Source organism: Wolbachia endosymbiont (group A) of Oxytorus armatus (assembly GCF_964027005.1).
Taxonomy (GTDB): Bacteria; Pseudomonadota; Alphaproteobacteria; order Rickettsiales; family Anaplasmataceae; genus Wolbachia; species Wolbachia pipientis.
Genome location: NZ_OZ034719.1, coordinates 461374 through 518783, shown reverse-complemented (window position 1 = coordinate 518783; position 57410 = coordinate 461374). Strand labels below are relative to the sequence as shown.

Below are 57410 nucleotides of genomic sequence, written 5' to 3'. Positions count from 1 at the left end.
TATAATTATTCGTCTCCTAATTGTATTTAATTATGGCCTTTTCGAAATTTCTCGATCCAAAAAACAATTTCGCGTTCAAGAGAATATTTGGCACTGAGAAAAATAAAGATATTCTCATTCACTTTCTCAATGATATATTGGGCTTCGCTGGCAAAGATGAAATAGAAGAAATAGAATTTCTCAGCACTATCATGGATGCTGAGATTGCCTCTAAAAAACAAAGTATTGTTGATGTTTTCTGTACTGATTCTGCTGGAACCCAGCTAATTATTGAAATGGTGCGACCTGAAAGTCTTCGGTCATATTGTTTAAAAGGAGAGGAATTCCTTCAGAAAGAAACTAAAAGAGTTCTAAAACTTATTAAACCAGATGTTTTGCCATCTGAGTCTACGCATCAGTGCGAATCGGGTAACCGGTTGGTGCCAAGCGATGCGGACAATGAACCTCCTCTTGAAAAAGAAGATGCTCAATCGTGAAAGGAGCATAAACTACAAGCATCATGTGGTTGGAGAGCTAGGCTTAGTGGTATGGTGAACGTAAGTGAAGCTTCATAAGTATCGTAACGATTAAAGAGCTAAAGATGCTGATAAGCTCCGACCAAAAGGTAATGTGACATTTTTCATTTCTGGATGTACGCAAATCACCGGTATAGAGAAGTCACCTAACCCACTGTTGTATGAAAGAAGGAACAGGGTAAGCCTGTATTTCCGCCTATATGGCAAGCAAACCGCAAGGAACGCTGATGAAAATGCAGGTAAAGGATAATGGAGAAAGCGAATGCCATTTTGTAACGAAATGTATAGAATTTGTAACATTAATTCGCGTGAAAACGAGCAGATTTCCATTTGGTCCCTCGTGACAAGAAACTTTGTTAACCACTTGAGGTAGAGAAGCAGATGACCTTACCCACAGAAATGATGAAGAAATTAGGAATATTTTTTACAAAAAGGACAATACTAACAAAAGAACTTTATTCTATTTAAAATATAAAGTTACAATAAATTTTCCTGTCATCTCCAAATAAATTACATTAACTTAGTATTGTATATTGTTAATAACTTAAATAATACAACCATTTTCAGCAACAAAAACCAAAGGTCTTGAGATACAAGACATTTGTATGGTTACTATGATAGTTCCTTTTTTAAGAAAGTTTTAAATTTCATACCTAACAATAAACAACTTTAGGTTTAAATTTATGAAATCAGTTGTTATATACATCAGCAAATACGAATTTAACTGGTGTTATGGACTTAAATAAATTTACCGAAAAAGCAAAAAGTCTAATTCAAAGTGCTCAAATGAAAGCGTTGGGAGCTGGGCATCAGATTTTTATGCCTGAGCATTTACTAAAAGTGATGCTTGAAGATGAATCAGGTTTAGTTCAGGATTTGATAAACGCTTGTGGTGGAAATGTGCAGAGTATTTCCGATGCTGTGGATAGTGCAATAAAAAAGTTGCCAGTAATTGAAGGTCCAGGAAGTGGTGGCCTTCAACTTTCAAGAGAAATAGCAAAAGTTTTTGAAGATTCAATTGGTATTGCAAAGAGAAATAAAGATTCATTTGTTGCTGTCGAGCGTTTACTGCAGGGCCTCACTGCACAAAAAGATGATACTGTAGGCAAAATTCTGGCAGAGAATGGTGTGACTCCACAAAAACTGAACTCAGTTGTTGCAGAAATGAGAAAGGGCAGCAGTGCGGACTCGCCAAACAGTGAGGAAAAATTAAACGCAGCAAAGAAATATACAAAAGATGTTACAGAGCTTGCTATGCAAGGAAAGCTTGATCCTGTCATTGGTCGTGATGAAGAGATCAGAAGAACTATGCAGGTATCACTGAGGCGGACAAAAAATAATCCAGTGCTGATCGGTGAACCTGGTGTTGGAAAAACTGCAATAGTTGAGGGGCTTGCAAATAGAATTGTTGCAAACGATGTACCACTTGGTTTGCATGATGCAAAGGTCTTAGCTTTGGATCTTGGAGCACTAATTGCTGGCACTAAGTTTAGAGGAGAGTTTGAGGAAAGGTTAAAAGCAGTGATTAATGAGATTTCGAGAGCGGAGGGAAAAATTATATTATTCATCGATGAATTGCACACTTTAGTTGGAGCAGGAGCAACAAGTGGTGCAATGGATGCCTCGAATCTGCTGAAGCCTGCTCTTGCGCGTGGAGAAATTCGCTGTATAGGAGCCACAACTTTAGATGAATATCGTCAGCATATAGAAAAAGATCCTGCACTTGCAAGGCGTTTTCAGCCTGTGTTTATCTCTCAACCAACTGAAACTGATACCATTTCAATACTCAGGGGTTTGAAGGAAAGATATGAGGTGCATCATGGTATAAGAATTACAGATGGTGCAATAATTGCTGCTGCAACGTTGTCCAATAGATATATAACAGATAGGTTTTTACCTGATAAAGCAATTGATTTGATTGATGAAGCAGCAAGCAGGGTGAGAATTGAAATGGATAGCAAGCCTGAAGTTATTGATGAACTTGAGAGAAAGGTTATACAGCTAAAGATTGAAGCAGAGGCTTTAAAAAAAGAAAGTGATGAAAATTCTAAACAGCGTTTAAAAAAGATAAATGAAGAGATCGAAAATCTAAACAGTAAATTTGCTGACTTGAACAGCAAATGGCAGATGGAAAAGAATAAAATAGCTAGAATACAAGAAACAGCCGAAAAATTAGATAACGCTAGAAAAGAGTTGGAATTAGTTCAGCGTAGTTGGAATTTGGGAAGAGCAGGAGAGCTGATGTATGGTGTGATTCCTCAGCTTGAGAATGAATTAAAAAATCAGGAAAAGGTTACTGATAGTTTCTTAAAGAAAGAAGTGACTGGAGATGATATTGCAAACATTGTTTCAAAGTGGACAGGAATTCCAGTTGATAACATGATGCACAGCGAAAAGGAAAAACTTCTTAACATGGAGAATGAAATAGGAAAAAGAGTAATAGGGCAAAAAGGCGCGATAGAAGCAATAAGTAATGCAGTTAGGCGCTCTCGCTCTGGTGTGCAAGATACTAATCGACCTTTCGGTTCATTTTTATTCTTAGGCCCAACCGGGGTTGGTAAAACGGAACTGGCAAAAGCCCTTGCTGAATTTCTGTTTGACGATCAATCAGCGCTTTTGCGTTTTGATATGTCAGAATATATGGAAAAACATTCTGTTTCAAAGCTAATTGGCGCGCCTCCAGGGTATGTTGGCTATGAACAAGGTGGCAGATTAACTGAAGCGGTAAGAAGAAGGCCATATCAGGTTATTCTGTTTGATGAAATCGAGAAAGCAAATCCAGATATATTTAATCTATTGCTGCAAATCTTGGATGAGGGTAGACTCACTGATAGTCATGGCAAATTAATTGATTTTCGCAATACCATACTGATTTTAACTTCTAACCTTGGCGCTGAGATAATGCTTAAAGGAGCAAAAGAAAATAGCTCTCTTGAAAAGCCCTCTGTCATCCCAGTGCTTGACACTGGGATCCAGGAAAAAAAGTGGATTCCAGCGTCACGCACTGGAATGACACCAGAGAGATCAAATGAAGTGATGCAAATAGTTAAATCAACATTTCGTCCAGAATTTTTAAACAGGCTGGATGAAATTATTATATTTCACAGTTTAACCAGAGATGACATTTATAAAATTATAGATGTTCAATTTTCTTATTTACAAAAAACACTTGCTAAGCGTAAACTGAGTATAAGTTTGTTACAGGAAGCTAAAGAACTAATAGCACAAACTGGCTATGACCCTGAATATGGAGCAAGGCCCCTAAAAAGGGTTATACAAGAGTATATTCAAAATAATTTAGCTAAATTAGTTTTATCAGGGGAAGTAGTAGAAAATGATGAGCTAATAGTGTACGCTCTTAATAATGAAATCTTAGTTAAAAAGGTTTAAGTTCACTGTGTATTTTTGTTAAAAAAAATGTGTATAGATCATAATGTTGACACTGAGTCTTTATTTAAGTTAGCTGATCAAGAAAATCAGCAAGATAAAGAAAAAATTAAAAAATTTATTAAGTATTTTTATAGTTTTGTTTATAAAAGCGACCTAAAAGCCAACGATAAGTTTTTGCTATATATTGTAAACGATGCTTACAATTTTGTTTCTCAAAAAGAGAAAGATGAAAATAAGTTAGTAGTAAGTAATATAGATGATATACCAGGAATAGAAGGCGATTTTACCACGATTAAGATAACAAACGATGATATGCCATTTTTGGTTGACTCCGTTATTGCAACTATTAAGTCGCACGATTTAACCATATGCTATTACAGCAACAGCATAATTAACATTAAAAGAAAAGATGGCCTAATAGACGAGATTTACCCTTTGGAAGAAAGCAATGGAATCAAAGAGTCAGTTATATATCTAATTATCAAAGGTATAAGTGACAGTTTTGTTGATACATTAAAAGAATCTCTACAAAAAACGCTGAAAGCAGTTAATTGCGTTGTGAAAGATTGGCACTTAATGCTTAAGAAACTTGATGAGGCAAGTCTTTCTGTAATCCCAGTACTTGATACTGGGATCCAGGAAAAGGACACGTGGATTCCAGTGTCACGCACTGGAATGACACCAGACCGAAATCAAGAGCAAAAAGATTTTCTAGTTTGGTTAAAGAATAATAATTTTGTATTTCTAGGTTATCAAGAATATATTGCTGGTAAAGATGAAAAACTCGTCTGTGATGGCAAAAAGGACCTTGGCCTGATGAGAGTAGGTCAAAGTACGTTGATTCCTTCTGCAAACCTTGATTCCCTATACATATTGAGATCAGATCTAATCTCAATAGTCCATCGGCGTACATACATGAATTGTATAGGAGTAAAAGAATTTGATGACCAGGGTAATGTAGTAAAGGAACGGCGTTTTTTCGGGCTATTTACTTCTGTAGCGGAGGTCCAAGATATTCGAACTATTCCAATAATAAAAGATAAAGTTAAAGTTATAGAAAAAAATGCAGGATTTGTAACCGGGGGCCACAACAATAAAGCTTTGATTTCTATTTTGCAAGTGTTCTCTTGTGATGAATTATTCCAATCAAATGAAGACGAATTATTTAAAATTTGCATTTCGATCATGTCTCTTGCGATTAGGCCAAGGGTCAGATTATTTTTAAGAAGAGTCGGGGATTTTATTAGTTGCATAGTGCTGATACCGATGCGTTATGCTAGCGCTAGGCTAATGTTCAAGATACGTGACATATTGAAGGATGAGACAAGTGCAGGAAGTTCAGATATTTATAACAATCACATTATCAATGAATATGATTTGATGAAATTGCATGTAGTGCTAAAGACCAAAAATGCTAGCGTTCTTGATGATGAAGTTTTGCATATCGAAAACAAATTAAGAAACATTACAGAAAAGTGGGAAGATCGTTTTATAGACAATTTATACAATACTTTTAGCACTGTTGAGGATATATTCATCCGTTATTGCAAGGCATTTCCAATAAGCTATCAAGAGAGTTTCGAACCTCATGACGCATATTACGATATGAAAAAATTGGAGATAGTGAGGAAGAAAGGAGTTAGCGAGGTCGATTTAAGACTTACTCGTGATAATCTTAATTATCAATTAAAGGTTTATACTCCAAACAATGGAGGCCTTGAATTATCGAAGATATTAAGGATCACTAAGAATTTGGGAGCTAAAATTCTATCTCATAATGGCTATTACATAGAAATTAACGGTGGAATATGGATACACCATTTTGTGTTGTCAAGAGTCGATGAATTAATAGACAACATTACTCTAAAAGAGCAATTTGAAATAACACTTGCGAAAGTGTTTAGCAAGGAAATTAAAAATGACTATTTCAATAGTTTGATCATTATTGCTGGGCTCAAGTGGAAGGAAGTGCTTCTGATTAGAGCGCTAAGTGCCTATCTAAAGCAGACGTCATTTAACTACAACCCAGAATATATCCAAAAGGTAGTCTCAGAGTATCCAAAAGTAGTAAAGTATTTGATACAACTATTTCATGCAAGATTTGATCCTAACATAGACATTGATAGAGCAGAAACTACAGACATTGTCAGAGAAAAAATTGAGGAACTTCTAAAAGAGATCAGCAATGTTTCACATGATTACGTTTTGCGCTCGATATTTAACTTGATAATGGCTATTTTAAGGACCAGTTATTATCAAGATAATAAACCCTACTTATCCATAAAATTTGACTCAAGTAAAGTGAATGGTTTGCCTGATCCTCGTCCGTATCGTGAATTATATATTTATTCAAACCTTTTTGAGGGAATACATCTAAGAGGAGGGAAATTAGCCCGTGGTGGCTTAAGGTGGTCGGATAGGACGGAAGATTTTCGCACTGAAGTTTTGGGGCTCATGAAAGCTCAGATGACAAAAAATGCGGTTATTGTCCCTGTTGGCGCAAAGGGTGGGTTTGTAATTAAGCAAGTTTATAAAGACAAAGATACTTTAAGAGAGAAAAGTGTTGAGTGCTATAAGAGTTTTATTAGAGGAATGCTTGATATTACTGATAACGTGGTTGATGGTGAAATAATTCCACCAGAGAATGTGATTAGGTATGATGAAGACGATCCATACTTGGTAGTTGCAGCAGATAAAGGCACTGCTTCATTTTCTGATTATGCCAACCAGATAGCCTCTGAATACAATTTTTGGCTTGGCGATGCATTTGCATCTGGTGGATCAGCAGGTTATGATCACAAAAAAATGGGTATTACAGCCAGAGGTGCATGGATTGCAGCACAGAGGCATTTTTGGAAAATGAATAAGGATATTTACCAGGATACAACTGTTATTGGAATTGGAGATATGGCTGGCGATCTATTTGGAAACGGTATGCTGCTTTCAAAAAATATACATTTAATCGGCGCATTTAACCATATGCATATTTTTGTTGACCCAAACCCTGATGCAGAAAAGAGTTTCACAGAGCGTAAACGTCTCTTTGAGTTACCATTTTCAACTTGGATGGATTATAATAAAGATTTGATTTCTAAGGGTGGAGGAGTATTTGAGCGTAGCAGTAAGCAAGTAAACATTTCTCAAGAAATAAAAAAGTGCTTTGATATAACAGAAGATATGCTACCTCCAAGTGATTTGATTAGATATCTGTTGAAAGCAAAAGTGGACTTCATATGGAATGGAGGAATCGGCACGTTTGTTAAGGCAAAGAGTGAAAATCATAGCATGGTCGGTGACAAAGCAAACGATGAGTTAAGAGTGAATGGTAAAGATATTAGAGCTTCTATGTTTATAGAGGGTGGAAATCTTGGTTGTACACAGTTTGGAAGAATAGAATATGCTGAAAAAGGTGGATATATCAATGCAGACTTTGTTGATAATTCAGCCGGAGTGATATGTTCGGACCTTGAAGTTAACATTAAGATTGCATTTGTTTCAGCTATGAAAGCAGGGGGTATTTCTTTAGAAAAAAGGAATGAAATACTGGCAAGTATGGTGGATGAAGTTGCATCCAAAGTGCTTGAGAACCACAACAAAATTGAAACAAAAGCATTACTTCTTGAGTGTTTGCAAGCTAAAGAGAGATTGGAGCAGCACCACAGGTTACTACTCAGTTTAGAAAAATCTGGGCTGTTAAACCGAAGCGTAGAATTTCTTCCAACTGAAGAAGAGATAGCAAGGATGTTAACTGGTGCAAAAGGTTTCAGTTCTCCTCAGCTCTCTGTTCTAATGTCTTATGCTAGAACAGCAATAAAAAATGAAATTATACATTCCGATCTGTCTGAAAAAGATCTTATATCTCATGACTACTTGCTAGGTTATTTTCCTAAAAAGATGGTAACAAAGTTTAAGGATTTCATATTAAAACACCAACTTCGTAGAGAAATTATCTCTACTTGCATTGCAAATGATGTAGTGAATAGAATGGGCTGTATATTCATCAATAATTTGGCTGAGAACACTGGAATTAAGATACAAGAAGCGGTTAACATATATATTGTTGTTAACCACCTGTATGATTTAAACAGCCTGTGGCAGAAAATTGATGAATTGGATGGAAAAATTGATGTTAACTCATACTTACAAATAGTGAGGAACGTGCAGAAATTTATTGGCAGAGTATCATTTTGGCTAGTGAAAAATCTTGGCAAGCTTAGCTTTGTAGAATTGGATGATGTTACAAAATTTAAAGATGCAATTGAAACTTTAGGCCAGAACTTAACTGATGTTTTAGATGAACACCTATTAAAGATCTATAGCCATGGATCAACTTCTTTAGTAGAACTTAATATAAATAAAGATCTAGCAAAAAAAGTTGCTGATCTATGCGTTCTTGCTTATGCACTGGACATTATATCTGTTGCTGAACAGACATCTTTGTCCATTCTTGATGCTGGTAAAATATACTTTGAGTTAAAGTCGCTGTTAAGATTCGATCTGATTAGAACAATTGCCATCAAGATGAAAAGCCGCTCTTCTTATTGGGATCGCAGCTTAGTTAATGATTTATTGGACGATTTAAGCAATTACCATCACAAGCTAGCTGTTAAAGTCATAAAAGCTACTGATAACCCCGAAGATAAGGTTCAAACCTGGGCTTGTGATGATAAGGACTACATAGAACGTTATAATAGTTTTTTAGATGAGATGGTTGCTTCTAAACTTGATTTAAGCAAATTAATATTTATAATCAGAAGGATTAAAGTACTTGCTTCATAGGAAAATGTTCAATATAGGTCTTTCAGAAATTTTAGTTGTAGCTTTAGTGAGCATAATTGTTCTTGATAAAAATAAGGTACCTGTATTTATTGATTTTATTAAGACTATATATAGGTATTTTACAATTGTAAGGTTAAAAGCCAGAAGGTTATTGAAGGATGCCGGAATTGAAGACTTATATAAAGAGTGTAATACTGAGAAAGTAAATTACATAGTTGGTAAAAATGGTAAGCTTTATCCTACTTACGATATAGATAATACATCTAAAGATAATGACAGCGAAGATTCTGGTAGTAGATGATGTACTATCTAATGTCAAGCTTTTAGAAGCTCGACTAAAAGCAGAGTACTATACGGTTATCGTAGCTCATGATGGTGAAGAAGCTATAGATTTAGTAGCAAAGCAGCAGCCTGATATTATATTACTTGATATCATGATGCCAAAGATGAATGGCTTTGAAGTTTGTAAGGAGCTAAAGAGTGATCCCTTGACAACCCATATTCCAATAATTATGGTAACTGCGCTGCATGATACTCATGATAGAGTGCAAGGTATTAATGCTGGCGCGGATGATTTTCTGACTAAACCAATAAACGAAACTGCTTTATCTGCACGAATTAAGTCTCTCACACGCTTAAAGATGATTATCGATGAATTGCGTTTGAGAGGAGAAACTAACGCTGAGATTGGTGGAGTCGCAGGAAACAGTATTATGGATTATTCCAATCAGATTTTTGATGCTAACATACTTGTTATAGATGAGGATGTTCATCAAGCAGAGCAGATATATAATATATTAAAGCAACGCTTTAGGTCAATTAAAATACTGAGTGATCCAATGGAAGCATTGAAGGTTGGTATTGAGAATGGTTACGACCTGATCATTTCTGATATGCAATTTTCAAAAACTGACGGCTTGCGTTTGTGTTCTGAGTTTCGTAGTAAGGTGGAAACACGTTATACACCAATTCTGATTCTTTCTGAGGATTATGATAAAAACAATTTAGTAAAAGCACTTGATGTAGGTGCTAATGATTATTTAACAGTACCTTTGGATGAGGGTGAGCTAATAGCAAGGGTTAATTCGCAAGTAAAACGCAAAAGATATCAAGATGCCTTGAGAATGAATTTATTTAATAATGCGGAAATGTCTATAAAGGACCCATTAACTAACTGTTATAATAGAAGATATTTTGATGCACACTTAAGAAACATTGTTAAGGACTCTGTGGAAAAGGATAGAAGGTTGTCTCTTATGATACTTGATATAGACTATTTTAAGATAGTGAATGACAGTTTTGGGCATAGTGCTGGAGATGAACTTTTAAAGCAAATACAGAAAAGAATTTCTGAAAATATCAGAGTGACAGATTTACTAGCTAGGTTTGGTGGTGAGGAGTTTGTTGTTGTAATGCCAGATACCAATGTATCAGATGCGTATACTATTGCGGAGAGAATACGAAAAATTATTGCTAAAGAACCTTTTGTACTTGCGGATAAAAATACAACCCATAATGTAACTGTGAGCATTGGAATTGCAGAAATGCAAGGATCTGACTTTGATGATATTAAAAAATTTATAGTACGTGCCGACAAATATTTATATAAAGCAAAAAACAGTGGTAGAAATAGAGTGGTTACTGGCTATAGCTAAAGTGGCTTAAGTTTACCGACAACCGTCATTCCGCTACTCGTTAGCGGAATCTATGCTGAGATACCGCGCACAACTGTACGAACGTTGTAGTTTGGGAGCAATTCCCACCAGTGGGATGTCATCCCAGTGCCCAGACACTGGGATCCAGCTTCTATGCAACTTAATTAAAAACGTTTGTTTTAGCGTAAGACAACTACCTTTAGCTCATCAGCTCAGTTATAAGCAAAATTTCTGGATTCCAGTGTCAAGCACTGGAATGACACCATTTGCTGTGCAATTTACCTTCAAAAATGAATGTTTGTACAGCTATGGAATGAATCGCGGTATGACGTGTTGCTTGGGTTAGCTATAGATTTCTGAAATGATTTCAAAAAAATGATAACTAAGATTAAAGCGACAACATGAGGTTTCTCAGCTCTGGAAATTTCACGTTTAACTGCAAAAATAGATACTTATTTAAAAAATATCCTGTGACTTTCAGTCCTAACTGAAATTCTTGGAATGAGTAGCTGTTTTGTAGGGTATTATTGTATACATCATGCAACATTTGTGGAAAAGGTAGGAGTTTATCTGCATAATAATCTCCTACTTTTTTTGACACTGCTCTACCAGTTTTTGGAGAAATAAATTGCAGATTTTCCTTAACACCTGTTACAGCGCATTTGGATAAGTCTAACTTGAATCCCAATTGCGTAAGAAGCAGAAGCTCTAAGTTAAGATAATGGCTTTGCCAAGACTGATTGTTGTGTTTAATTACATCGATGAAATATCGAAAATTGTCATACAGCATGGCACAGGGTTCACTTTCTGGAAGCACTTTTTCTAAAATAGAGGAGAAAGAAACAATAGTAATGCTTTTTAACCTATCTTGAAAGAAATGATGGAATGGAGATTCGATTAATTCGCACTTAAAAAAACCTAGATTTTCAGGTAACTTAGCACTCCATTCTGCATGTAATAGATTACTTATCTGAAACTTATAATTGCTATTGTTTGTTAGCTTAGTTAATCCCCTGCGCTTTCCATGATTTTTTGTAAACAGAGAAAGAATTAAGTTTTTATCGCCGTATTTTTTAGCAGCTATAATGATGCCTTCATCTTTCCATCTCATTTAGAGTGTATTGACCGTATGATATATAGGATAGTGCACCTAGAGCGTGTAATCCATAAAAATCACTTACTCCGTTACTGTTTGCTTCCAAAGTTTCAAGGCTATGAGAGAGTAAGTTATTGGCTGCCACTCTTCTTCCTGAGCCTGATGCATTTCATACTGAGCTTTTGGTTTGCTAAATAATTGTTTGAATGATTTTAGTAACATTACTTTTCCTCGTCTGAAATTTTGGATAATTCAGCTTCTAATTCTTCTATCGTCGGTAAAGCTGTTTTTATGTTCTCTGGTAGATTTTCAGTTATTCGATATTCTGCTAGCCCTATTGGCTTGTTCATGTCTCGGAGTGTATATTTAGCAAGTACATCGTCTTTAGATTTACATAAGATTAACCCTATAGAAGGTTGATCTGTCGAGTGCTTCAGTAAATCATCAACTGCAGAAAGATAAAAATTCATTTTACCAGCATATTCCGGCTTAAAATCCTTATCTTTTAGTTCAATCACTACGAAGCAACGTAACTTTAAATGATAGAATAATAAATCAATATAAAAGTCTTTATTACCAACATCTAAATGAAATTGTCTACCAACAAATGCAAATCCTTCACCGAGTTCTAACAGAAATTTTTCCATATGCCCTACGAGTCCTTTTTCTACTTCTCTCTCATGAGCATCCTTACCTATACTTAAAAAATCAAAAATATACGGATCTTTTAATGTGTAATGTGCTAGATCGGATTGTGGAGATGGTAATTTTTCTTTAAAATTAGTTATTGCTTTTCCTTGACGTTTATGTAGTCCAAGTTCTATCTGCATTACCATAATGTTACGTATGTTCAATAGCTTTTTTTACATAAAATAATCTTATTTCATGACTTTCTATTTTTTCCAAAAGAGTGATATTGTGATACCAAGTTAATTGTGCAAGAGGCTCCTGCACAAATTCAACATCAGGATATTCTTCGGCAAACTTACGCATATACTTCAGATTTCTCGTGCTAAAGCCTTTCATTTCTGGAAATGTACTTCTCAAATCCTTACTTAATTGATCAATTACCTTAGCTCCCCAGATTTTGGCGTTTTAGGATCTCTGTACCAATATGGTGGTAAAGCAAAATAAGCTTACTATTTACTGCAAGTGCTGCTTTATAACGGTTTGTTGCAATATGATCCTTCAATTGCTCTAAAAATTCTGTATATTCTTTTGCTATAATTTTTGTCATACGGTTCCTTTTAATCCATTATACAATTCCTTTGTCTGTCGAGAAGACAATCTTTCGCTTGCCTTCAGCTTTGAAGGGATTCCTTATTGACTTCAAACTCGTCCATCAACTAAAATATATTGACTTTACGTGCAATATTAGCTTTAAACCAGTAAAACAAGCTGCTTAACATATGCGTTTTTTCTATTCGAATTATATTCTTTTTTTGTCTTTATGTTGTTTTTTGCTTTTTTCGTTATCTTCAACAAAAGCCCAAACGAATGATACGTTAGCTGTTCCTATACCACAAAGGAAAAAAGAAATAGTTGAGCACACTGTTGTAGCACAACCGAGGCAAATTATCGAAATGCAAGAAGAAGTCATTATTAACGAGGGTAAAGAATTCATTCCAATTCCAAAAAGAAAAAAAAGTGTAGAGAAAAAACTAAGAAGGGATGTTAGAGGGGCAAAAAATGAAATAGGAAACGAAAAAAGCGTTGAGAGCAAAAAGGATGAATTAGTTGTAACAGAAATTATTAACTCTATAAGAGACAAGCTCACAAAATGCTGGAGCATTCCTGAAAGCATAGCTTACAAAGAAAATTTTAATATAAAAATTAACTTATTGTTATCCAGTCAAGGCGAGATAATTATGGCGGATGTAGCAGACAGTGATTCCTATCGAAATAATCCACTTTTCAGGTCGATAGCAGATAATGCAATGCGTGCAGTATATAAATGTAGCCCATTGACCGGCTTGCCTACTCAGCACCACCACATTTGGCGTGAAGTAACACTAGATTTTATTCTATAGCTAAAGTAATTCTATAATTTAATAAGCCCACTGTATCCGTTCAGGATAGCAGCAAGGTAGTATAACCATAGAGTAAAAGTGAGTTTACAACAAATGGTGTCATCCCAGTGCTTGACACTGGGATGGCTTTGTTGCATAGCAACTGAAAAAATCTGGTGGCTACTGACAAAATTCATTATAAAATAGTCATTTAACCTTGAAAGAAAAAATATGCCACAAAAAATGAGGGTCAGTAACCATAGCGAATATAACAAATTTCTAGAAAAAAGAGGAAATATTTTTCATTATATCAACGAAGCCATAGAAAAGTGGTACGAGAATGGTCCAAAAATACCAGGTGGCAACAATATTTATAGCGATAAAGTTGTAATTTTGGTGCACATAATAACTTGTTTATTTAGAATAGGCCTGAGGCAAACAGTTGGGTTTATAGCAGGATACCTTGAGCAAATTGGGAAAAATTTGCAAGTTATCAGCTATTCACAATCATCAAGAAGGTTTAAGAAACTCAATATTAAGATCAATGATTGCAGAAAATAATATGGAAGATATCGAAATTGCTATAGACAGTACAGGAATTAGTATATACAACAACACTCCTGGTCATAGCAAAGAAAATAGCGAAGATAGAAAGTATCGCAGCTATGAACAGACAAGAAAATTGCATGTAATGTTGAATACAAACAGCAAAAAAGCCATAGCTGTAAAATACAGTAACGGCTGATCACTATGGAGCTTGTGATTTGCTAAAAGAAGTCGATTTTCAGTATGTCATAAAAGTACTATATGCAGATAGGGCATATGACAGAGAAAAGCTCTATAAGCTGTGTAATCAATATGGTATAAAAACGAAAATTCCTCCGAAAAACAACGCAGCAGAGCATCCAAAGTTAGACTATATGGCTGAGAGAAATTCTGCAGTCAAGCTCATAAAGTCATATGATGAAGATGGTATAAAGAAGTGGAAAAAAGAGATGAGTTATGGAAAAAGATCTTATATAGAAAGTTTTTTCTCGCGACTGAAACAAACATTCGGGTTTAGTTTTAGGAATAAATCTGAGACAAATAGAGAGAAGGAACTACTTGTTAAATGCTATTTGCTCAATAAGTTCACTGATATTGGTATGGCTAAATTTGAGATAGCTTCATAAATTTATTGTGCGTTACCTACTATCCGAAGAGCGATGCAACAAAGCCCACTGGGATCCAGTTTTCTTTACAAATTCACCAAAAGTGCTTCATTCTATAACGCAAAACCCATACTTACCAAACCCAATGCATTACTTGCAATTAAGTTTCCTGGATCCAAGTAGTCTGGGCACTGCCGTCATAAAGGAACTAGTGTCAGCTACTTTCATGACACCCTTCTGGTAGGCCCAAATCGCAATGTTCGTACAGTTATGGAATGAACCGCGGTATGACGTAGGAAGATCTGAGCAAACTTTCAATCAGAAACAGCCAAAGATCTCTCTAAGATGTCAGTTTCTTTTGTATCTTCAACTTTACCGTCCTGGTCGAATGAAATTTGCAGAGACTTACTACTATACTTCCTTTTTCCTAAAAAATTGGCTTGTTTAATTTTATATGAGACATAGTACCAAACATTGTCATCGAACTTTGATACTAATGTTGGTGATCCTAAAGTGTGAACCACTTTTTCTTTATCGTCACCTACTTTTATCTTGCTCCACAATTCAACACTAATGCCAGGAGCTCCGTGATTGTGAATAGTGTGAGTGCAGCTCACTGTAAATAATAAAATAAAAGATATTAATACTCGCATTTCTGTTGATAAATTACTTGAAGCTATAATACACAATAAATTATCTGCCGTCAAATTTCAAAAAAGTTAAATTGACTGATTCTCAATATCACTTAATATAATATTTACTTTAGAAAATAATAGGTGTCTTATGTCATTGTTAGAAGCAGATCCAATATACAAACCTTTTAATTACCCTTGGGCGTATGATGCGTGGCTGCAGCAACAAAGAATCCATTGGATACCTGAAGAAGTTCCGCTCGCTGATGACGTGAAGGATTGGAAAACTAAACTTTCAAGTGTAGAAAAAAATCTACTAACCCAGATCTTTAGATTTTTTACTCAGGCAGACATTGAAGTAAATAACTGCTACATGAGGCATTATTCAAATATATTTAAGCCAACAGAAATATGCATGATGCTTGCAAGCTTTTCCAATATGGAAACCATACACATTGCAGCTTATTCTTATCTTTTAGACACAATTGGCATGCCAGAAAGTGAGTATCAAGCATTTTTAAAGTATGATGCTATGAGAAAGAAATATGAATATATGTTGGAATTCGAGGAAAGCAAAAAACACGATAAAAAACATGTAGCTAAAACTCTAGCAGTGTTTGGTGCATTCACTGAAGGGTTGCAGTTATTTGCATCATTTGCAATTTTGCTCAATTTCCAACGTTTTGGAAAAATGAAAGGAATGGGGCAGATAATCGCCTGGTCAGCCCGTGATGAAACTTTGCACACCAATTCAATTATCATGTTATTTAATACATTTATTAAAGAGAATAATGAAATTTGGGACAACGAGTTTAAAGAGGAATTATATTCTGCATGTCGCACCATCGTTGAACTTGAGGACGAATTCATAAAGCTTGCCTTTGATTTAGGAGATGTTGAAGGACTATCCGCAGAAGAAGTGCGCAATTACATACGCTACGTAGCAAACAGACGGTTAATGCAATTAGGTCTTGAGTCCATATATGATGTCAATGATAATCCTATTCCGTGGCTTGATGAAATACTAAATGGCGTTGAACATACGAATTTCTTTGAAAATAGAGTAACAGAGTATAGCCGCGCAGCAACTCAAGGCACGTGGGAAGAAGCTTTTACTGAAAATGACACGAATAATAAGTGAATGCTAATTTCACTCTTTTTTGTCATTCCACTTTCATTACACCATTTGCTGTGCAGTTTAGACAGTTTTGCTTTACTTAACAACTAACTTACCATATATATGTCCATAGGACATTGGTATATAAGAACGTGCTACAACTATTAATCTTACTCACGGTCATCACTTCAGCTGCATTCTTTGGTCATTTAGTTCCAATGGAAATAAAAACCTTCTTGTACTCAGTGAGCCTGAGTATAAAAGAGGTTTTGCTATTTATAATGCCTTTTGTTATTTTTGCGTTAATCTTTAGCAGTGTTAACAATCTTAAGCAGTCAGCTATAAAGTTCATATTGTTACTTATTATAATGATCTTCTTGTCAAATCTGGCTTCAAGTTTAATAGCTTATTCTGTTGGGCATTTTATCATACAAAACACTCATTCAATACAAGATATAACGTATGAAGAAACAATTGTTCCCTTATGGTCGTTTAGGCTGCCTGCATTGCTTTCTAATTTTTATGCCCTTGCCTGTGGATTTGTGTCCAGCATAGTAGTGTCCACACTGCTACCCAAGAAAAGCAAAGAGCTTTCGAACAAAATGTTAGATTTAACTCTCTTTATTTTGAAGACGTTTTTGACGCCGATTATTCCAATATTTGTACTTGGGCTTGCTTTAAAAATGCAGCATGATCAAGTTTTATCTATAATATTTAAGGATTACTCAATAATTTTCATTATTATAGCATCTGCAACCTACCTTTATGTTTTCCTCTTATATGGAGCAGGAAATTCATTCAAGATCACAAGCTGGATAGCTAGTATAGGCAATATGATACCGGCATTTATTACTGCAATGAGCACAATGTCTAGTAATGCAACTATGCCACTTACTCTTGAAGGAAGCAAAAAAAATGTAAAGCAACCTGACATAGCATCGTCTGTTGTACCAATAACTGCTAGCTTTCATTTAGTAGGTGATTGCTTTTTTATTATAATATTATCAATGATAATTGCCTCCGGTTATTCATTGTGCACAACAGACTATGTAACTTTCCTTCTCTATTTTTTGTTATTTAAGTTTGCTATCGTGGCAGTTCCGGCAGGAGGAATTATGGTAATGCTACCTATTCTTGAGAAATACCTCAAATTTTCTCCAGAAATGCTTTCGTTAATCACAGCACTGTATATAGTGTTTGATCCAATAATCACTTCAGCAAACGTTATGGGTAATGGTGCCTTTGCTATAATGTTTACAAAACTCTATGATAAGCTTAAGTAATGTCTATTTTAGCGATTGATACTGTAGGTATTGGTAGTTCAATAGCAATAGTTGATTATGATGGTAACTGTTTTGTAGAGCACAATTCCGCCAGCAACAATCATGCAGAATCATTTTTTCAAATTCTGAATACTTTGTTTGATAAGCACAACTATAATTATGATAAAATAGATCATTTAGTGGTAGTAGTTGGACCAGGAAGTTTCACTGGAATTAGAGTTGGTATATCAGCTGCACAAGGTATAAATCTTGCTACAAATAAGCCATTATACGGAGTTAGTGCGCTGGAAGTTCAAGCCTACGCAATATCTTTGCTTTGTACGAATAACAAAAAAAATATCAGAGCTATAGTCAAAAATGCTCAAGGGTTTTATACGCAGTTATTTGATTTCAATTTATTGCCACTATCTGCACCTGGATCCCAGTGTCACGCTACAAGCAGTACACATATGGATTGCAATTTAAATGCTAGCCATGCAGGGCTATTAGTCCGTTATAGATTAGAGAACAAGCAAAAATTAAATGAAGTTGAAGCTCTATATTTAAATGAGCCTCAGTATATGAAATCATTATAGACTATTCTTTCGCGTATATGCAATGTTACTAAGCTTGTGCATCTGGTTTACTATCTCTTGAGCTACTTCTTTTATACTCATATCTGAATTTTCTATCTCTATGGCACTTGGTGGTATAAATAAATCGTCAGTCCTAAATTTCTCTACAATGCTATTTAGATTAATCACCTTCCTATTTTTTCTTTGCCTTTTTAATGCAATACGCTTTTGTAATGTCGGTAGATCACACCTAAGTACCACAGGAAGGATTTCTGTGTTCATTTTTTTACTAAGCCTTACTATTGAATCATACATCCTCATGTTCTGGTCATTATTTTCCATCAACTCATCAATAAATATGTAATTTTTTGAGTGAATCGGATAATTTTCTATTACCTGAAGCATAATTTGCATAATGCCATATATTCTATCTTGAACTTCTTTAGGTATTTGATCACGTTCAAAGACACCATCGTATATAGAGCAAGCTTGAACATTGTTATAGAACTTACTATTTACAATTAATGCGTTTATCATATTAGATAATTCTATTGCTGTGGAAAGTTTACCACTTCCCGAAAGACCAGAGAGATATATGAAAAATCCTGCTGGCTGTTTTTTTGTGTTAATATTTACCATATTATTTTCAATCTTGAAACTTACATTTATAATAACATAAAAATGAAGCTTTAAAACATATGAAACATTATATAGAAAATTATTTTTGTAGTTAAGATATTATGTAATTTAAAAACATAAATTCTGTATATAAACTCTATAATAACGATAACTATTTTTAAGCAAGCTACAACACAAAAGTGTTTGGTATTCAGAAAGCAAGACAGAGTGGCATAGACTTATTAGTTTACTACAAGTCTCTTTTCGCGTATAAACCTTCAGAAGATTCTAACAGAGGATTGTGTTGTTAACAAAGAGCAGAGTAAAAAGGGATCTAGTCTATGCCTATCAGATTTTGTCCTACCTTAAGTTCGATGATCATACATATACTCACCTTTCAGTGCGTTCTGAAGATCAAAAGTCGTTTTATATTTATCCGTTTGGTATGCGTTTTGATGAAGTAGATGAACGTTCGTTAATGAAAGTATCATTTGATGGAGATGTAATTGAAGGCAAAGAATATCAATATAATAGAACTGGCTATATAATTCATGGTTTTGTTTATCAAGCAAGGAAAGATATTCAAGCAATTTTTCACTTGCATACACCTTCTATTGTAGCGGTTTCTTCTCTCAAAGATGGGCTGCTTCCTATAAGTCAATGGGCACTGCACTTTTACAATAAAATCTCTTACCATAATTATAATTCCCTAGCACTTAGCGATACAGAAGGAAAGAGGTTAATAGCTGATCTGAAAGAAAATTTTGTCATGTTAATGCGTAATCATGGATCTATAACGTGTGGTCGGACTATACAAGAAGCAATGTTTTACTCGTATCATTTAGAACAAGCGTGCAAAACTCAATGTTTAACGTTAGCAATGAATAAGGAGTTATCAATTCCAAGTGAAGAAATTTGCTCAAAAGCTGTAAAGGATCTCCTATCTTTTGAAAGCAATCTTGGTGAGAGGGATTGGCACGCATGGGTTAGACTAATTAAAAGTAAGTTGTAAGAGACTTTCGCACTACTATCTGTCATCCAAGTAGTGACCTTACCCAGAAAAAGTAGAGAGAAAGTTAAGACGTTTTTGGAGTAAAATAAAACGTTTTTTCAAAATATGACAAATAGAAGAGAATATACAGCAGAATTCAAATTAGAAGCTGTTAAGCTGGTTAAAGAAACAGGTCAAGCAAGTACAAAAATAGCAAAAGATCTAGGTATAGATGGCAGTATGTTAAGTAAGAAAATATGATGGAAAAATGTCTGGAGCATACGCATTTCCAGGCAAAGGCTCCTTATGACAAAGAAAGATTTAATCTAAAAAAAGAACTAACAAGAGAAAGAGACATCTTAAAAAAAGCCCTGGGCAAAGAAAAAGAGTAAAGTATTCTTTTATATAGAAATTGCTATAAAACACAGGAACTATGTAGGGTTTTGTACTGGTGGTATTGGTTGCTAAGGAAAAAAGCAGTAAAGAATTAGCAAAAGAAGGGCTTCTAGCAGATATTCAAAAAATACATCAAGCTTCTAAATGCAGATATGGAGCCCCTAAAATTCACGCTGAATTAAAAGCTTTAGGCAAAAATTAAAACAGTACAAAGTGTTATGCAAGAAAATGGCATTAAAGCCAAGCTTAGACGAAGGTTCAAAAATAAAAAACAGCAAATAAGCAACCGAGTTGTGGCTCCGAACACATTGGATCAAAATTTTACTACTGATCAGCCAAATAAAGTTTGGGATTACCTACATAAAAACTAAAGAAGGTTGTTGGCGGCAATAATTGACCTATATTCACGCATGGTGGTTAATGAGTAACATGATAATTAGTTATAGATTCTTTATTGATGGCCGTTGATAAACGCAAGCCCGATAAAAATCTGCTGTTACATAGCGATCAAGGGTCACAGTATACCTCTCAAAATTACCAATTTCTATTGAATACAAAAAACATCATTTCCAGCATGAGCCATAAGGGCTGTTGTTACGATAACTCTGTTGCAGAAAAGTTCACTTAAAAGGGAGCTGCTTATTGATACTTCTCGCTCAACAAACCAGAACTGCCATATTTGAATACATAGAAATCTTTTGTAACAAATAACGTAGACATTCTACTATTAACTATTGCATTCCTGCACAATTTATTCTCATGATAAAAACGTCTTAACTTTCTCTCTACTTTTTCTGGGTAAGGTCAATTTGGGTCTGCACCATTTTTGAGTAATAGTTTTACTTCTTGTGCATTACCATCTTCTACAGCTAGGAATAATTGTTCTTCCTGTGTTTTTACGCGTGTTTCCACATTAGATATAAAAAATAACAATACTAAACATGCAATACCAATAATGCTAATATATTTTATAACTTTTCTCATAAGATATTTTACAATGCTTCTAATAATATTAGATATCATCTATAAAATTAAAAAATCCATGAAAGGGGATGAAAATATGTAAAAAAGTATTATTGATTAATTAAAAACAGATTTTGATTTGATAATACTAATAAAATCGATTTATCTTAAATTTACGTTGATTTTTACCTGTTATTTTTTGTAGTTTATCCAACGTAAATTCCAGGTAAAACAAAGTCGTTATCTCCAACCGTTACAACCAACTCTCCTTCTTTAATTTTTATTTGATTAGGTGTATGGTCCCATACCATCACACTCTGGGATCATACACCTAAAGTACTCCGACACTGGGATGACACCCCGGGGTTTCTGGGATGACAAAAAAGAGCCCCCTGAGCAAAAATCTTATAGCCACTTGAATGATAATTGACTTTTTGCCTAAAATAACTAAGAAAGAAACTTCTCATCAAGATAACTTAAATATATACTAATTCTCTTATTTTTAAACGATTTCTCATCATGAATTGCACGATCAAAAACCTGAATTTGACTTGTTATAATGCTACAATTATTATTTGCAACTTCTAATACGCCACTATCAATTACAACCTTCTTTTCTGTTTGGTTACTCATTTTAACAGTAATCATACCAGGCAATAAATAAATTAAGTAAGGAGCATGGTGAGCTAAAATCATAAGCTCCCCTTCGAGCCCAGTTACTGAAAGAGAAACCACTCCACTGAATGAAATTTGATCATCAGGAGAGAAAAATTGCACTTTAAAAGTATTCATAATCTTTAACTTTTATTTAGCTTCAGCTTGTATTAATTCAGCCTTTTTTATTGCTTCATCTATATTCCCCACCATATAAAAAGCAGCCTCTGGTAAGTGATCATATTTGCCTTCAACAATCCCTTTAAAACTGGAAACAGTATCAGAAAGTGAAACAAATTTACCAGGCATGCCAGTAAATATTTCTGCAACGTGAAAAGGTTGAGAAAGAAATTTCTGAATCTTACGAGCCCTATCAACAATAATTTTATCTTCATCAGATAGCTCATCCATACCAAGTATTGCGATAATATCTTGCAGTGATTTATAAGTTTGCAATATACGTTTCACCTCAGAAGCTACATTATAATGTTCTTCACCAATGATTTCAGCAGATAAAGACTGAGAAGTTGAATCAAGTGGATCAACAGCAGGGTATATTCCCATTTCAGCTATTTGCCTTGACAACACTGTGGTTGCATCAAGGTGAGAGAATGTAGTTGCTGGGGCTGGATCAGTCAAATCGTCCGCAGGAACATATATAGCTTGCACAGAAGTAATAGAGCCAGAAGTTGTTGAAGCTATTCTTTCTTGCATTGCACCCATATCAGTTGCAAGGGTTGGCTGATAACCAACAGCTGACGGTATTCTTCCAAGTAAAGCAGAAATTTCAGAACCAGCTTGTGTAAATCTAAAGATATTATCCACAAAAAATAGAACATCTTGGTTTTCACGGTCACGAAAATACTCTGCCATAGTAAGTGCTGTTAAAGCAACTCTAGCCCTTGCTCCAGGAGGCTCATTCATCTGACCATAAACCAAAACAGCTTGAGATTTTTCATGCTCATTTATATTTATTACATTTGAAGTGATCATCTCGTGATAAAGATCGTTACCTTCACGCGTTCTCTCCCCTACCCCGGCAAACACAGAAAATCCTTTATGAGCTTTTGCTATATTATTAATTAATTCCATTATTAGGACTGTTTTACCAACACCGGCTCCACCAAATAAGCCAATTTTTCCTCCTTTAAGATAAGGTGCAAGAAGATCTATAACTTTTATTCCCGTAACTAAAACTTCTTCCTGTATTCTCTGTTCAGTAAAACTTGGAGGTGCTCTGTGTATAGGCTCTAAGTTATACTTTCCCTTCAGTGGACCACACTCATCTATAAGCTCTCCAACAACATTAAAAATCCTTCCTAAAGTTGAACGCCCAATTGGCACCGATATTGGTGCACCTGTATCAACAAATTCATCCCCCCTTGACATGCCATCTGTGCTATCCATAGCAATACAACGAACTATATTGTCACCTATATGCTGCGAAACTTCTAAAACCAGCTCCTTATCCTTATATTTTAGTTTGCTTTTTAAAGCATTAAATATTTTAGGCAATTCACCTTCAAATTTTATATCAACAACTGCTTGAGTTACCTTAATCGCTCTACCTATATTCATCTCTTTATTTTTATCACCTAACACTATAATTCCATAAAAGAACTTCTAAAGAAAATAAATTTTATATTATTAATAGAAATTTTGCAACATTAAAACGCTTACTAGTTACGCTTCATTACAAACAATGCAAATGCATTTAATAGCCAAGTAATAATAAACAATACTAAACTAAGCGCATAAGCAGCAAGAGTTTGTACACTATTGAAATCCTGATCTCCGGTAAGTAATGTAGCGATCTGCACGGTAATGGTAGTAACTGAATTAAGAGGGTTAAAAGTCAAATTTGCGTTGATTCCCACAGCCATTAGCACAATCATTGTTTCACCTATCACTCTTGAAATTGACAATAAAATTGCACTTAAAATTGTAGGCATTGCATAAGGTATTGTTATATGCCATATAGTTTCCGCTGGAGTTGCACCAAGTGCCATGAAGCCATAACGCAAGCTTTTTGGAACAGATCTTATGGCATCTTCGAGTAAAGAAATAATAAAAGGAAGAATCATTATCCCAATCGATAAACCGGCAACTAAGGCACTTTCTGAGTGTATACTTAAACCAAAAAAATTTGCTACCTGCTTTATAAAGAAAGACAAAAACACAACCGCGAAATATCCATATACAACCGTAGGAATAGCAGACAAAACTTGCAAAGTTGTATTAACAATATAACGCACTTTCTCACTCGCATATTCACTAATATATATTGCAGAAAATAAACCAAGCGGAACGACAACTAACATTGCTATAATAGTTATAAGTAATGTACCAACTAAAAGCGGCGCTATACCAAAACATCCTATCTTCTCTTCATTGATAGTAACTACATTGTGGCCCCATTTCAAGCAAAACAAGAATTCTGAAATAGCTACTTTATTAAAAAAACTAATGGATTGAATAAAAATAGACAGCATTATAAATAAAGTGATAAAAAATGATATGGCCAAAGCCACAAATAACGAAAGTTTTATTATCTTATTTCTTTTATTTTTAAAGATAAAAGCAAGCATGAAAAAAAGTAACGCTATAGAAATAAAAGTTACAAAACAATTATTATAGAATACTAACAACCAAGTTAGCATCCATACACAACTAAGATATAGATAAGATTTAACCTTATTTACTTCTTGAAACCTACTAAAACAAAATAAAAGGATTAGTAAGACAGGTATGACTATCACCGAATTCATTCTTCCATGCATCAAATTTTATTCTACGAAAATGTCATACAAGTTCACCATTATTTGACAATAAAGTAAAACAATTTAAAATAAATAATTATATTAATATAAAAACAATGAAGAGAACATTTCAACCAAAAAATTTGATAAGAAAGCGCAGACACGGATTTCGTTCACGTATGGCAACAAGAGCTGGAAGAAAAATCCTTAATAGGCGCCGTTCATTAGGGTGTAACAAATTATGCGCATAGTAAGTATAAAAAAAAAGATTTTTCTTCTGCTTTCAAAAATAAGTTAGCACTCAACAGTCTTTTTTATCGTGGGCTTTATATATCACTGTACGCTATAAAAGAAAGAGAACCTGAAAAGTACATTCATACTATTAGAGTAGGTCTGGCTATCAGTAAAAAAACCGGAAAAGCAGCAAAAAGAAATAAAATAAAAAGGCAACTACGAATGCTTGCTAAAATTAGCATTTTAAATATAAGTAATATAGGGCACTACTACATAATACTAACTCATAGAAACATTATGCAAGCAAGTTATAAAAACTTACAAAAAGATCTAACTATTTGCTTAAAAAAGATAAAATAAAAAAAATCTCAATTAAGGTATTTACAATTATATTTTTTATGATAATATAGGTAAAATTTTTAAAAATAGTTAATGGGTGTGGTGAATGGTAGAGCATATAAAAGAGGTAAATAACACAGGCTTTGGTCAGATGTATCAATTCTTATTTCTTCCTAAAGGAACAGGAACAGATTGGAGGTCAGCATTTCGCCAACAAGAAGAATTATTTAAAAAAGTGGGAGGTAATGTAATATTACCAGAAATCATTAATTCTCCTTCAAAAGGGAATCAATTAGGGGAAGTAGGAACAATGCTAAATAATGTAGAAAATGACCAAGAACATATAAGAAAAAAAAGATATCGTAGTTAAAGTAAAAACTTAAAGAATAGTAACAAAACAAGAAAGTTAAAATATAAGTATACCTACTGTCTAATTAACAAAGAAATTTTTATAAACTTGGCGGCGACCTACTCTCCCTTTTCAAGTACCATCAGCGCTAAAAAGTTTCACTTCCGAGTTCGAGATGAGATCGGGTGGTTCATTTTTGCTATAGCCACCAAGTCAATAAAAATTTCTAACTTAACAATTTTAACTTAATATTTAACACTGCATACACACATATAGAAAGCAAATAAATCAATCAGGCTATTAGTACTAGTTAGCTTCACATGTTACCATGCTTCCACACCTAGCCTATCAACGTGGTAGTCTTTCACGGCCTTAATTGGGAAATCTTTTTGAAGAGGGTTTCTTGCTTATATGCTTTCAGCAATTATCCCATCTATACATAGCCACCCAGCGATGCTATTGGCATAACAGCTGGTACACCAGAGGTATATCCATCTCGGTCCTCTCGTACTAGAGTCAGACCTTCTCAAATTTCCTTCACCCACGGCAGATAGAAACCGAACTGTCTCACGACGTTCTAAACCCAACTCACGTATCACTTTAATCGGCGAACAGCCGAACCCTTGGGACCTTCTTCAGCCCCAGGATGTGATGAGTCGACATCGAGGTGCCAAACGGTGTCGTCGCTATGAACGCTCGAACACCATCAGCCTGTTATCCCCGGCGTACCTTTTATCCGTTGAGCGATGACCCTTCCATACAGAATCACCGGATCACTATGACCGACTTTCGTCTCTGCTTGGCTTGTCAGCCTCGCAGTCAGGCAAGCTTATGCCATTATACTATCAAGCTGATTTCCGACCAGCTCTAGCTTACCTTCGCACGCCTCCGTTACTTTTTAGGAGGCGACCGCCCCAGTCAAACTACCCACCATACAATGTCCTAGTTCCAGATAATGAAACATAGTTAGATATCAAAAGTGTAAAGGGTGGTATCTCAAGGTTGACTCCATTATAGCTAGCGCCATAACTTCAAAGTCTCCCACCTATCCTGCACATCACACTTTTAATAGCAATGTAAAGCTATAGTAAAGGTGCACGGGGTCTCTTCGTCTAACCGCGGGTACCCCGCATCTGCACGGGGAATTCAATTTCGCTGAAGTGATGTTGGAGACAGTGGAGAAATCGTTACGCCATTCGTGCGGGTCGGAACTTACCCGACAAGGAATTTCGCTACCTTAGGACCGTCAGTGTTACGGCCGCCGTTTACTGGGGCTTCAATTCGGAGCTTGCACCCTTCCTATTAACCTTCCAGCACCGGGCAGGCGTCAGACCCTATACTTCCACTTACGTGTTTGCAGAGTCCTGTGTTTTTAGTAAACAGTCGCTACTCCCTATTTTGTGCCACCTACTCATAGTTGCCTAAAAGCAGGTTACCCTTCTTCCGAAGTTACAGGTATAATTTGCCGAGTTCCTTCAACATCATTCTTTCAACACCTTAGTATACTCTACTCATCCACCAGTGTCGGTTTGCGGTACGGCCTCATAAATATAAGTGCTATTTCCTGGAGCTTCTTTTAAGCATAGATCAATCCAATAAGATCTATACAAATACGAAACCCGTCACACTTAAGAGGTTTAGGAATATTAACCTAATTGCCATCGACTACTCCTTTACGGACTCGCCTTAGGAACCGACTAACCCTACGCAGATTAACTTAACGTAGGAACCCTTAGATTTTTGGTGAGAGTGTTTTTCACACTCTTTTACGCTACTTATGTCAGCATTCTCACTTCCGATATCTCCAGCAGTTTTCACAAACCACCTTCACAGACTTACGGAACGCTCCGCTACCGCGCCTATTGATCGAAATCAATAAGCACTCACATCTTCGGTATACAGCTTTAGCCCCGGTACATTTTCGGCGCAGAAAAACTTATTTAGACAAGTGAGCTGTTACGCTTTCTTTAAAGGATAGCTGCTTCCAAGCCAACCTCCTAGCTGTAATGGTTTTTCTACTTCCTTCCCCACTTAGCTGTAATTTTGGGACCTTAGATAGTGATCTGGGTTGTTTCCCTCTTCACCACGGACTTAGCACCCGTAGTGTGCCTGCTGTATAATTAATTGTTGGTATTCGGAGTTTAGTTAGATTTGGTAAGACGGTGAATCCCCCTAGTCTATCCAGTGCTCTACCCCCAACAACATACATACAACGCTCTACCTAAATAGATTTCGCGGAGAACCAGCTATTTCCAAGTTTGATTGGCCTTTCACCCCTAATCACAACTCATCCAATAATGTTGCAACATTAACTGGTTCGATCCTCCAGTGTGTTTTACCACACCTTCAATCTGGTCATGACTAGATCACTTGGTTTCGGGTCTAATCCATAAAACTAAAACGCCCTATTCAGACTTGCTTTCGCTACGCCTACACCTAACGGCTTAAGCTTGCTTCATAGATTAACTCGCTGACCCATTATGCAAAAGGTACGCTGTCACTCTAAATATCAATAAATTGATATAGAGCTCCAACTGTTTGTAAGCACTTGATTTCAGATTCTATTTCACTCCCCTCCCGGGGTTCTTTTCACCTTTCCCTCACGGTACTTGTTCACTATCGGTCGTTAAGGAGTATTTAGGCTTGGAGGATGGTCCCCCCATATTCAAACAGGATTTCACGTGCCCCGCTCTACTCAAGGATTTAAAACTTTCTACTTATACAGGACTATCACCTTCTATGGTTACTATTTCCAGAGTATTCTAATTCTTATTCTTAAACCACTAGCCTTTTCCGCTTTCGCTCGTCACTACTAACAGAATCTCGGTTGATTTCTTTTCCTTTGGCTACTTAGATATTTCAGTTCACCAAGTTTGCTTTACATACTTAGTACGTAATAACTAGCTAAACTAGTTGGGTTTCCCCATTCGGAAATCTGCGGATCAAAATTTGTTGACAATTCCCCACAGCTTATCGCAGCCTGCCACGTCCTTCATCGCCTCTTAACGCCAAGGCATCCATCAAGTGCTCTTAATAATTTATTTATCCGACTATATGCAGAATATGCAGAGTTAAATATTATTAAAATTGAATTGAGATTAAATTAATCTCTACCATAAAACTTGTCAAACATCTAAAAACTAAATTAATCTTTTATATATTATAACCTAATAAATAATATGTCAACGCCTTTTTGCACAAAACATTTACTTATATTATCAACAACAATATACTAGCAATCCTAAACAGTATAATCTGAGAAATATGTGGTAAACTTATATATACAGTAAAAATTAATAAAAAAGATATTTTGTAAGATAAAATGTGTTAAAATCAATTGCCTAAAAATGATAATAAACATTCGGAGTATTTCTAACGTATGAAAAGTAATCTCTCTTTTATAAAAAACGTTGCTTTAAATTGTATGTCTAAGCTCATTGGCGTATTAAATATTAAGAAAGTAAAACACTTCATTGTGAATAAATATAATACTCTTCATAAAGAAATGACAGTGCTTCTTAAAAAATCTAAGAACCTGTTAAACACCAACATTGAAATCGGTTTATATCACTTTTATAAAGGTAGCATATCAGATGCAAAGTTACGATTTTGGTTAATTAGCATATTTTACCCCCATTTACCTATAGTCTGGTATAACATCGGAAGGTGTCATTTTGCGGTAGGGAATACTAACAAAGCTTATAATTATTTAACAAGGGCACTAAAATTAGATAATGACCACGAGGAGGCGTCTTACTATATAAAAAAAATGACAAACTCAGCGCCTATTACAGAATTGCCAAAAAACCTCATAAGACAATATTTTGATTACACAGGTGAATATTTTGTTGAGCATTGGTTGATTGCCAAACAATATAGAGGGCATGAACTTGTACACATGATAATTACAAAAATCTTCAACAACTCCACTTCTGAGCTCAATATACTCGACCTTGGTTGTGGAACTGGAATATGTGGTCATTTCTTGAAAATAAATAGTATTGGAAACCATATAACAGGAATTGACATTTCAAGTAGAATGCTAAATATCGCAAGAGGATGCTTTATAAAAGGTAAGCCTGTTTACAATGAATTAATACATATGGAAATGAAAGAGTTTCTTAAACAAGAGAAAAACCAGCAGTATGATGTAATTATCTTTGCTGAAGTGCTACATTATCTACATGACTTTCAAGAAGAGTTGGAATTAGCAAAAAGATCTACGAGCAAAAAAGGAGTTATTGTATGTTTAATAAGAAGAAAGGAAGGTGAAGGTATTGACTTTGTAAACAAAGGAGACTATTTTCGTCACTCAGAAAGTTATGTTCAACATGTTGCAAAAGAAATAAATATGCAAATAAGTTATATGAGTTACTGTAAAATATATGGCAGTCAGGTTGACGGTATCTTGTTTGCATTACAGCATCAACAAAAAAATCCGAAAAACCTAACTTAAAAATCGCTCAAAATGACTTTTAAGTACCTATATATAATAAAAGAATAAAAGGAACTTTATGAATAACATTACCATTAATTACGCAAAGGACAGCAAATTAACCGACTTTGGAAAAGCAGTTCTATCAGACAGGTATTTAATAGAAAATGAAAGTTATCAAGACCTCTTTGCACGTATTGCTAATTACTATTCTGATAATAAAGAACATGCGCAGCGTCTTTATGACTACATGAGCAACTTGTGGTTCATGCCTTCAACACCAATACTCAGCAATGGTGGCACTAAGAGAGGGTTACCTATCTCTTGCTTTCTTAATGAAACCGAAGACAGCTTGCAGGGAATAGTTGATCTATGGAACGAAAATGTTTGGCTTGCTGCACGTGGAGGAGGCATAGGTAGTTATTGGGGAAATTTACGCTCAATAGGCGAAAGCGTAAAGGGTAGCGGCAAAACATCAGGAATTGTTCCATTTATTGTAGTGCAAAATGCTCTAACGCTTGCAATTAGTCAGGGATCCCTAAGGCGAGGAAGTTCAGCAGTCTACCTTCCTGTATCTCATCCGGAGATAGAAGAGTTTCTAGATTTACGCAAGCCAACAGGCGGTGACCCAAATCGCAAAGCGTTAAATATACATCATGCTGTAATAGTAACAGATAAATTTATGCAGGCTGTTGAGAATGATCAAGAATGGAATTTAATAAGCCCTCACAACAATAAGGTTATTTCAACTGTAAAAGCGCGGGATATATGGATCAAAATATTAACAGCAAGAGTTGAAACTGGAGAACCTTACATTATTTTCCTTGATGCAACAAATAACAATAAGCCAGAATCTTACAAAAAGCTCAACTTAGACATCAAGATGTCAAATCTATGCAGTGAAATAACTTTAACCACAGGTTATGATCACCTGAATAAGTCACGCACTGCTGTGTGTTGTCTATCATCCGTAAACCTTGAGTACTACGAAGAATGGAAAGACAATAAACTCTTCATAGAAGATATAATGCGCTTTCTTGATAATGTATTGGAAGATTTCATAAATAAAGCACCGAATGAAATGCAGCGAGCAAAATATTCTGCAGCCAGAGAACGCAGTATTGGTCTTGGTGTGATGGGCTTTCACTCATTTTTACAAAGCAAAATGGTTCCTTTTGAATCAGTAACAGCACAACAATGGAATAAAAAAATATTTAAGTATTTACGCGAGCAAGCAGATATAGTTTCTAAAAAATTAGCAGAAGAAAAGGGAGCATGTTCTGATGCCAAAGAAGTTGATCTAATGGAAAGGTTTACACACAAACTCGCTATTGCTCCTACTGCCTCGATCTCCATTATTGCAGGTAATACCTCCCCTGGAATAGAACCATACGCAGCAAACGTATTCATACAAAAGACACTTACAGGTTCATTTGTAGTGCGAAATAAATTCTTGCAAAAACTATTAGCAGAAAAAAATCAAGACAATGATAAAATATGGTCTTCAATTTCAACAAACGAGGGTTCCGTTCAGCATTTAGATTTTCTTAGTGAGCATGAAAAATTGACATTTAAAACAGCGTACGAGCTTGACCAAAGATGGATTATAGAACATGCAAGTGATAGAACTTCGTATATTTGTCAATCTCAATCAGTAAATCTGTTCTTACCTGCCAACGTACATAAACGTTACTTGCACAAAATACACATGCTTGCTTGGAAAAAAGGATTGAAGAGCTTATATTACTGCAGATCACAATCAATGCAGAGAGCCGATAAGGTCTCGCATGACATATTCAAAAAAAGTGAAATATTGCAACAAAAAACAGATATTGACTACGATGAATGTCTGTCATGCCAATAGGGGCCTTACTCAAAAAAAGTAGAGAGAAAGTTAAGCAAATGGGTAAATAGACTTCTTGCATAACCATATAACGCACTTTTATTGGGAATAGAAACGAAAAAACTTTCTTGACAAACTCCGCCAGCCCCCTTATCATGACGTCCAGTACAATGTTGCAAATTAAAAATCTCTCCATCCTGTGCTGGTTCTTCGATTCTAAACGCCACTTCTACCTGGTCATAACCAATCTGAATTCGTTCTACTAATGCTTTAATGATGCCACGCTTAGTTTGCCAATCTAGCTGTTCCAAACCCCAGTTATGGATTAACCAACACAGTAAGGCTTAGAAATAGAAGGCTTTTTTGACTGCATGGAATATGAAATTAATGTAGAAAAAATATGTACCAGAAAATTTATTGGCGATCTGTGCCGTGTATGTTCAAGCTCAAATTTATTTTTTAAACAACCAAAGACTGTCTCAATAATCGACCTTTTTCTCAATAAAGCCTTCTCTTTTAGTGAGATTAGTGCGTTTTTCATGCCTTTTTTCACTTTAGTGACAAGCTTTAAACCTCTATCGAAGAGTTCCTCAAAGAGCTCCTTCTTGATATAGCCTTTATCTCCGAACAAAAGTCCTGTCAGTCTTTTAGTTATAGTTGGCACAGGTATCAACGTTACCTTTGGTTAGAGTAAGTGATTGAATTTCTCCAATTTCGTTAATCACCAAGTGCAATTTAAAGCCAAAAAACCAACCATACGTGCTCTTACCAATTTCTGCTAAACCATCAAAAACTTTGTTCCTAGAGATCCTTTTCTTGTGGCAAATGGCAATCGTAGAAGTGTCAATGTAGGAAGTACCTGTCATTTTCGCTTGTTCGCAGAACCATTGAAGAAGTAATGCTAAATACCGTAAAACTCTCGGCTTTAAGGCAATAAATCTGTGATATGAAGGCATCTTTGAAAATTCTGATCTATAGAGTAACTTAAGGTAACAAAGATAAAAAGCCTTGAAGTTTTTACATGGCGATTGGTGGTATAACAGGATTATGGTTAGCATTTCTGAGTGCGCTATTTCTGGTACTCTGGTTGGTTTTTTGCCATTTGATAAGAACTTATTTGCAAAATTTTCATCTACTACACGACAAAAATCCTCGACGCAGCAGTAAAGTTCTGTAATATCTTTCTTCATGGGTAACCTCTTAAATTATTGTTAAAATACTTGAGTTTACCCTATTTCCCTCTTTATTAATTCTACTTTTATCTGTTTTCTAATCCATAACTGGGGTGTATAGTACTACTACAGCGATAATAGCTAAACTTTTTTCCTTCAACTCCACATTGTGCACCACTATACGCATATCCACAGTTTTGACACACAACTAGACCTTGTAATAGATATTTCTTTTTTCCTCCCTCTCTCTGCATCCTTGCTCTTTTTCTATTTTCATCCAGTTGCTTTTGTACTTTATTAAATAACCCTTCATCAACTATTTTTGGTACTGGTATATAAATCCAGCTGTCCTCATCTGTGCGACAGATAGAAACCTTTTGTTTATTTCTTTCTCTTCTTTCAACCCTCTTTAATTTACCAAACGCTGCTTGTCCTTTATATGCTGGATTTCTTAATACCTTCCAAATTATTATTGGACACCACACCTTCTTTCCAGTTCTTGTTCTAATTGACTTATCTCTTAGTCTACGTATCACTTCCCTTATACTTATTCTCTCTTGCCCTACCCACATGAATAGCTGCTTTACTATTTTTGCTTCCTCTTCATTTATTTCAAACTTTGTCTTTTCTCTATCTACATGCTTTATACGATTATAACCAAAAGGTGCAATGCCAATTACACTTACACAGCCTTTTTTTGCTCTATGGAGTTTTCCCCTACGACTACGTTCCATAATCTTTGTACACTCATATTCTGCCACTAATCCTTGCATTCCCAATAACAATTTAGACTCTGGATTATTTTCAGTCTTATGATTTAAGAATATTACTTCTACTCCTGCTTTTTCAAATTCATCAAGTAGTATCATTTGATGTGCAGATTTTCTTGATAGTCGGTCAGGTGAATGAATATAAATTTTATCAATTTGATCTTCTCCTACTTTATCACGTAATGCATCTAAACCTTCACGTTCTAAACTCCACCCACTAAGCCCATCATCCTTAAATTCATACTCATTCAATAACTCATGCTTATCTGCAGCAATTCTATGCTTGAGCTCGGCAATTTGACTCTCTATTGTATTGTTCTGCGCTTGACTCTTCGATGAAACTCTTGCATATAAGGCCACTGTTATCATTTTTCTTTATCTCCTTTTCATTGTTTCTTTTTACCGCATACCTTAGTAACAGCTCATAGGCGTCTGCTAGATGTTGTTCCGCTAATTCATCTGGCTCGTATCGGCAAGTTAATGTTCTTTTTCTCATAGTTTCTCCTGCAAATGTTTTTGTAGTGCAAGGAGCCTTACCACTCCTTTTTTCCATCAATCCATTTACTCTTATGAAAAAGACCAACTTTTATCAGCTACAGCCTTCAAATTTGGTCTAGCCCTTCCTTTACCAACTGCTGTTGCGCTTTCTGATACGACTCTTATTTTTTTAACAAACTTTCCATTTTCTCTGTTTCTTTCTTTAATACCTCGGCTATTTCTTTGCTATTTTTCGCATAATCCATCGCTGTTATTCCAAATTTATCTGCTTGCTCTATTTCAGCCCCTGCTTTTACTAGCTCCTCCACTATTTCTTTTTCTCCTACCATACATGCAAGATGCAGCGGAGTGCATTTATTGCCATACTCTTCAGCATTTACATTCCCTCCTGATTTTATCAATTCTCTAACTGTTTCTAGACGTTTCTCCGTTATCGCTAGATGCAGTGCTGTATGTCCTCTTACATCTGCTGCATTCACATCTACTCCTTTTTCGATTAATAACCTCACTGTTTTTACCTCTACTGCATAATGTAGAGCTGTTCTTCCTTTTTCGTCTCTTTCATAAATATTTTTAAACGAGTTCTCTAATAGTGACTTATCTTTTTTACCCAGCTTTACCATAACTTACCCCACCTTTTCTTTAAACCTAAGCCTTCCTTTTTACCACCTCATCTATCATTTCATTCACTTGGCTGATTATCTTGCTTGCTAAATTTTGACATTCTTTCTTTATTAGCGATTTGTCTCTCTTCCTTATTTCTCCTATCTCTATTATTTTTAGCTCCGGCATGTAGCTTCCATTCAACATGTCTGCTATTTCTCCCACTAGCCCCTCTATTCCATAGCACGTCAGTTCTCTACTTTTTGTTATTCCTCCTTTTTCTCTCAGAAATTTACTCGCCTTTTCACTCTCTTTGCTATCACATAGACGATACTTTTCACTTTCCCAGATGTAATACATTGGCGTTGCGCCGTACTTATTCAGTTGATTAACTTCAGCTCCAGCCTTTACCAGCTCTTTTATTATTTCAACTCCTGCTCCTCCCATCTTGCACGCAGAGTGGAGTGGCGTACATCCAGTGACATATTGAGTGGCATTTACTTCTGCTCCCGAACTTAGCAGCACTTTTACATTTTCTAAGCTTTTCGCAAATACTGCACAGTGTAGAGGTGTATAACCATTTTTATCTCTTGCATTTACCTCTGCTCCTTTTTTTATTAATAATCTCACTGTTTTGTAATCAGAGATTTCTACTGCTTGGTGTAATATCGTTTCTCCTTCTTCATTTCTTTTATTAATGTTTTTAAACCCGTTACTTGATACTTCTTTAAAAAACTTACTCTTGCTAAAACTCATTTCATACCTCACAAAATTAGCTTTTCTAGCGCTAGATAAATTTCTTATGTTTACCTGCTGCTATTCAAGTCATGTCCTTTTTAGCATGAGAAAGCAAGTCTTTTTCTTTTTATTTCATACACTTTTACCTGTTATTAATATAATATATGAGTATCTAAATATAAGTACTTAACTTATTAGAGATATTATTCGACTATCTTTCCAACTTCTGTGCAAATGTCGATGTTCATGCCACTTCAGTACTCCCGGGTAAAATACTAAAATGTGCTTTTCTAATTCGTGTATTGAGTCTTTTTGCTCTGAATCCAAATCATTTTTATAGTAAACGTTGTGTTCTGCTAAAACATATTTTCTGACCTTCTGATCTGTATAATTTTCTACTTTATAGTTGTGAGTAACGCTAAACCTTTCTAAAATTGGTTTGTGTTTTAAATTCCAACGTTGCCATGAAAGTTTATCGTTTCCCAATACAAATTTATTTCCTTCTTCTTCTATGCTACCAACCGGAAAGCACGCATTTATTTCTTCTAAGTTCCAACTGTCCGATAATATAACTTGCGCCTTCGCAAACTTAATTTCTGGTAATAAACTCTGTGGTAATGGATATAGTGCTTTTAAGTTATACCACTGATGACTTCTTTCATAGACGCCTTTGTAATCTTTTGTATGAGGCTCTGTTTCTCCAAGTACTGCTACATCTAATCGATATATGTCATTACTAAATGTTTGTTCATAATGGTTGCGTAGATAACTCTCTATAACCTTAATTGACGTAACACTAAACCTGAAGAAATTTACTCTTCCAAACGATAACACCGGTCCATCTTTTTCTATTTTTACCCCTGAATAGTCAGAAAGAAGATCTCCAAATAAACTCTCATCCAATATAAATCTTTGCGCATTATAATAATCGTTAAAAATCCTCATCAATCTGGATCTTACAGGCAGTGATAGTTTTGCCAGCTCTACTACTGCATCTACGAAGAAGTCATTTGGTACCTCTTTTATCCCTACTTGCAACTCAAAAAAGTGTTTACCGGGTGGTTCTTCGATGATTGTAATGTCTTCTATATTTGCCCACTTGAGTGCTATTTTAAGTGATTTAGGTGTTCCTCGCAGTCTTTGAAATTTTACTCCTTCTACTATGGCTCTTCTTTTATCTTTTACCCAGAGTAGTATTTCTTCTAAACCATATTCTTCTATTATCCACGGCAATGTTTCTTCTTCCAATCTAAACTTAAATCCCCTGATACAGCTTGGATCTACTTTATAATCTATCGCATCTACTAGCGCTTTTTCCTGTTTTGTTGCATTTGGTGGCAGTAACATTAATTCAATCTTTAAATTTCGCAAATTTGCACATTCATTTCCTAGCACTACAACATCTTCTTTTGGCTCGATTAATTCCACATTTTCTACACCCTCTACAAATAGATTCGCTATTATCCATGATCTTGTCACACTCCATCCCAGCCTTCTATTTGCTTCAAACTTCTTAATGAACTGCTTCTTGATTTCCTCCTTCGATATCACAGGACTTATGCTCATTCTGCTGTGAATATCTATTTCCGTAATATTGCAACCAACTACTGTTACTGTATCTGTTAAAACCCTTATATCATCTCTAGTAACCTGCTTTTTTACAATTTCTAGTAGCTCTTCTGACAATATGCCAGTTGTGGATAATTGTGTTGATAAGATTGAAATTTGTACTTTTCCTGGTATAGGTGATTCTACTAATGCATCTTTTACTCTACTATCTGCCGACAGTGCATGATACCTATAATACTCCTTGCTTCCACACGTGCTTGAGCCTACTATCTTTGCTTTAATTCTTTTTCTAAATCGTTCATCATCTTCTTCTTTTTGCCTCTCCACTCCATAAAACTCAGCTAAATTATCAAGATCTTCTCCCGTTGCAAATTTTAGTAAATTACCCTTTACAGCTTCGTTTATCCTTTGTCTGAGTAACAACTCTCTCCATGCTGCTACTTCTAATACCTTCATTGCTGGATCCGATTCTACTAATCCTGAAAAGGTTTCATCTCTACGGACTAACTCTTCTTTCATTCTCGAAAAGATTTCTTCATAACTCAGCTTTTCTACAATATTTAGCTGCTTCATCTTTAAACTACAATTTCATCAAAATGAATGTTTTTCCCGCTTGGTAAGTATAATCCTTCTAGATCAAGCGTTACTTTTCCTTCTTTCACCTCTGTCATTTTTACTTTTTCTAGCTTAAATCTTTCCTCCCACCTTTGTAGAGCTTCTGCTACTGCTGAATAGATTTCCAAAGTTAAATCTCTATTTATTGGCTTATCTACTAATTCAAATAGTCTTGACCCATAATCTCTCCTCATTACTCTACTGTTAATAGGAGTGGTCAGTATATCAATTATTGATTGTTTCAGATGTTCTATTCCTTCTAATTCTTTTCCTGTTTTGGAGTCCATCCCTTTCATTTTTAGCCTGCAAACACGTTTTCACTGCCTTTTATTACTTTAAACCCACATGAAACTATATCTCCTACTCTTCCCGCTCCAAACCCATTTGCAAACACTGTTTTTGATCCTTCAGTTAATGCTCTTCCTTCACTAAATTTGTCTCCTTGTCTGCACATTGGCTTACCATTTACAGAAACATTGTTACTACCACTAATGCAAAAATGCGGTGTTACTTCTACACAATAATCTCCTACTCGTACAACCGATTTATTCATTTAATTAAGGTTTATTCTATCTGCTTTCAGTTTTATTTCGCTCTTCGTCATCTCTATGCTCGATTCCCCAGCTTTCAGTGTTATTTTGTCTACTACTTCAATCTCTAAATGATGCTTCTCTTTATCATATAACAATCTTGTTCCATCCTGAAACTTCACACTATTTATTTCTTTTTTATTCTCTGGTGCAGCATACTTCTGTTGATATATTCCAGCTAGTACTACTCCTAATGATAACTCTCCCAATGGTGACAATATTACTACCTGTTCATTTATGCTTGGTGGTAGCCAGCTTCTTTCCTCTCCTGCTCTAGAAGTTATCCATGGAAGAAAATCTGTTAAAAGTTCTCCTATCTTCACTCTTACTTTTGCTTTCTCATAATCTACTTCTTTTACAACTCCTATTCGTACAATGTTTGCTAACTTTCTTTGCAGCTCTGAAATAGCAAAATTACTCTCTAACATTTTCTTCTATTATAATCGTATGTGGCTTAATCTTATTTTCTGTCCATATCGATTTACCTAAATGAAGCTGATGACTCCAATCAACCATCCACACCAAATATGCATCTAATTCGGGTCTAAATCCGTCAATTTCCGCAGAGATAAATTCTCCTGGTGAAACATTTTTTATATTCCATGTATTTTTGTTTACAACTTTTGCCACCTCGGCAGCTAATGTTCTGACAATAAGAGGAGCATTTTCGATTGTGCTATCAATCACAATTCGTGCTTCAAATCTTGCTTTCAGTGCTAATTCCTCTGTTCCAGGATCTTTTCCCGATTCTAAACTCACAAGCTCTACAAATAATGCTGGCGCTAATAATTCTTTTCTTATCGATGGATAAATTTCACAAGTTTGAATTGCTGGTATTTCTCTCTTCAGCGTGGTACAAATTTTATCATGTAAATCTTTCAAATTCATCCTTTATAGCTCAATTCACGTTCAAAAAACTTTGTAAAGACTTCTTCAACTTCATAATTAACAAGATTCCCTATTATCCTTGAAGCCTCTGGTTCCAGTAGTAGTTTTACTTCCTTTATTGGCAATGCTGCTCTTCCTTCACGTTTAAAAATACCGCTATTTCCTTTTGGCATAACTGCTGCAAATCCTCCTATAAACTCATGCTTTCCTACTTTCGATCCTCTTCTTGTTTTTTGTATTTTGCCAATTGTCGATGCTCTAATGTCATAGAGATTTGCTCTAATTAACACGTCTAATCTGCTGGTTTTCGCCTTAAAAATTCTTAATCTCTTTCTTATCAAACTTAATTTTATCTTCTTTTCTTCACTGATTTCCTTAGCTGCTTGCGCTTTTAACCATAGTGCCGTTTTGTTTAACGCTTTTATAGCTGCCAGTTTTATTTTCTGCTCTTTTCTTTCAATATTGGAGATTATTTCATTAATATTGTTACTAATTTTAATATCAAACACTTTCTATTGGACAAGTAGACCGGTGGAACTTCCCCACCAGCCCCTCACAGAACTGTGCATGAACCTCTCGATTCACACAGCTCCCATTATTCAGTCCTTTGATTCCCATACTAGACTCCAGTGGTAGAAAGTATTCGGATTTTCTTTTCTCATTTTTCCTAGAAGTTCCCTCGCTAGTCTTTTTCCAATCTGATATTTCCTTTTTACCCACTTTTCTAGGTGCCTCTCTACATTATTAAGCAGTTTATACATCTCCGTTTGGTAAAACCTGCCATAATACTGACACCAGCCTCTGACTATTGGATTTACTTCCTTTGATATTTTCTCTAACTTTTTTCCTGTAAATTGGTGTATTTTCCACGACCTTATGGTTTGAGTGATCTTTTTCTTGGCCTCATTGCTAATCGCAGGTAGAAATCCAACGAAATATTTCCCTATTTTACTCTTTGCTTCTCTAGGTCTAAAAGTGTACCCTAGAAAATCAAAACTTTGTTTAGGAAATGCATTCTTACTGTTGCTATTCTTACAATATACTACCTGTGTCTTTTCAGAATGCAACCTCAGTTTAAACTCAGCCAATCTTTCTTCGATCATTACTTTCATAAATTCTGCCTGCCTGAGAGTTTTACAGTGTACTATCACATCATCTACATACCTCTCAAATGGTATTGTCGGGTACTTCTCTCTCATCCATTCATCAAATACATGATGCATAAATATGTTTGAGATCATCGGGCTTATTGAACCTCCCTGCGGAACTCCTTTATCCCTCACTACCCTACTACCGTCTGCTTGCTGAATTGGAGCTTTCATCCATCTTTCAGCATACATTATGATCCATTTGCAGTCTGTGTACTTTTTGATAGCTTGCAATGCCAACTCGTGGTCCAGATTGTCGAAAAATCCTGATATATCAAGATCTATCACCCAATTGTACCTCCAGCATCTTTTACGCGCTGTATCTACCGCATCCAATGCAGATTTATTTGATCTATAACCATATGAATCCTCATGGAATTTTGTTTCTACTAGCGGCTCCAGATACATAGCAGCAGCCGTTTGCCCTATCCTATCAAATACTGAAGGAACACCTAAAATTCTTTTTCCTCCTCCAGTACCTTTCGGTATTGCTACAGCTTTTACAGGCTCTGGAAAATAACTTCCAGATGACATCCGATTCCATAATTTGTAGAGATTATCTTTTAGATTTTCCTCAAACTTTGCTATCGAAACCTCATCCACACCAGCAGCTCCTTTATTCTTCGATACTTGTTTATAAGCTCTCCAAATAAGCTGCTTCGGTATGTTAAAAGACTTTGTTTTACTCATTAATTCCTCCCCTTTCGGTTGATAAATAATTAAAACTAAATAACCCAGCCCCTTCGCTCCATTTCCATTACAGAAACTTCTTCACTACTACGAGCTGATCCGCCCCTGTTCTTCGCATCGGTACTCTCATCCTTAGAGTTTAGCTCCTTGGACTTCTCCCTTATCATCGAAACGACAGGTTCCCGCAGTTCCACACAATAGCCTAAAATAGATTCACGCCACCTCTATGCCGGACGCCACCTATCCAGTAAACAAGTTCCTGATAGGTTTATCCCAAGAGATTGAGGAGCCCATGGTTTTGACGTCGTCTTTGGAATTTCGACACTTCATCAGTGGTTCATTTTCATTCGCCTCTCTATTTTACACATGATGCATAATTGCACCTTTTCCATAACGCTCACTACCATGGCTCTTTACCACAGCAGCTTATGGCTGTTTGAAGCCTGTTCTTGCAAACCGACTTCGAGGGGCCCACCCTCATCTATTGTGCAGCTTTGCACTTAGTTTGCTCATTTTTAAGCATTCTTTGTGTCCCTACGCCACACCCTAAACTTACCATAAAAACAGATGAATATAGAGCTGGTGGTATGGATATTCCAATAAATATTGACATGGGAATGGAAAAGCTTGAAGCAGATTTCACTTTTTCTGAATACGATACAGAACTCTTTCGGCTATTTGGGTTGATAAATGGAAATTCAGTATCTTTGACGCTCAGAGGTGGAATGCAAGGGAGTGGTAGTAACGATATTGAAGCTGTAGTAATCAATCTAAGAGGCATATTCAAAGAATTTGATTTTGGTAGCTGGAAACCTGCTGAAAAAGCAACGCTGAAGTGTACTATAGCTGCTCATTACTATAAACTTACTATAGGTGGTAATGAATTAATAGAGATCGATGCTGAAAATATGATTAGAAAGATAAATGGTGTTGATCAAATGGCCTTGCTACAAACGATTCTAGGGATCTAATATGGTTGACAAAATTACATAAAAATGTTAAAATATAAGAAGTTGTAGGTATATAGTTAATATGGATTCTAAAGCTCATACAAATTCCATAGAGCAGCTAACTGGTTTACTTGTTAGTGTAGCACAATCTCAAGACAAGTCCGTTTTAAAGTTATTAACTGAATTAATGGAAGAAGAAATTGAAGATATGGAATTATCTAAGATTGCTGACGAACGCTATAAAGAAAAGAGGGTTAAACATCAAGATGCCTTCTGGGATTAAGCCTTACAATATAGACTATTCAGAATCTGTTATAAAGAAAGACATTCCGGCTCTTCCAGCAAAAGTAAAGTTAATGATTAAGAAGGCAATAATGGAGCGTCTAACAGTTGATCCAATTGGACTTGGAAAGCCATTAAAGCATAACTTAAGTGGACAACGTAGTCTACGGGTGAGTACCTATCGTATACTTTATTATATAGATGTACCAGAACATACAGTAGTTATTACTTCAATTGAACACAGAAAAGATTCTTATCAAAGCTAATCCTATTTATAGCACCATACAAAGAAATTAGTTATGTAAAAGCCGATATAGACTTTTATTTAATTAACTTTTTAAGGAGGAACATGCAAGCTATAACACTTAATAACCCAATAACAGTTGATGGAATTTCTGTCTCAGAATTATCGATGCGTGAACCTAAAGTAAGAGATTTACTGGCTATAGAACGCATAGAAGGAGAAGCTTTGAAAGAAGTAGCTTTAATTGCTAATCTAGCATCCGTACCAAAAGAAGTAGTTGAAGATTTATGTATTAAAGATTATGTAGAAATACAGAAGGTGCTAAAAGGTTTTTTGTCGCCGCTGGAACAGAGGAGTTAAGATTCAATATTTTAAAACTTAGCTCAACAACAGGAAGTGGAATTGAGCAAATTATTAATATGAGTACAAAAGAGTTTCTAAAGTGGTTAGAAGTAAGTGAAGGAGTAACAAAAAAATGTCAATGCTTTCAATAAAAATAGGTGCAACGTTAGATGGCAGTTTTAATAGTGCAATGACAGGTAGTGCAGCAAAGCTTTCTAAGTTGGGTGATAGTATAAGGCAACTTGATTCGTCAATGAAATCTGTTTCCAAATTTAAGCAACTAAATCATGATGCCCTTGAAGCCATGAAGAATTGGAAGGAAGCGGAGAAGAAAGCAAAAGAATCAGCTGCAGCAATTGCTAAAGAAAAAAAGGAAAAAAAAGAACCAAGCAAAGCACTGAGAAATGAATTCGAAAAATTGAAAGCATCGGCATCAAAGGCAAAAGAGGCTTATATCAAAAAGAGAGATACACTTCATACATTAAATGAAGAAGTAAGAAAAAGTGGAAGAAATATTAAGTACTTAGTAAGTGACCAACATAAACTTGGCTCTTCTATTGAAGTATTAAAAGGTAAGTATGGTAAGCTTGGATCTGCAATACGTAGTCACCAAAGTTTTTTAGCAAGCAAAGCACATTTTAAGTCACAAATTATAGAGACTATTGGGCTAGGGCTAACGCTTGCAGCTCCAGTTAAAGTTGCAATTGACTTTGAAAGTGCTATGGCTGATGTTACAAAAGTGGTAGATTTTAAAAAAGGAACGGATGAAGCAACTAAATTTGCAAAGAAGTTAAAAGAGATGTCACGTACTATACCATTATCAGCCGCAGAACTGGCACAAATAGCTGCAAGTGGTGGTCAACTTGGTATCAAGAAAGAAGATCTTTTTATGTTTACAGAAACAGTGGCAAAAATGTCTACAGCATTTGATATGTCTGCAGAGCAAGCAGGTGATTCTATAGCTAAACTCTCTAACGTTTATGGAATTGATGTTAGTAAAATGGAATACGTTGGTAATGTAATCAATCACTTATCAGATAACACTGCTGCCAAAGCAAAAGATATGGTTGAAGCTCTAGCAATAGTTGGTGGTACTGCAAAACAATTTGGTCTTGACATCAAGGAAACAAGTAGTTTAGTAAATGCCTTCGTTAGTTTAGGTAAACAACCAGCAAAAGCTGCAACTGCTATAAATGCTCTACTTAGTAAACTTCAGACTGCTGAAGAACAAGGAGGGGATTTTAAAGCAGCATTAGAGCAAATGGGCATAACTGCAGAAGAAATAGTACAAAGAATAAGCGAAAACGGCGAAGAAGCATTACTCTACTTTTTTCAAGCTCTAAAGAAAATGGATAACCAGGAACGTTCTACAATCCTTATGAAACTTTTCGGTCAGGAATATCAAGATGATATTGCATTATTAGCTGGAAGTTTTAACAAATACGAAGATGCTATAAGGTTACTATCTGACACAGAAGAGTACAAGAGCTCGTTGCAGAAAGAATTTCAAAACCGTGTAGACACCACAGCCAGTAAATTACGACTTCTTCGCAACGCAATAGCTGAAGTTGGTATGAACCTGGGTTCAGTGATGCTGCCTACTTTAAAATCTATAGCTGAATTTTTACAAGAAAAAACTAGAAGCATAGGGTTATTTGCAGAAAAATATCCAACTTTAACCAAAGCAATCATGGGTACTGTAGCAGCCTTGATAAGTTTAAAAGTTGTAGCAGTGGGACTAGGATACGGATTTACATTGCTAGGAAGTACGATTTTTAGTCTGAAAGCAAACCTACTTGGAGTATTTTCATTTTTATCAGCTACAGTTTTTCCTGCAGTAGTAACAGGACTAAGAGCAGTAACACTCGCTATAATGAGTAACCCTATAGGACTTTTAATTACTGGACTTGTCACTGGCGCAGCACTTGTTATAACTAACTGGCAAAAGGTAAAAGACTTTTTCTCTAGCTTTTGGAAATCGATAATAAAACCCATAGAAGAAGCTTTTTCATGGATAGGTGAAAGTATATTTGGAAAAGTATTGGGAAATAGCCCACTGAAAGAGTTTGAAAAAAGAAAAACTGAAGTAAAAGCAGTGCACACTCCCCTAAAAAGTAATATTCTCAACAGTGGAAATCCTGTGCTAGGTAACAGTATAATTAAAGAATTTTCAAAGAGAAATAAAAATAGCTTCAGAGTCAAAAGCCTTATTGAGGAGAAAAAGTTTACAGAGAGCGATAAGATATTTGCAAGGAGTAAGTTTGAAAATAAAGAACAAAATAAAACTCAGAACATCACTAATAATTACACTATCAGCATTAAAGCAGAACCTAACCAAGATGTTCGTAGTCTTGCAGATGAAGTAATAAAAAGGATAAGAGAAAAGTCACGTGATGTTTTATTTGATACGGTAGAGACATTTTATTGATGCTATCTCTTGGTCCGTATAAGTTTGCTCCCACAAGTTTAAAGTATAGCAGAGAAAATCGTTGGAGCACGATTGAGTGTATTGAAAATATGCCACTATTACAAAATATCGGTCAAGGTGTAGAAAATATAGATTTAGAAGGAATGATTTATCTGCATAATCTCAACGTGCTAAATCAATTAAAGAGTGTGAAAGAAACTGAAAAACCACATATTTTAGTAGATAGTTTAGGTAATATTTTAGGACAATTCGTAATTACTAGGTTAGAAGAAAAGCAGATGTATTTTTTACCTAATGGACTACCGAGAAAAATTGAATTTAGTTTGAGTTTAAAAAGCTATAGATGACTATATACTATGTGAGTAAAGAAAATGAGATGTTAGATCTGATTTGCTGGAAACATTACGGATTTACTGATGGAGTAGTGGAATTAGTACTAGCAGAGAACTTGGGTTTGGCAGAATACGGAAGCTTTTTGCCCGCAGGATTAAAGATAAAGCTTCCTACTATTAAGAAAATAGTACAAAAGTCAAAATTAAAGGTCTGGGAATAAATGCAGCCAGATTTTATAATAGATAAATGTGAATCAATTAAAGATAGAGTTATATCATTGCACCTTACAGATGAATCAGGAATAATAGATGATGTAGTTGAAGTGTGTGTTGATTACAGGGATGAAGACATAGATATTCCGAATGAATTGAACATAGCACTAGGTTATAAGGAAATTGGAATCTTTCCAATGGGTATATATACAGTCAACGAAGTGACTATACAGGGTCCACCTAAGACTCTACTAATCAAAGCTCATGCAACAAATTTAAGAATATCTTTGAAGGCAAAAGTATCAAAAGAATGGCGCCAAATTACCATAGAAAACTTAGTAAAAGAAATAGCCCAAAAACATGGATATGGATACAAAGTCGCTGAGGAATTTAAGGATGTATTGATACCCCATATTAATCAGGCAGATGAAAGTGATATAAGTCTGTTAACAAAGATCGCAACAGAGCGTGAAGCAATGGCAAAATTAGCTGGTGGGTATATATTGTTTATTTCAAAGAATATGGCAAAATCAGCCACAGGAAAAGCTTTAGGAACAACGACTATTAGACCTCAAGATACAATTAACTGGAAAGTGCATTTTACCGTACGTGATAAGTATAATTCAGTAGTGGCAAAATGGCATAGCTATGAAAAGGGTGAAACTATTAAAGAAACAGTTGGTAGCGGCGAGCCAAGTTATATTATGTTAGAAATGTACTCAAATGCAGAATCAGCACTAAGTGCAGCAAATGCTAAGTTAAAACAACTAAAGCGAAATAATGCAGTATTGGATATCACTATACCTGGTAATCCAGAGTTATTTGCAGAAGCTAAACTTAATCTTATAGCTTTTAATCAAGCGGTAGATGGTGAATGGATAGTTAACAGAGCGGAGCATACTTTAAATAGCTCAGGTTACCTTACTATGTTGTCAGCATCTTTGAGTAAGTAATGTTAATAAAAAATGAGTAAATGATCTATTTAATATTAAAAAGATGTTGAATATGGATAAATTGGGTCAAGATACAAAAAACAAGCTGCATTTTTGGTGGCTTATAACAGTAATAGTATGTATTATTGCTACCTATTCCTACATGAAGGCAAGAGCTGCAGATAATTATAAAACGATGTTACGCATTGCTTCTCAAAATTGTAACTTAGAGACTGTAAAATTCTTAGTAGAAAATCTATTAGATATTAATGTGCAGATCCCTAAATTAACAGCACTACATTATGCTGCAGAAGAGGGATGTGCAGAGGTTGTAAAATTCCTAGTAGAAAAAGGAGTTGATATAAATGCTACGAAATATGAAAGATGGACACCTTTACATGCAGCTACATATGAAGGCAAATTGGAGATAATTAGATTTTTATTAGACAAAGGTTCAGAACCTACCATTAGAGACACAGATGGAAAAAATCCAAGAGATGTAGCTGTATTAAGGTCAAGGCACAATAAAGATAAACCTTACAAGGAAATCATAAAGCTACTTGCTAAAGCAGAAGATCAATACGAATCAACAAAAAGTAATCACTAAAGCTGTAAGTTTTCTATAATCTGTATATAAACTTCTAAAACTATCCATAACAAGTTAATATTTTCACATGAAAAAGCAAAAAATCCCAATAGCGGTAATAATAACAATAGTTGTACAGACTGTAGGATTCATATGGTGGTTGGCAAAACTTGACTTACGTGTACACATCCATGATAAATTTATAGAAAAAAACCAAGAACTAATCGAAATAGTCTATCGACTTGAAGAGAGAGTGAAAAACCTCACTGAAGAAGTCAACGAACTTGAAGCTATTCACAAACACAAATAAATTTTACAGTGACAAAGTACATTTTATCTGTAGATGGAGGTGGCATTAGAGGGATAATACCTGCCATTATTCTTGCAGAAATTGAATCTAGGACAAAAAAGCCAATTTCCCAGATTTTTGATTTAATGGCAGGCACCTCAACCGGTGGGATTATTGTTGCTGGACTTTGTAAAAGCAATAAACTTCAATACTCTGCCAATGATTTGGTTGAACTTTACCAAGAGTATGGAGCATATATCTTTCAATCATCATTTTGGAGAAAATCAATTGCTTCTTGGCTGAGTGGTTCTCAGTACTCGTATAGAAATATGGAATTTATTCTCAACAAATACTTTGGTGAAAGTACTATGGCCGATGTTGCGAGTAATCTACTGCTCACCAGTTATGACATTCACAATAGTTGTGAGTTTTTCTTCAAAAGTTGGAAAGAAGAAAACATTAAGTTGAAAGATGCACTCAGAGCTACAACAGCTGCCCCAACGTACTTTACACCAAAACGTCTAAAAATTAGCCAAACAGAGAGAGTGTTGATAGATGGCGGAGTGTTTGCTAATAATCCAGCGGCTTGTGCATATGCAAGTGGTAAGAGGTTATTTCCAAATGATGATACTCTACTGTTATCGATAGGTACTGGAAGAACAGATAGAAGTATAGCTAATTCAAGGAGATTTGGAAAAATAAGCTGGATAAAACCTTTGTTAAATGTGATGTTTGCCTCTGGATTGGACTGCGTAAATTATCAGATGAATCAAGTAATAGGCAATAGATACGTAAGAATACAATCGCAATTGAAAGTAGCATCGACTGAGATGGACAATATTACACTCAAAAATATCAAATCTCTTCAGCAAGAGGCAAATGCAATGATAGAGGACAACCAGAAATTAATAGATAAACTTTGCGATTTCATATCTTAATTTATACCAAGCAAAATTCAACTGAGCCAAAAAAGTTGGTTAGCAAATTCTGCTGGTTAAATCATTAATTAACTTTACTTATATCTTAAACACATTCAATTTTCACACTCACCCAACTCATCAGCAGTTAGGCCACTTGCTCGCACAATAATATCAATAGCAACACCTTCCTTAACTAGATCTTTTGCAATCTTAATTTTCTCTGCTTTTTTAACCTTTTCTTTACCAGTTTGCATTCCTTCAGATAAAGATCTGGCTACCGTATCCAGTAATTCTTGATCCTCAATTTTTTCGCATTTACCTATAAACCCAAAAACTGGCTCATTTTCATATTCTGTTAGTCCAAGAGCTTTAATGTTAACTGATAATGTCTTTGCTATCTTATATAATATTTCAATTGGAATGTCTGTATATCCTCGTTCATAGTCGTGTATTTCTTTAGGTGTTGAACCGATTTTATTTGCCAAGTCCTCCTGAGTGTATTCCCGTATTAATCTCTGCTCTTTTATCCTTTTCCCCACTTTGTAGAGTATAGAATCAGTACAAATTTCTTTCTCTATATCATCATATTCATAAGTAGATAAGCGAGTCACTTGGGAAATAATATCAACTGAAACTCCTTCTTTCACTAGATTCTTTGCTACTTCTATTTTCGCTTCTTCTTGGCTAATTTTCTCGCTAATATATACAAACCTTACTAATGGATACAGCTTCTTGCGTAATTCCTGATCCTTAATTTCTCTATGTATTTTTGTTAGATAGACTATTTCTTTATCCTCATCTTCATACCAACTGTTTTCTCTTAGTACTGTTGGTCCTGGAAGTAGATCTATAACATTGACTGACAATGCTCCTGCTATTATATACGATTCTTTGATTGTAATAGCCTTGCACCCTAGTTCAAAGTTATGTATTTCCTTATGTGTTAAACCAATTTTTCTTGCTAATTTTGCCTGAGTATACCCTTGTACTATCCTACAACCTTCTATTTTTTTCCCTAGCTCGTAGCTCAATATGCTCTGAATTATCATAGATAAATCCTCTAAAAGCTGTTTTTCCTACAGAAGCAAACATATATTCTATCACAAAAAAATCCACTATTGGCTAAGTTTTTATGAAATCACAAAAATTTCTCAATCATATAATTTGATAAGCCTGTCGTTTGCAAGATAATATCAACAGAAATTCCCTCTTTCACTAAATTCCTTGCAACTTCAATCTTCTTTTCCTCTCTGACCTTTTCTCTACAAACATGTATACCTTCAAATAAAGACTTGATTAGCATATCGCGTAATTCCCGACTCTCAATCTTTTTGTATTCTTCTATCAAATTTGATAGCTTTTCTTCCACTTCTTCATCTGATTCGGGAAGTAGATCTATGATACTGATTGATAATACCTTTGCTATTTCATCTAACATTTCAAGTGAAACAGCAGCTCTCCCTTGTTCATATTCGTATATTCCTTGATTTGTTATGCCAACTTTATTCGCTAAATCTTTTTGTGTATATCCTCGTATCAATCTCCACTCTTTTATCCTTTGCCCTACTTTGTATGGAACCGAAATTTTGTTCTCCTCATACTCACCAATAGATAGGTTAGTTGTTCGAGAGATAACATGAGCAGAAACTCCTACTTTCATCAAACCCCTTGCTACTTCTATTTTTACCGCTTTTCTGCTTCTTTCCTCGCTCAAACGAATAAATTTGGTTAATAAATAAAATACCTCGCTTAATTCTTCATCCTTATACCCCTTTACTAAATTTAATATTTCTTCATCTTCAAAATATCTTTTTTCATTTGGTAGTGTCTCTCCACAAACTAGACCTTTAACATTCACTGATAATGCTTCTGCTATGGCATATAACTTCTTAATTGGAATTTTACGACTCCCTTTTTCATATTGCAGTATTGCCCAGTACTTTACACCAACCTTCTCCGCTAAATCCTTTTGAGTATACCCTCTCTCTAACCTCCAACTTTTCACTTTTTGCCCTACTTCACAGTCTAGACTTTTTTCCATACAAAGAACCATACATATAATATCTTCTACTATAGCTCAAAGGCTCCAGATATAACGGCAAGAAAAAACCTCTGGAACCTTAAAGTTGCCTGTAGACGCATTAAAGTTCTCTAAAGGTTTCTTTACTACCTTCACGTATTCTATTTACCCACGGAGACAATACTTCATTATTGCTAACCTCTTTTATAGCATACTTTTCACTCCATATGCCACATCTAGTGAAATTACCTTTCTCTACTGCTTCTTGAAGTTTCACTCCTCCAAAAAGGCAGTTTTTTCCTATTTCTTCGCCTCTTTTTTGTAACTCAGCCCACATTTCTTTGTTTTCTACTCTCACTTGTACTTGATCATATTTTTTTACATCGTGGTACAATATAATATTTAGCTGACCAATGCTTGTAGGAAATTCTAATATAATAGAGCTTTCATCTGACATATCGATATAGTTTCTTATACCTCCCTTCTCACTTTTAACCTCAACTGCATCATTGCCAATTTTTAAAATATTACTTCCTAAATCTCTCAGTATTTTGGCTACTTCTATCTTACTATTTTCAGAGAACTCTATATACGATGTTGTATTGTCTATCTCAATATCTATTAATTCTCCTTCTTGAAGAGCACTTTCGCCAGCTTTCTCTAGTTCTTCTAGTCTCTCATCTATCTGTGGCTGAACTTCTGGCTGTAGCTCATTATAGATTTCACCTATCAATTTATTCTCCAATAAAGTATCATGAAACTCTGCACCGCTTAGCATTAATTTACGTATTAGCTTTTTACGATCAACCTTATCAAATTTATGAAAATGTGTACCTAATACTACATACTCTGCAAAACTCCATTCCCCGTCATCACATGCATTTATTCTTGCTCCTGAGGCTAGTACTTTGTCTATAACTTTGTGCAATTCATTTACATTCTTTGCCTCTACCACTTCACTTTTTAACCAGCTCAAAGTTTCTGCACTCGGCTTTATTTTTTTCAAAGCTGAAGCAAATGGATTTTTATCTTCTTGATCACTTACAGGTTTTGTGCCATAAACATAGTCAAATCCTTTCCCATAGTTGATTTTGTTTTCGCGAACTTCTCTACCAGGGAAAGGTGCTATTTCTTCAGGCTTTTTAGCCTTATTAATTTTGCTTACAAAGGTGGATTGCTCCTTAGTACGACCAATTCCTACAATAGCATTTAACACCTCACCTTTTGATAATCTATCAAGATCAATGTTTAACTCGTAAGTACCTCCTTCTTGATCATCAAAAGGTACAATTATTTTATTACTCATATTAGCCTCCGCTATTAAATATACTTTACTAAGTCTATAACCGACTTTATTACTTTATTATTAATTCAATATATACTTTCTCATTAATTAGAAGCAATGATTAATGTGATTACAAATACTTTCTTCATTCAAGTAGTTAAACAACTCATGAAAATCTTCAAACATCTGCTTTATAACAGTCCTTGCTCTTTAAAGCTAAAATACCCAACACTTGTGATGATAATGTGATCCAGCAACCTAATCCCTATAGTCTGACAAGCTTTAGCCAAGTCTTTAGTTACAGCTTCATCCTCATCAGATGGCTTTAACCTTCCTTCTGGGTGGTTATGCGATATTATTATTGACGTCGCTTTTCTTATTAATGCTTTTCTTGTTACTTCTCTTATGTAAAAAGGTACCTTATCCACTGTACCAGTAAACACTTCTTCCCCCTTTAAACGGCACTTTTGATCAAAATATATTATTTTCATCTTTTCCTCCTCTGAATAACCAATACTCACCCTTAAATATTTTACGATGGTTTCCAAGTTATCCATTATAGGTCCTTTCTTTAACTCTTCTCTTGGTACCCTCTTTGAAGCTTCCTTTAGGCATAAAATTACTGCTACTGTAGAGTCAGTTATCCCTTCTATAGTTTTCAAGTCATCTATTTCCTGGCCTAAAATTCCTCCTATTCCAAAACTATCTATTAGCTTTCTAGCAATAATTCGAGCTTCTTCCCTGTCATGCACTGCACTTAGAAACGTTTCTATTACTTCACGATCAAGTAGAGCTTTACCGTTGCTTTCTAATGCTCTGAATTCTATTTCTTCTCTACGATCTTTCTTATTATTCATAAAAATTACCCTTCACTAATAACAAAATGTTTTTATATATTTACTGCTGTTTTTTTGTCAGCATTGGCATAAGGCCATAGCTTTTGAGTGAAGTCAAATCAATTTTTAAATCTTTTTTGCTTATTTTTTTATGAATAGGTAAAGATATTAATATATGGCGATTTCTTTATTTTAAACTTGTTGAATTTCGTCCAAAGAGATGTCTACTGTTTTTAAAATAATATTGATAGAAATTCCTTCCTTAACTAAATTCTTTGTAATTTTCATCTTTTCTACTCTCTTCACTTTCTCTTTGCAAACTTGTATGCTTTCAAACAGAGATTTTATTAGTACATTACGTAGTTCTTGGCTTTTAATCTTTTTGTATTCTTCTATTAACCTTGATAGTTCCACTTCACTATTCTCATTTTCTGTTGTTTCTGGAAGTAGGTCTGTAATACTAATTAATAGTACCTTTGCTATTTCATCTAACATTTCAAGTGAAACACCAGCTCGTCCTTGTTCATATTCATATATTCTTTGATTTATTATACCCACTTTACTTGCTAAATCTTCTTGAGTGTATCCTCTTCTCAACCTCCATTCTTTTATTCTTTGACCTACTTTATACGGAATGGAAATTTTTTTCTCATCATTATCATATTCATCAATAGATAAACTGGTCGTTTGAGAGATAACATGAGCAGAAACTCCTTCCTTAACCAAACCCTTTGCTACTTCTATTTTTACCGCCTTTCCACTTTCTTCCTCACTAATACGGATGAATTTAGTTAATAAATAAAACGTTTCACGTAATTCTTGATCCTTAATCTCTCTATGTCTTCTTACTAGATTTAATACCTCTTCTCCCTCATACCTTCCCTCATTTGATACTTCTTGTACGCAAGCTAGATCTCTAGCAGTTGTTGATAATGCTTCTGCTAATTCATATAACTTCTTAATTGAAATTCTGCGTGTTCCTTTTTCATATTGCAGTATTACCTGATATGTTGTATCGATTTTTTTTGCTAAATCTTTTTGAGTATATCCCTTTGCTAATCTACGATTTCTTATTTTTTCTGCTATCTGATACCTTATAGAGATATTTGCCATAAATATTATACAGTTTAATACTACCAAATAAAGATATACAAAAGGGATGCTTCTTTCTATGTTTGAATTTTAGTTGAATATTTCTTCACAATTGTGTATAATTATTAACGCTTTTTAGGTTAATTCGTCATGGCTCTTTCTAAGTTTCTCGATCCAAAAAATGATATATCGTTCAAGCGCATCTTTGGCACTGAAAAAAATAAGGACATTCTTATTCACTTTCTTAATGATATCCTTGGCTTCACTGGCAAAAGTACAATAAAGGATATAGAGTTCTTAAGTACTATTCAAGACCCTGATATTGCTTCTAAAAAACAAAGCATTGTTGATGTTCTTTGTAGAGATGAAAATGGGCTGCAAGTCATAGTCGAAATGCAGGTCGCTAAAACCAAAGGCTTTGAAAAACGTGCCCAATATTACGCAGCTAAAGCTTACTCAAGACAAGCTAGTAAGGGTGATCAATACCATGACCTTAAGGAAATTATCTTTATTGCTATAGCAGACTGTATTTTATTTCCTGATAAATCTGAGTATAAGTCAAAGCATACTATTAGAGATGAAGACACTAATGAACACGATCTTAAAGATTTTTATTTTATATTTATTGAGTTGCCTAAATTTCCAAAAACCAAAGAAGATCAGCTTTCAAGTATAGTTGAAAAATGGGTCTACTTTTTTAGATATGCAGATGAAACTAGTGAAGAAGAGCTAGAGAGAATAATAGGAAGTGATCTAATAATTAAAAGAGCATATGAAGAACTAAATAGGTTCAACTGGTCAGAAAAAGAATTTATAGCCTATGAACAAGAGATAAAGCGTATTCGTGATGAACATGCTGTCCTTGCTCAAAAACTCGATGATGCTAAACATGAAGGTAGACAAGAAGGTAGACAAGAAGGTAGACAAGAAGGCATCCAAATCGGCCATCAAAAAGGTAAAATTGAAGGTAAAATTGAAGTTGCAAAAAACTCACTCAAGGCCGGTGTCTCTATTGATGTTATAGCTCAAATTACTGGTCTCTCTCATTCTGAAATTTTGCAACTTAAGAAAAAAGCATAATATCCCTACTTATTCACTTTAACATTTATGAAAACCTTTTCTAAGTGAGAAATATCCCCTAATTAAGAGTCTAATGAACTGTCTAAAACAGCTATGAAGATTGCACATAGAATTATATAAATTACTATCATAACGTTACCCAAACTTCTATATCAAAGCTACATACTGTAAGTTCAATATGGAAAACACATTAACCACTTAGCATTTAATGTCTACTTCATCCATGTTAGTATTAGGACCATCAAACTTGGTCTGGTATCTCTAATTATTTTGGCTACCTTCACTTTAAATTTTCCACTACTTGGCATATTATAGCTCCACCTCTTATATTATAACCTACCTATTGATATTACCTCCAAGCTTGGTTACTCCTATCTCAGAAAGACAAGTTGATACTTCTGAATGGCTGTGAACTGAAGCATTACTTAAATAACTTTGAGGCTCTAAACTCATTTGCTTTGCACCATCAACTTCTAATCTACCATCTCTGTTGTGTAATATCTGCTCTATTGATTGATTTAGCAGACCCTTATTAAATTGAGCTATAAACTTGTCAAATTTCTTCGGACTTAATTTACCAGCTTCTTCACCAGGACATGCTTTTTCTACATACGATTTTAAAATCCCTGAAATTTCATTGAATTTACCACTCATGACTTTTCTAATAATCTCTTTCTGCATTCCCATATAATCAATATTTAACCGGTGCATTGATATGCCACTTTTTAATCCAGCTTGCTCTACTACTTTCTCAAATCCCTTTGTAATATTGAGTGTATATCCCTGTGCTTCTAGTGGAGATATAGACTGATCTACTGTAGAAATATACTTCTGACCTGTAACTTTTCTAATTAATAAATCAAGTAACATTATTGTACCATTAAAATCAACCTGTGATAGATAGTGATCTCCCATTTCTAGTATTATATTTCCGCTACTAGGTTTAAATTTAACAGGTGTTTGCCTTTCACGCATTTGTTTTATATTTGCATTTACATAATCGATGTTGTCTCGAAAGAAACCTCCATTTTCTTGTTTTTTATCTGTACCATCAGATGGTAGTGTGGTACTTGTTGAACTACTACTACTTACCGAAGCTTTGGCAAATTGCTCATCAACTTGTGGTATTGAACTTGCAGTATTTGATGCTTCCTCAGATAAAGCAGCTCTAAAACCACCTACAGAACCTTTTACCCACCCAAACAAACCATTTATCCATGAAGATGGTCTTGTGCCACTACTTGCTGCTATCTCAGGTTGACCACTCGAATCTAAGGATTGACTTAGCAAATAACGGCGGTTACGTTGTACAGGTTTTTCTCTTTCTTCCTTGATTTCTTTTAAATATCCTACAACATTATCATGTTTTTGATCGATAGCAATGTCTAAAGGTGTTTTACGATACCAGTCTTGAGCATTGATATTAGCTCCTAAGCTTACAAGGTATTCTACTACATCGAGACGACCACCCTTGGAAGCCCAATGTAATGGTGTCCACCAATTCCCATGAGATCTGTAACCATCTTCCCAATTAACATCCACTCCTTTCTCGACAACAAAAAATTTTACAATATTTTTATGACCATGAAAAGCAGCAATATGTATAGGAGCCTGACCATCTGTAGTCTCATATTTCTTAGAATAGAAGCCAGCACCTTTCTCTACAAGGAACTCAGCAGCCTCTAAGCTTCCAGCTTTAGCAGCATAGTGTAGAGGTCTCCAATAATCATCACCACAATCATTAACATTTTCTCCTTTGCTAACAAGAAAACGTAGATTTTCCATATCATTATTTTCAGCAGCAAAATGCATAGCTTTTTTACCACGGGCATAATCTCTACTTCTTTCTTCCAAATATTGAACGATATCTGTATGTTCTGCACCTCTAGCAATGTCTATAGGTGTTTTACGATACCAGTCTTGAGCATCGATATTAGCTCCTAAGCTTACAAGGTATTCTACTACATCAAGATGACCACCTTTGGAAGCCCAATGTAATGGTGTCCACCAATTTCCATGAGATCTGTAACTATCCTCCCAATTAATGTCTACTCCCTTCTCGACAACAAAAAACTTTACAATACTTTTATGACCATAATAAGCAGCAATATGTATAGGAGCCTGACCATCTGTAGTCTCATATTTCTTAGAATAGAAGCCAGCACCATTCTCTACAAGGAACTTAGCAGCCTCTAAGCTTCCAGCTTTAGCAGCATAGTGTAGAGGTCTCCAATAATCATCACCACAATCATTAACATTTTCTCCTTTGCTGAGAAGAAACTCTATAATATTTTTATTATTGCTCTCAGCAGCAACATGCACAGGTCTTTTACCAGAGTTATCTGCAGCATTAATATTGGCACCTTTACGTATAAGGTACTCTACTACATCCAGATGGCCACTCCAAGAAGCCCAATGTAGTGGCGTCCAGCCGTCTTTGTCAACCTCATTAACGCTTACCCCTTTATTGAGAAGAAGTTCTATAATGTTTTTATTATCGTGCTCAGCAGCAATGTGGATAGCCTCTCTGCCATAA

Annotated in this window: 58 protein-coding genes, 2 rRNA genes and 6 pseudogenes (1 of these 66 running past the window's edge); 35 read left to right on the top strand and 31 right to left on the bottom strand. The window is 35.1% G+C overall.

Going from position 1 to position 57410, the window contains the following annotated elements:
* Positions 1–32: 32 nt before the first annotated feature.
* From AAGD79_RS02685 to AAGD79_RS02660, 6 genes and pseudogenes are all read left to right on the top strand, one after another.
* A pseudogene (locus tag AAGD79_RS02685) lies at positions 33–278 on the top strand (PD-(D/E)XK nuclease family transposase); the annotation flags it as partial.
* Between the two features lie 969 nt (positions 279–1247).
* Positions 1248–3905 (top strand): ATP-dependent Clp protease ATP-binding subunit, encoded by a 2658-nt coding sequence (locus AAGD79_RS02680; protein ID WP_341811564.1) that lies wholly within the window; start codon positions 1248–1250, stop codon positions 3903–3905.
* Positions 3906–3932: 27 nt separating this feature from the next.
* Complete coding sequence (locus AAGD79_RS02675) at positions 3933–8684, top strand: NAD-glutamate dehydrogenase (RefSeq protein WP_341811563.1); 4752 nt, start codon at positions 3933–3935, stop codon at positions 8682–8684.
* Positions 8685–8688: 4 nt separating this feature from the next.
* Positions 8689–8985, top strand: a complete 297-nt coding sequence (locus AAGD79_RS02670) for a hypothetical protein (RefSeq protein ID WP_010082258.1) — start codon at positions 8689–8691, stop codon at positions 8983–8985.
* Positions 8957–10339 (top strand): PleD family two-component system response regulator, encoded by a 1383-nt coding sequence (locus AAGD79_RS02665; protein ID WP_264339171.1) that lies wholly within the window; start codon positions 8957–8959, stop codon positions 10337–10339. Before AAGD79_RS02670 ends, AAGD79_RS02665 begins: the two co-directional genes overlap by 29 nt.
* A 52-nt stretch (positions 10340–10391) precedes the next feature.
* Complete coding sequence (locus AAGD79_RS02660; protein ID WP_264339170.1) at positions 10392–10685, top strand: hypothetical protein; 294 nt, start codon at positions 10392–10394, stop codon at positions 10683–10685.
* Positions 10686–10727: 42 nt separating this feature from the next.
* On the opposite strand, the gene recO is transcribed toward AAGD79_RS02660, so the two are convergent.
* The 3 genes and pseudogenes from recO to AAGD79_RS06975 form a co-directional block, all read right to left on the bottom strand.
* Entirely contained in the window at positions 10728–11450 is a 723-nt protein-coding gene (recO, locus tag AAGD79_RS02655) for a DNA repair protein RecO (protein ID WP_065094880.1), read from the bottom strand.
* Positions 11434–11580, bottom strand: a complete 147-nt coding sequence (locus AAGD79_RS02650) for a hypothetical protein (protein WP_007548499.1) — start codon at positions 11578–11580, stop codon at positions 11434–11436. Before AAGD79_RS02650 ends, recO begins: the two co-directional genes overlap by 17 nt.
* 76 nt (positions 11581–11656) lie before the next feature.
* Positions 11657–12672 (bottom strand): annotated as a pseudogene (locus AAGD79_RS06975) (PDDEXK nuclease domain-containing protein).
* A 172-nt stretch (positions 12673–12844) separates the two neighbouring features.
* Here AAGD79_RS06975 and AAGD79_RS02630 point away from each other — a divergent pair.
* From AAGD79_RS02630 to AAGD79_RS02615, 4 genes are all read left to right on the top strand, one after another.
* Positions 12845–13465, top strand: coding sequence for a hypothetical protein (locus tag AAGD79_RS02630; protein ID WP_022626225.1), 621 nt, complete (start codon positions 12845–12847; stop codon positions 13463–13465).
* A gap of 210 nt (positions 13466–13675) precedes the next feature.
* A complete protein-coding gene (locus AAGD79_RS02625) occupies positions 13676–14005 on the top strand; it encodes a transposase (protein WP_007548762.1) in 330 nt (109 codons plus the stop codon).
* On the top strand, positions 13989–14189 hold the full coding sequence (locus AAGD79_RS02620) for a hypothetical protein (RefSeq protein ID WP_010082383.1): 201 nt from the start codon (positions 13989–13991) through the stop codon (positions 14187–14189). The genes AAGD79_RS02625 and AAGD79_RS02620 overlap by 17 nt, the downstream gene beginning before the upstream one ends.
* Positions 14190–14208: 19 nt before the next feature.
* On the top strand, positions 14209–14616 hold the full coding sequence (locus AAGD79_RS02615; protein ID WP_007548764.1) for a transposase: 408 nt from the start codon (positions 14209–14211) through the stop codon (positions 14614–14616).
* Positions 14617–14909: 293 nt separating this feature from the next.
* Here the strand turns inward: AAGD79_RS02615 and AAGD79_RS02610 are convergent, their stop codons facing one another.
* Positions 14910–15248: an outer membrane protein assembly factor BamE gene (locus tag AAGD79_RS02610; protein WP_006279908.1), complete on the bottom strand. Its 339-nt coding sequence runs from the start codon at positions 15246–15248 to the stop codon at positions 14910–14912.
* A 130-nt stretch (positions 15249–15378) separates the two neighbouring features.
* Between AAGD79_RS02610 and AAGD79_RS02605 the strand changes: the two genes are divergently transcribed.
* From AAGD79_RS02605 to tsaB, 3 genes are all read left to right on the top strand, one after another.
* Positions 15379–16368, top strand: a complete 990-nt coding sequence (locus tag AAGD79_RS02605) for a ribonucleotide-diphosphate reductase subunit beta (RefSeq protein ID WP_006280119.1) — start codon at positions 15379–15381, stop codon at positions 16366–16368.
* 128 nt (positions 16369–16496) lie between these two features.
* On the top strand, positions 16497–17627 hold the full coding sequence (locus tag AAGD79_RS02600) for a cation:dicarboxylate symporter family transporter (RefSeq protein WP_341811634.1): 1131 nt from the start codon (positions 16497–16499) through the stop codon (positions 17625–17627).
* Positions 17627–18202: a tRNA (adenosine(37)-N6)-threonylcarbamoyltransferase complex dimerization subunit type 1 TsaB gene (gene tsaB, locus AAGD79_RS02595; RefSeq protein ID WP_010962437.1), complete on the top strand. Its 576-nt coding sequence runs from the start codon at positions 17627–17629 to the stop codon at positions 18200–18202. Before AAGD79_RS02600 ends, tsaB begins: the two co-directional genes overlap by 1 nt.
* On the opposite strand, the gene AAGD79_RS02590 is transcribed toward tsaB, so the two are convergent.
* The gene (locus tag AAGD79_RS02590; RefSeq protein WP_341811561.1) at positions 18197–18820 is read right to left on the bottom strand and encodes a hypothetical protein; all 624 of its coding nucleotides are present in this window, start codon (positions 18818–18820) and stop codon (positions 18197–18199) included. The genes tsaB and AAGD79_RS02590 overlap by 6 nt on opposite strands.
* Positions 18821–19100: 280 nt before the next feature.
* Here AAGD79_RS02590 and AAGD79_RS02585 point away from each other — a divergent pair, with 280 nt between their 5' ends.
* From AAGD79_RS02585 to AAGD79_RS06970, 5 genes are all read left to right on the top strand, one after another.
* A complete protein-coding gene (locus tag AAGD79_RS02585; protein WP_010082280.1) occupies positions 19101–19811 on the top strand; it encodes a class II aldolase/adducin family protein in 711 nt (236 codons plus the stop codon).
* 105 nt (positions 19812–19916) lie between these two features.
* Positions 19917–20051 carry an IS3 family transposase gene (locus AAGD79_RS02580; RefSeq protein WP_007548354.1) on the top strand — a complete coding sequence of 45 codons (135 nt, stop codon included), beginning with the start codon at positions 19917–19919 and terminating at the stop codon, positions 20049–20051.
* Positions 20051–20182: a hypothetical protein gene (locus AAGD79_RS02575; RefSeq protein WP_341811156.1), complete on the top strand. Its 132-nt coding sequence runs from the start codon at positions 20051–20053 to the stop codon at positions 20180–20182. Before AAGD79_RS02580 ends, AAGD79_RS02575 begins: the two co-directional genes overlap by 1 nt.
* 59 nt (positions 20183–20241) lie before the next feature.
* A complete protein-coding gene (locus AAGD79_RS02570) occupies positions 20242–20388 on the top strand; it encodes an IS3 family transposase (protein ID WP_007548352.1) in 147 nt (48 codons plus the stop codon).
* Positions 20389–20643: 255 nt separating this feature from the next.
* On the top strand, positions 20644–20814 hold the full coding sequence (locus AAGD79_RS06970; protein WP_080717647.1) for a DDE-type integrase/transposase/recombinase: 171 nt from the start codon (positions 20644–20646) through the stop codon (positions 20812–20814).
* A gap of 176 nt (positions 20815–20990) precedes the next feature.
* Here the strand turns inward: AAGD79_RS06970 and AAGD79_RS02565 are convergent, their stop codons facing one another.
* From AAGD79_RS02565 to pstC, 4 genes are all read right to left on the bottom strand, one after another.
* A complete protein-coding gene (locus AAGD79_RS02565; protein ID WP_010962434.1) occupies positions 20991–21209 on the bottom strand; it encodes an ankyrin repeat domain-containing protein in 219 nt (72 codons plus the stop codon).
* 387 nt (positions 21210–21596) lie between these two features.
* Positions 21597–21941 carry a F0F1 ATP synthase subunit epsilon gene (locus tag AAGD79_RS02560; RefSeq protein ID WP_006279902.1) on the bottom strand — a complete coding sequence of 115 codons (345 nt, stop codon included), beginning with the start codon at positions 21939–21941 and terminating at the stop codon, positions 21597–21599.
* Between the two features lie 12 nt (positions 21942–21953).
* Positions 21954–23381, bottom strand: a complete 1428-nt coding sequence (atpD, locus tag AAGD79_RS02555) for a F0F1 ATP synthase subunit beta (protein ID WP_010962432.1) — start codon at positions 23379–23381, stop codon at positions 21954–21956.
* 101 nt (positions 23382–23482) lie between these two features.
* Positions 23483–24571, bottom strand: a complete 1089-nt coding sequence (gene pstC / locus AAGD79_RS02550; RefSeq protein ID WP_038199744.1) for a phosphate ABC transporter permease subunit PstC — start codon at positions 24569–24571, stop codon at positions 23483–23485.
* A gap of 107 nt (positions 24572–24678) precedes the next feature.
* On the opposite strand from pstC, the gene rpmH reads away from it, so the two are divergent.
* The 3 genes and pseudogenes from rpmH to AAGD79_RS02535 all read left to right on the top strand — a co-directional run bounded on the left by rpmH (position 24679) and on the right by AAGD79_RS02535 (position 25505).
* Entirely contained in the window at positions 24679–24813 is a 135-nt protein-coding gene (gene rpmH, locus AAGD79_RS02545; protein ID WP_006279898.1) for a 50S ribosomal protein L34, read from the top strand.
* A gap of 67 nt (positions 24814–24880) precedes the next feature.
* Positions 24881–25156: pseudogene (gene rnpA / locus AAGD79_RS02540) on the top strand (ribonuclease P protein component); the annotation flags it as partial.
* Positions 25157–25241: 85 nt separating this feature from the next.
* Positions 25242–25505 carry a hypothetical protein gene (locus AAGD79_RS02535; protein ID WP_341811560.1) on the top strand — a complete coding sequence of 88 codons (264 nt, stop codon included), beginning with the start codon at positions 25242–25244 and terminating at the stop codon, positions 25503–25505.
* A gap of 85 nt (positions 25506–25590) precedes the next feature.
* Here the strand turns inward: AAGD79_RS02535 and rrf are convergent.
* Both rrf and AAGD79_RS02525 read right to left on the bottom strand, forming a co-directional pair.
* Positions 25591–25697 (bottom strand): 5S ribosomal RNA (gene rrf, locus AAGD79_RS02530).
* A gap of 66 nt (positions 25698–25763) precedes the next feature.
* Positions 25764–28528: ribosomal RNA gene (locus AAGD79_RS02525) — 23S ribosomal RNA — on the bottom strand.
* A gap of 335 nt (positions 28529–28863) precedes the next feature.
* Between AAGD79_RS02525 and AAGD79_RS02520 the strand changes: the two genes are divergently transcribed.
* Both AAGD79_RS02520 and AAGD79_RS02515 read left to right on the top strand, forming a co-directional pair.
* Positions 28864–29940 (top strand): methyltransferase domain-containing protein, encoded by a 1077-nt coding sequence (locus AAGD79_RS02520; RefSeq protein WP_010082287.1) that lies wholly within the window; start codon positions 28864–28866, stop codon positions 29938–29940.
* 58 nt (positions 29941–29998) lie between these two features.
* On the top strand, positions 29999–31783 hold the full coding sequence (locus AAGD79_RS02515) for a ribonucleoside-diphosphate reductase subunit alpha (protein ID WP_006280151.1): 1785 nt from the start codon (positions 29999–30001) through the stop codon (positions 31781–31783).
* Between the two features lie 5 nt (positions 31784–31788).
* On the opposite strand, the gene AAGD79_RS02510 is transcribed toward AAGD79_RS02515, so the two are convergent.
* From AAGD79_RS02510 to ltrA, 14 genes and pseudogenes are all read right to left on the bottom strand, one after another.
* Positions 31789–32073, bottom strand: a complete 285-nt coding sequence (locus AAGD79_RS02510) for a hypothetical protein (protein WP_341811559.1) — start codon at positions 32071–32073, stop codon at positions 31789–31791.
* Between the two features lie 14 nt (positions 32074–32087).
* Positions 32088–32952 (bottom strand): annotated as a pseudogene (locus tag AAGD79_RS02505) (IS982 family transposase).
* 68 nt (positions 32953–33020) lie between these two features.
* Positions 33021–34073 carry a recombinase family protein gene (locus AAGD79_RS02500; protein WP_341811558.1) on the bottom strand — a complete coding sequence of 351 codons (1053 nt, stop codon included), beginning with the start codon at positions 34071–34073 and terminating at the stop codon, positions 33021–33023.
* Positions 33982–34257, bottom strand: a complete 276-nt coding sequence (locus AAGD79_RS02495; protein ID WP_017532679.1) for a hypothetical protein — start codon at positions 34255–34257, stop codon at positions 33982–33984. The genes AAGD79_RS02500 and AAGD79_RS02495 overlap by 92 nt, the downstream gene beginning before the upstream one ends.
* A 106-nt stretch (positions 34258–34363) precedes the next feature.
* On the bottom strand, positions 34364–34825 hold the full coding sequence (locus AAGD79_RS02490) for an ankyrin repeat domain-containing protein (protein ID WP_236514967.1): 462 nt from the start codon (positions 34823–34825) through the stop codon (positions 34364–34366).
* Positions 34826–34850: 25 nt separating this feature from the next.
* On the bottom strand, positions 34851–35561 hold the full coding sequence (locus tag AAGD79_RS02485; RefSeq protein ID WP_341811557.1) for an ankyrin repeat domain-containing protein: 711 nt from the start codon (positions 35559–35561) through the stop codon (positions 34851–34853).
* Between the two features lie 168 nt (positions 35562–35729).
* Positions 35730–36890, bottom strand: a complete 1161-nt coding sequence (locus tag AAGD79_RS02480; RefSeq protein WP_213863525.1) for a phage tail protein — start codon at positions 36888–36890, stop codon at positions 35730–35732.
* Positions 36891–36893: 3 nt separating this feature from the next.
* Positions 36894–37685: pseudogene (locus AAGD79_RS02475) on the bottom strand (baseplate J/gp47 family protein); the annotation flags it as partial.
* A 2-nt stretch (positions 37686–37687) separates the two neighbouring features.
* On the bottom strand, positions 37688–38023 hold the full coding sequence (locus tag AAGD79_RS02470) for a GPW/gp25 family protein (protein WP_213863527.1): 336 nt from the start codon (positions 38021–38023) through the stop codon (positions 37688–37690).
* A gap of 2 nt (positions 38024–38025) precedes the next feature.
* A complete protein-coding gene (locus AAGD79_RS02465) occupies positions 38026–38280 on the bottom strand; it encodes a PAAR domain-containing protein (protein ID WP_264704364.1) in 255 nt (84 codons plus the stop codon).
* Positions 38281–38745, bottom strand: coding sequence for a phage baseplate assembly protein V (locus AAGD79_RS02460; RefSeq protein WP_208571542.1), 465 nt, complete (start codon positions 38743–38745; stop codon positions 38281–38283).
* Complete coding sequence (locus AAGD79_RS02455) at positions 38732–39205, bottom strand: hypothetical protein (protein WP_341811556.1); 474 nt, start codon at positions 39203–39205, stop codon at positions 38732–38734. The genes AAGD79_RS02460 and AAGD79_RS02455 overlap by 14 nt, the downstream gene beginning before the upstream one ends.
* Complete coding sequence (locus AAGD79_RS02450; RefSeq protein ID WP_410541943.1) at positions 39202–39714, bottom strand: phage tail protein; 513 nt, start codon at positions 39712–39714, stop codon at positions 39202–39204. Before AAGD79_RS02450 ends, AAGD79_RS02455 begins: the two co-directional genes overlap by 4 nt.
* Before the next feature lie 90 nt (positions 39715–39804).
* A complete protein-coding gene (gene ltrA / locus AAGD79_RS02445) occupies positions 39805–41043 on the bottom strand; it encodes a group II intron reverse transcriptase/maturase (protein WP_341811160.1) in 1239 nt (412 codons plus the stop codon).
* Positions 41044–41588: 545 nt separating this feature from the next.
* Here ltrA and AAGD79_RS02440 point away from each other — a divergent pair.
* The 11 genes and pseudogenes from AAGD79_RS02440 to AAGD79_RS02390 form a co-directional block, all read left to right on the top strand.
* Positions 41589–42014, top strand: a pseudogene (locus AAGD79_RS02440) (phage major tail tube protein); the annotation flags it as partial.
* Between the two features lie 61 nt (positions 42015–42075).
* Positions 42076–42276: a hypothetical protein gene (locus tag AAGD79_RS02435; protein WP_007303020.1), complete on the top strand. Its 201-nt coding sequence runs from the start codon at positions 42076–42078 to the stop codon at positions 42274–42276.
* Positions 42260–42541 carry a type II toxin-antitoxin system RelE family toxin gene (locus AAGD79_RS02430; protein ID WP_010082215.1) on the top strand — a complete coding sequence of 94 codons (282 nt, stop codon included), beginning with the start codon at positions 42260–42262 and terminating at the stop codon, positions 42539–42541. The genes AAGD79_RS02435 and AAGD79_RS02430 overlap by 17 nt, the downstream gene beginning before the upstream one ends.
* A gap of 83 nt (positions 42542–42624) precedes the next feature.
* A complete protein-coding gene (locus AAGD79_RS02425; RefSeq protein WP_265028020.1) occupies positions 42625–42879 on the top strand; it encodes a phage tail assembly protein in 255 nt (84 codons plus the stop codon).
* A 115-nt stretch (positions 42880–42994) separates the two neighbouring features.
* Positions 42995–45289: a phage tail tape measure protein gene (locus AAGD79_RS02420; RefSeq protein ID WP_341811555.1), complete on the top strand. Its 2295-nt coding sequence runs from the start codon at positions 42995–42997 to the stop codon at positions 45287–45289.
* Entirely contained in the window at positions 45289–45636 is a 348-nt protein-coding gene (locus AAGD79_RS02415; RefSeq protein ID WP_022626303.1) for a phage tail protein, read from the top strand. The genes AAGD79_RS02420 and AAGD79_RS02415 overlap by 1 nt, the downstream gene beginning before the upstream one ends.
* The gene (locus AAGD79_RS02410; RefSeq protein ID WP_010081876.1) at positions 45633–45842 is read left to right on the top strand and encodes a tail protein X; all 210 of its coding nucleotides are present in this window, start codon (positions 45633–45635) and stop codon (positions 45840–45842) included. The genes AAGD79_RS02415 and AAGD79_RS02410 overlap by 4 nt, the downstream gene beginning before the upstream one ends.
* Positions 45843–46787, top strand: a complete 945-nt coding sequence (locus AAGD79_RS02405; protein WP_341811554.1) for a phage tail protein — start codon at positions 45843–45845, stop codon at positions 46785–46787.
* A 52-nt stretch (positions 46788–46839) separates the two neighbouring features.
* Positions 46840–47373 (top strand): ankyrin repeat domain-containing protein, encoded by a 534-nt coding sequence (locus tag AAGD79_RS02400; RefSeq protein ID WP_341811553.1) that lies wholly within the window; start codon positions 46840–46842, stop codon positions 47371–47373.
* Between the two features lie 67 nt (positions 47374–47440).
* Entirely contained in the window at positions 47441–47662 is a 222-nt protein-coding gene (locus tag AAGD79_RS02395; protein ID WP_265032403.1) for a hypothetical protein, read from the top strand.
* A gap of 8 nt (positions 47663–47670) precedes the next feature.
* A complete protein-coding gene (locus AAGD79_RS02390) occupies positions 47671–48579 on the top strand; it encodes a patatin-like phospholipase family protein (protein ID WP_341811551.1) in 909 nt (302 codons plus the stop codon).
* Positions 48580–48674: 95 nt separating this feature from the next.
* On the opposite strand, the gene AAGD79_RS02385 is transcribed toward AAGD79_RS02390, so the two are convergent.
* From AAGD79_RS02385 to AAGD79_RS02365, 5 genes are all read right to left on the bottom strand, one after another.
* On the bottom strand, positions 48675–49610 hold the full coding sequence (locus AAGD79_RS02385; protein ID WP_341811550.1) for a helix-turn-helix transcriptional regulator: 936 nt from the start codon (positions 49608–49610) through the stop codon (positions 48675–48677).
* 89 nt (positions 49611–49699) lie between these two features.
* Positions 49700–50602, bottom strand: coding sequence for a helix-turn-helix domain-containing protein (locus tag AAGD79_RS02380; protein ID WP_341811549.1), 903 nt, complete (start codon positions 50600–50602; stop codon positions 49700–49702).
* A gap of 100 nt (positions 50603–50702) precedes the next feature.
* Entirely contained in the window at positions 50703–51887 is a 1185-nt protein-coding gene (locus AAGD79_RS02375) for a hypothetical protein (RefSeq protein WP_341811548.1), read from the bottom strand.
* Positions 51888–52057: 170 nt separating this feature from the next.
* Positions 52058–52723, bottom strand: coding sequence for a RadC family protein (locus tag AAGD79_RS02370; RefSeq protein WP_341811547.1), 666 nt, complete (start codon positions 52721–52723; stop codon positions 52058–52060).
* A 171-nt stretch (positions 52724–52894) separates the two neighbouring features.
* Positions 52895–53815 carry a helix-turn-helix transcriptional regulator gene (locus AAGD79_RS02365; protein ID WP_341811546.1) on the bottom strand — a complete coding sequence of 307 codons (921 nt, stop codon included), beginning with the start codon at positions 53813–53815 and terminating at the stop codon, positions 52895–52897.
* Positions 53816–53944: 129 nt separating this feature from the next.
* Here AAGD79_RS02365 and AAGD79_RS02360 point away from each other — a divergent pair, with 129 nt between their 5' ends.
* Positions 53945–54874 carry an Rpn family recombination-promoting nuclease/putative transposase gene (locus AAGD79_RS02360; RefSeq protein WP_341811545.1) on the top strand — a complete coding sequence of 310 codons (930 nt, stop codon included), beginning with the start codon at positions 53945–53947 and terminating at the stop codon, positions 54872–54874.
* Between the two features lie 336 nt (positions 54875–55210).
* Here the strand turns inward: AAGD79_RS02360 and AAGD79_RS02355 are convergent, their stop codons facing one another.
* A protein-coding gene (locus AAGD79_RS02355; RefSeq protein ID WP_341811544.1) for an ankyrin repeat domain-containing protein crosses the window boundary here: on the bottom strand, positions 55211–57410 show its end. Its footprint extends 6743 nt past the window's final position; only the last 2200 of its 8943 coding nucleotides appear in the window; its start codon lies off the right edge, out of view — the gene reads right to left on this strand; the stop codon is at positions 55211–55213.

What these genes read in the sequence shown, in the direction of transcription:
- AAGD79_RS02565 (WP_010962434.1), bottom strand. Translation starts at nt 21,209, where the DNA reads ATGATATCTAATATTATTAGAAGCATTGTAAAATATCTTATGAGAAAA.
- AAGD79_RS02515 (WP_006280151.1), top strand. Translation starts at nt 29,999, where the DNA reads ATGAATAACATTACCATTAATTACGCAAAGGACAGCAAATTAACCGAC.
- AAGD79_RS02430 (WP_010082215.1), top strand. Translation starts at nt 42,260, where the DNA reads ATGCCTTCTGGGATTAAGCCTTACAATATAGACTATTCAGAATCTGTT.
- pstC (WP_038199744.1), bottom strand. Translation starts at nt 24,571, where the DNA reads ATGAATTCGGTGATAGTCATACCTGTCTTACTAATCCTTTTATTTTGT.
- AAGD79_RS02675 (WP_341811563.1), top strand. Translation starts at nt 3,933, where the DNA reads ATGTGTATAGATCATAATGTTGACACTGAGTCTTTATTTAAGTTAGCT.
- AAGD79_RS02665 (WP_264339171.1), top strand. Translation starts at nt 8,957, where the DNA reads ATGACAGCGAAGATTCTGGTAGTAGATGATGTACTATCTAATGTCAAG.
- AAGD79_RS02670 (WP_010082258.1), top strand. Translation starts at nt 8,689, where the DNA reads ATGTTCAATATAGGTCTTTCAGAAATTTTAGTTGTAGCTTTAGTGAGC.
- AAGD79_RS02400 (WP_341811553.1), top strand. Translation starts at nt 46,840, where the DNA reads ATGGATAAATTGGGTCAAGATACAAAAAACAAGCTGCATTTTTGGTGG.
- AAGD79_RS02495 (WP_017532679.1), bottom strand. Translation starts at nt 34,257, where the DNA reads ATGGAAAAAAGGAGTGGTAAGGCTCCTTGCACTACAAAAACATTTGCA.
- AAGD79_RS02465 (WP_264704364.1), bottom strand. Translation starts at nt 38,280, where the DNA reads ATGAATAAATCGGTTGTACGAGTAGGAGATTATTGTGTAGAAGTAACA.
- AAGD79_RS02405 (WP_341811554.1), top strand. Translation starts at nt 45,843, where the DNA reads ATGCAGCCAGATTTTATAATAGATAAATGTGAATCAATTAAAGATAGA.
- AAGD79_RS02580 (WP_007548354.1), top strand. Translation starts at nt 19,917, where the DNA reads ATGACAAATAGAAGAGAATATACAGCAGAATTCAAATTAGAAGCTGTT.
- AAGD79_RS02630 (WP_022626225.1), top strand. Translation starts at nt 12,845, where the DNA reads ATGCGTTTTTTCTATTCGAATTATATTCTTTTTTTGTCTTTATGTTGT.
- AAGD79_RS02380 (WP_341811549.1), bottom strand. Translation starts at nt 50,602, where the DNA reads ATGGAAAAAAGTCTAGACTGTGAAGTAGGGCAAAAAGTGAAAAGTTGG.
- atpD (WP_010962432.1), bottom strand. Translation starts at nt 23,381, where the DNA reads ATGAATATAGGTAGAGCGATTAAGGTAACTCAAGCAGTTGTTGATATA.
- AAGD79_RS02385 (WP_341811550.1), bottom strand. Translation starts at nt 49,610, where the DNA reads ATGATAATTCAGAGCATATTGAGCTACGAGCTAGGGAAAAAAATAGAA.
- AAGD79_RS02575 (WP_341811156.1), top strand. Translation starts at nt 20,051, where the DNA reads ATGGAAAAATGTCTGGAGCATACGCATTTCCAGGCAAAGGCTCCTTAT.
- AAGD79_RS06970 (WP_080717647.1), top strand. Translation starts at nt 20,644, where the DNA reads ATGGCCGTTGATAAACGCAAGCCCGATAAAAATCTGCTGTTACATAGC.
- tsaB (WP_010962437.1), top strand. Translation starts at nt 17,627, where the DNA reads ATGTCTATTTTAGCGATTGATACTGTAGGTATTGGTAGTTCAATAGCA.
- AAGD79_RS02420 (WP_341811555.1), top strand. Translation starts at nt 42,995, where the DNA reads ATGTCAATGCTTTCAATAAAAATAGGTGCAACGTTAGATGGCAGTTTT.
- AAGD79_RS02470 (WP_213863527.1), bottom strand. Translation starts at nt 38,023, where the DNA reads ATGAAAGGGATGGACTCCAAAACAGGAAAAGAATTAGAAGGAATAGAA.
- AAGD79_RS02425 (WP_265028020.1), top strand. Translation starts at nt 42,625, where the DNA reads ATGCAAGCTATAACACTTAATAACCCAATAACAGTTGATGGAATTTCT.
- AAGD79_RS02365 (WP_341811546.1), bottom strand. Translation starts at nt 53,815, where the DNA reads ATGGCAAATATCTCTATAAGGTATCAGATAGCAGAAAAAATAAGAAAT.
- AAGD79_RS02410 (WP_010081876.1), top strand. Translation starts at nt 45,633, where the DNA reads ATGACTATATACTATGTGAGTAAAGAAAATGAGATGTTAGATCTGATT.
- AAGD79_RS02590 (WP_341811561.1), bottom strand. Translation starts at nt 18,820, where the DNA reads ATGGTAAATATTAACACAAAAAAACAGCCAGCAGGATTTTTCATATAT.
- recO (WP_065094880.1), bottom strand. Translation starts at nt 11,450, where the DNA reads ATGAGATGGAAAGATGAAGGCATCATTATAGCTGCTAAAAAATACGGC.
- rpmH (WP_006279898.1), top strand. Translation starts at nt 24,679, where the DNA reads ATGAAGAGAACATTTCAACCAAAAAATTTGATAAGAAAGCGCAGACAC.
- AAGD79_RS02535 (WP_341811560.1), top strand. Translation starts at nt 25,242, where the DNA reads ATGGTAGAGCATATAAAAGAGGTAAATAACACAGGCTTTGGTCAGATG.
- AAGD79_RS02560 (WP_006279902.1), bottom strand. Translation starts at nt 21,941, where the DNA reads ATGAATACTTTTAAAGTGCAATTTTTCTCTCCTGATGATCAAATTTCA.
- ltrA (WP_341811160.1), bottom strand. Translation starts at nt 41,043, where the DNA reads ATGAGTAAAACAAAGTCTTTTAACATACCGAAGCAGCTTATTTGGAGA.
- AAGD79_RS02660 (WP_264339170.1), top strand. Translation starts at nt 10,392, where the DNA reads ATGCTGAGATACCGCGCACAACTGTACGAACGTTGTAGTTTGGGAGCA.
- AAGD79_RS02375 (WP_341811548.1), bottom strand. Translation starts at nt 51,887, where the DNA reads ATGAGTAATAAAATAATTGTACCTTTTGATGATCAAGAAGGAGGTACT.
- AAGD79_RS02460 (WP_208571542.1), bottom strand. Translation starts at nt 38,745, where the DNA reads ATGTTAGAGAGTAATTTTGCTATTTCAGAGCTGCAAAGAAAGTTAGCA.
- AAGD79_RS02455 (WP_341811556.1), bottom strand. Translation starts at nt 39,205, where the DNA reads ATGAATTTGAAAGATTTACATGATAAAATTTGTACCACGCTGAAGAGA.
- AAGD79_RS02625 (WP_007548762.1), top strand. Translation starts at nt 13,676, where the DNA reads ATGCCACAAAAAATGAGGGTCAGTAACCATAGCGAATATAACAAATTT.
- AAGD79_RS02360 (WP_341811545.1), top strand. Translation starts at nt 53,945, where the DNA reads ATGGCTCTTTCTAAGTTTCTCGATCCAAAAAATGATATATCGTTCAAG.
- AAGD79_RS02610 (WP_006279908.1), bottom strand. Translation starts at nt 15,248, where the DNA reads ATGCGAGTATTAATATCTTTTATTTTATTATTTACAGTGAGCTGCACT.
- AAGD79_RS02480 (WP_213863525.1), bottom strand. Translation starts at nt 36,890, where the DNA reads ATGTTACTGCCACCAAATGCAACAAAACAGGAAAAAGCGCTAGTAGAT.
- AAGD79_RS02435 (WP_007303020.1), top strand. Translation starts at nt 42,076, where the DNA reads ATGGATTCTAAAGCTCATACAAATTCCATAGAGCAGCTAACTGGTTTA.
- AAGD79_RS02620 (WP_010082383.1), top strand. Translation starts at nt 13,989, where the DNA reads ATGATTGCAGAAAATAATATGGAAGATATCGAAATTGCTATAGACAGT.
- AAGD79_RS02680 (WP_341811564.1), top strand. Translation starts at nt 1,248, where the DNA reads ATGGACTTAAATAAATTTACCGAAAAAGCAAAAAGTCTAATTCAAAGT.
- AAGD79_RS02500 (WP_341811558.1), bottom strand. Translation starts at nt 34,073, where the DNA reads ATGATAACAGTGGCCTTATATGCAAGAGTTTCATCGAAGAGTCAAGCG.
- AAGD79_RS02485 (WP_341811557.1), bottom strand. Translation starts at nt 35,561, where the DNA reads ATGAGTTTTAGCAAGAGTAAGTTTTTTAAAGAAGTATCAAGTAACGGG.
- AAGD79_RS02370 (WP_341811547.1), bottom strand. Translation starts at nt 52,723, where the DNA reads ATGAATAATAAGAAAGATCGTAGAGAAGAAATAGAATTCAGAGCATTA.
- AAGD79_RS02490 (WP_236514967.1), bottom strand. Translation starts at nt 34,825, where the DNA reads ATGGTAAAGCTGGGTAAAAAAGATAAGTCACTATTAGAGAACTCGTTT.
- AAGD79_RS02395 (WP_265032403.1), top strand. Translation starts at nt 47,441, where the DNA reads ATGAAAAAGCAAAAAATCCCAATAGCGGTAATAATAACAATAGTTGTA.
- AAGD79_RS02415 (WP_022626303.1), top strand. Translation starts at nt 45,289, where the DNA reads ATGCTATCTCTTGGTCCGTATAAGTTTGCTCCCACAAGTTTAAAGTAT.
- AAGD79_RS02520 (WP_010082287.1), top strand. Translation starts at nt 28,864, where the DNA reads ATGAAAAGTAATCTCTCTTTTATAAAAAACGTTGCTTTAAATTGTATG.
- AAGD79_RS02605 (WP_006280119.1), top strand. Translation starts at nt 15,379, where the DNA reads ATGTCATTGTTAGAAGCAGATCCAATATACAAACCTTTTAATTACCCT.